The sequence below is a fragment of the Streptomyces lanatus genome (assembly GCF_014655715.1).
Taxonomy (GTDB): Bacteria; Actinomycetota; Actinomycetes; order Streptomycetales; family Streptomycetaceae; genus Streptomyces; species Streptomyces lanatus.
The window spans coordinates 55,908-111,648 of sequence record NZ_BNBM01000015.1 but is presented as its reverse complement, the minus strand read 5'-3'; the positions used below and the strand labels follow the sequence as shown (position 1 = coordinate 111,648).

At 71.0% G+C, this 55,741-nt stretch carries 59 protein-coding genes and 3 tRNA genes (2 of these 62 only partly in view); 46 read left to right on the top strand and 16 right to left on the bottom strand.

Annotated elements, in window-relative coordinates:
• Together IE325_RS32545 and IE325_RS32540 are read left to right on the top strand one after the other, a co-directional pair.
• Positions 1–239: the 3' portion of a winged helix-turn-helix transcriptional regulator gene (locus tag IE325_RS32545; protein ID WP_190073698.1), read on the top strand. It extends 169 nt beyond the left edge of the window; only the last 239 of its 408 coding nucleotides appear in the window; the start codon falls outside the window, past its left edge; the stop codon is at positions 237–239.
• A 94-nt stretch (positions 240–333) separates the two neighbouring features.
• Positions 334–849, top strand: a complete 516-nt coding sequence (locus tag IE325_RS32540; RefSeq protein ID WP_229912152.1) for a DUF6082 family protein — start codon at positions 334–336, stop codon at positions 847–849.
• Between the two features lie 174 nt (positions 850–1,023).
• On the opposite strand, the gene IE325_RS32535 is transcribed toward IE325_RS32540, so the two are convergent.
• The 5 genes from IE325_RS32535 to IE325_RS32515 form a co-directional block, all read right to left on the bottom strand.
• Positions 1,024–2,103: a 2-oxoacid:ferredoxin oxidoreductase subunit beta gene (locus IE325_RS32535; RefSeq protein ID WP_190073697.1), complete on the bottom strand. Its 1,080-nt coding sequence runs from the start codon at positions 2,101–2,103 to the stop codon at positions 1,024–1,026.
• Positions 2,096–4,027 (bottom strand): 2-oxoacid:acceptor oxidoreductase subunit alpha, encoded by a 1,932-nt coding sequence (locus IE325_RS32530; protein ID WP_190073696.1) that lies wholly within the window; start codon positions 4,025–4,027, stop codon positions 2,096–2,098. Before IE325_RS32530 ends, IE325_RS32535 begins: the two co-directional genes overlap by 8 nt.
• Positions 4,028–4,302: 275 nt before the next feature.
• On the bottom strand, positions 4,303–5,013 hold the full coding sequence (locus tag IE325_RS32525) for a LuxR C-terminal-related transcriptional regulator (protein WP_308437695.1): 711 nt from the start codon (positions 5,011–5,013) through the stop codon (positions 4,303–4,305).
• A gap of 266 nt (positions 5,014–5,279) precedes the next feature.
• A complete protein-coding gene (locus IE325_RS32520) occupies positions 5,280–6,647 on the bottom strand; it encodes a sensor histidine kinase (protein WP_190073694.1) in 1,368 nt (455 codons plus the stop codon).
• A gap of 673 nt (positions 6,648–7,320) precedes the next feature.
• Complete coding sequence (locus IE325_RS32515; RefSeq protein WP_190073693.1) at positions 7,321–8,529, bottom strand: sensor histidine kinase; 1,209 nt, start codon at positions 8,527–8,529, stop codon at positions 7,321–7,323.
• Positions 8,530–8,830: 301 nt separating this feature from the next.
• Between IE325_RS32515 and IE325_RS32510 the strand changes: the two genes are divergently transcribed.
• The 13 genes from IE325_RS32510 to IE325_RS32450 all read left to right on the top strand — a co-directional run bounded on the left by IE325_RS32510 (position 8,831) and on the right by IE325_RS32450 (position 21,224).
• Positions 8,831–9,253, top strand: a complete 423-nt coding sequence (locus IE325_RS32510) for an NADH-quinone oxidoreductase subunit A (RefSeq protein WP_190073692.1) — start codon at positions 8,831–8,833, stop codon at positions 9,251–9,253.
• The gene (locus IE325_RS32505) at positions 9,244–9,906 is read left to right on the top strand and encodes an NADH-quinone oxidoreductase subunit B (protein ID WP_190073691.1); all 663 of its coding nucleotides are present in this window, start codon (positions 9,244–9,246) and stop codon (positions 9,904–9,906) included. The genes IE325_RS32510 and IE325_RS32505 overlap by 10 nt, the downstream gene beginning before the upstream one ends.
• On the top strand, positions 9,903–11,354 hold the full coding sequence (locus IE325_RS32500; protein ID WP_190073690.1) for an NADH-quinone oxidoreductase subunit C: 1,452 nt from the start codon (positions 9,903–9,905) through the stop codon (positions 11,352–11,354). The genes IE325_RS32505 and IE325_RS32500 overlap by 4 nt, the downstream gene beginning before the upstream one ends.
• On the top strand, positions 11,351–12,319 hold the full coding sequence (locus IE325_RS32495) for a complex I subunit 1/NuoH family protein (RefSeq protein WP_030947592.1): 969 nt from the start codon (positions 11,351–11,353) through the stop codon (positions 12,317–12,319). Before IE325_RS32500 ends, IE325_RS32495 begins: the two co-directional genes overlap by 4 nt.
• A 2-nt stretch (positions 12,320–12,321) precedes the next feature.
• Positions 12,322–12,873 carry a NuoI/complex I 23 kDa subunit family protein gene (locus IE325_RS32490; RefSeq protein WP_190073689.1) on the top strand — a complete coding sequence of 184 codons (552 nt, stop codon included), beginning with the start codon at positions 12,322–12,324 and terminating at the stop codon, positions 12,871–12,873.
• Positions 12,870–13,595, top strand: coding sequence for an NADH-quinone oxidoreductase subunit J family protein (locus tag IE325_RS32485; RefSeq protein ID WP_373315252.1), 726 nt, complete (start codon positions 12,870–12,872; stop codon positions 13,593–13,595). The genes IE325_RS32490 and IE325_RS32485 overlap by 4 nt, the downstream gene beginning before the upstream one ends.
• Positions 13,595–13,999: an NADH-quinone oxidoreductase subunit NuoK gene (nuoK, locus tag IE325_RS32480; RefSeq protein WP_190073688.1), complete on the top strand. Its 405-nt coding sequence runs from the start codon at positions 13,595–13,597 to the stop codon at positions 13,997–13,999. The genes IE325_RS32485 and nuoK overlap by 1 nt, the downstream gene beginning before the upstream one ends.
• On the top strand, positions 13,996–15,990 hold the full coding sequence (locus tag IE325_RS32475; RefSeq protein WP_190073687.1) for an NADH-quinone oxidoreductase subunit 5 family protein: 1,995 nt from the start codon (positions 13,996–13,998) through the stop codon (positions 15,988–15,990). The genes nuoK and IE325_RS32475 overlap by 4 nt, the downstream gene beginning before the upstream one ends.
• Positions 15,991–15,996: 6 nt before the next feature.
• Positions 15,997–17,571, top strand: coding sequence for a complex I subunit 4 family protein (locus IE325_RS32470; RefSeq protein WP_190073686.1), 1,575 nt, complete (start codon positions 15,997–15,999; stop codon positions 17,569–17,571).
• Positions 17,568–19,091, top strand: coding sequence for an NADH-quinone oxidoreductase subunit N (locus IE325_RS32465; RefSeq protein ID WP_190073685.1), 1,524 nt, complete (start codon positions 17,568–17,570; stop codon positions 19,089–19,091). The genes IE325_RS32470 and IE325_RS32465 overlap by 4 nt, the downstream gene beginning before the upstream one ends.
• Before the next feature lie 214 nt (positions 19,092–19,305).
• Positions 19,306–20,169: a zinc metalloprotease HtpX gene (gene htpX / locus IE325_RS32460; protein WP_190073684.1), complete on the top strand. Its 864-nt coding sequence runs from the start codon at positions 19,306–19,308 to the stop codon at positions 20,167–20,169.
• The gene (locus IE325_RS32455; RefSeq protein WP_190073683.1) at positions 20,166–20,561 is read left to right on the top strand and encodes a YccF domain-containing protein; all 396 of its coding nucleotides are present in this window, start codon (positions 20,166–20,168) and stop codon (positions 20,559–20,561) included. The genes htpX and IE325_RS32455 overlap by 4 nt, the downstream gene beginning before the upstream one ends.
• Before the next feature lie 96 nt (positions 20,562–20,657).
• Complete coding sequence (locus IE325_RS32450) at positions 20,658–21,224, top strand: SMI1/KNR4 family protein (RefSeq protein ID WP_190073682.1); 567 nt, start codon at positions 20,658–20,660, stop codon at positions 21,222–21,224.
• Between the two features lie 251 nt (positions 21,225–21,475).
• On the opposite strand, the gene IE325_RS32445 is transcribed toward IE325_RS32450, so the two are convergent.
• Positions 21,476–22,735: an APC family permease gene (locus IE325_RS32445; protein ID WP_190073681.1), complete on the bottom strand. Its 1,260-nt coding sequence runs from the start codon at positions 22,733–22,735 to the stop codon at positions 21,476–21,478.
• Between the two features lie 136 nt (positions 22,736–22,871).
• On the opposite strand from IE325_RS32445, the gene IE325_RS32440 reads away from it, so the two are divergent.
• A complete protein-coding gene (locus IE325_RS32440; RefSeq protein WP_190073680.1) occupies positions 22,872–23,138 on the top strand; it encodes a GlsB/YeaQ/YmgE family stress response membrane protein in 267 nt (88 codons plus the stop codon).
• A 113-nt stretch (positions 23,139–23,251) separates the two neighbouring features.
• On the opposite strand, the gene IE325_RS32435 is transcribed toward IE325_RS32440, so the two are convergent.
• The gene (locus tag IE325_RS32435; RefSeq protein WP_190073679.1) at positions 23,252–23,740 is read right to left on the bottom strand and encodes a YajQ family cyclic di-GMP-binding protein; all 489 of its coding nucleotides are present in this window, start codon (positions 23,738–23,740) and stop codon (positions 23,252–23,254) included.
• 137 nt (positions 23,741–23,877) lie between these two features.
• Between IE325_RS32435 and IE325_RS32430 the strand changes: the two genes are divergently transcribed.
• From IE325_RS32430 to IE325_RS46310, 3 genes are all read left to right on the top strand, one after another.
• Positions 23,878–24,010: transfer RNA gene (locus tag IE325_RS32430), tRNA-OTHER, on the top strand.
• Between the two features lie 266 nt (positions 24,011–24,276).
• Positions 24,277–24,738: a hypothetical protein gene (locus tag IE325_RS32425; protein ID WP_190073678.1), complete on the top strand. Its 462-nt coding sequence runs from the start codon at positions 24,277–24,279 to the stop codon at positions 24,736–24,738.
• 77 nt (positions 24,739–24,815) lie between these two features.
• Complete coding sequence (locus IE325_RS46310; protein WP_229912151.1) at positions 24,816–25,028, top strand: hypothetical protein; 213 nt, start codon at positions 24,816–24,818, stop codon at positions 25,026–25,028.
• Between the two features lie 22 nt (positions 25,029–25,050).
• Here IE325_RS46310 and IE325_RS32420 read toward each other — a convergent pair whose 3' ends face one another.
• Positions 25,051–25,707: an SDR family oxidoreductase gene (locus IE325_RS32420; RefSeq protein ID WP_190073677.1), complete on the bottom strand. Its 657-nt coding sequence runs from the start codon at positions 25,705–25,707 to the stop codon at positions 25,051–25,053.
• A gap of 310 nt (positions 25,708–26,017) precedes the next feature.
• On the bottom strand, positions 26,018–27,280 hold the full coding sequence (locus IE325_RS32415) for an amidohydrolase family protein (RefSeq protein ID WP_190073676.1): 1,263 nt from the start codon (positions 27,278–27,280) through the stop codon (positions 26,018–26,020).
• A gap of 232 nt (positions 27,281–27,512) precedes the next feature.
• Between IE325_RS32415 and IE325_RS32410 the strand changes: the two genes are divergently transcribed.
• The 8 genes from IE325_RS32410 to IE325_RS32375 all read left to right on the top strand — a co-directional run bounded on the left by IE325_RS32410 (position 27,513) and on the right by IE325_RS32375 (position 33,825).
• Positions 27,513–27,585, top strand: a tRNA-Thr gene (locus tag IE325_RS32410).
• A gap of 46 nt (positions 27,586–27,631) precedes the next feature.
• Positions 27,632–27,704, top strand: a tRNA-Met gene (locus IE325_RS32405).
• An 89-nt stretch (positions 27,705–27,793) separates the two neighbouring features.
• A complete protein-coding gene (gene rpmG, locus IE325_RS32400) occupies positions 27,794–27,958 on the top strand; it encodes a 50S ribosomal protein L33 (RefSeq protein WP_003948671.1) in 165 nt (54 codons plus the stop codon).
• A 135-nt stretch (positions 27,959–28,093) separates the two neighbouring features.
• Positions 28,094–28,558 (top strand): MaoC family dehydratase N-terminal domain-containing protein, encoded by a 465-nt coding sequence (locus IE325_RS32395; RefSeq protein WP_190073675.1) that lies wholly within the window; start codon positions 28,094–28,096, stop codon positions 28,556–28,558.
• A gap of 6 nt (positions 28,559–28,564) precedes the next feature.
• On the top strand, positions 28,565–28,993 hold the full coding sequence (locus tag IE325_RS32390) for a MaoC family dehydratase (protein ID WP_190073674.1): 429 nt from the start codon (positions 28,565–28,567) through the stop codon (positions 28,991–28,993).
• 304 nt (positions 28,994–29,297) lie between these two features.
• On the top strand, positions 29,298–30,851 hold the full coding sequence (locus IE325_RS32385; protein WP_229912150.1) for a class I adenylate-forming enzyme family protein: 1,554 nt from the start codon (positions 29,298–29,300) through the stop codon (positions 30,849–30,851).
• Between the two features lie 158 nt (positions 30,852–31,009).
• Positions 31,010–32,224: a 5-aminolevulinate synthase gene (gene hemA / locus IE325_RS32380; protein ID WP_190073672.1), complete on the top strand. Its 1,215-nt coding sequence runs from the start codon at positions 31,010–31,012 to the stop codon at positions 32,222–32,224.
• An 86-nt stretch (positions 32,225–32,310) separates the two neighbouring features.
• Positions 32,311–33,825 carry a long-chain-fatty-acid--CoA ligase gene (locus IE325_RS32375; protein WP_190073671.1) on the top strand — a complete coding sequence of 505 codons (1,515 nt, stop codon included), beginning with the start codon at positions 32,311–32,313 and terminating at the stop codon, positions 33,823–33,825.
• A 72-nt stretch (positions 33,826–33,897) separates the two neighbouring features.
• Here IE325_RS32375 and IE325_RS32370 read toward each other — a convergent pair whose 3' ends face one another.
• A complete protein-coding gene (locus IE325_RS32370) occupies positions 33,898–35,082 on the bottom strand; it encodes an FAD-dependent oxidoreductase (RefSeq protein ID WP_229912149.1) in 1,185 nt (394 codons plus the stop codon).
• A 347-nt stretch (positions 35,083–35,429) separates the two neighbouring features.
• On the opposite strand from IE325_RS32370, the gene IE325_RS32365 reads away from it, so the two are divergent.
• The 6 genes from IE325_RS32365 to fabG (IE325_RS32340) all read left to right on the top strand — a co-directional run bounded on the left by IE325_RS32365 (position 35,430) and on the right by fabG (IE325_RS32340) (position 39,433).
• Positions 35,430–36,161, top strand: a complete 732-nt coding sequence (locus IE325_RS32365; RefSeq protein ID WP_190073669.1) for a 4'-phosphopantetheinyl transferase family protein — start codon at positions 35,430–35,432, stop codon at positions 36,159–36,161.
• A complete protein-coding gene (locus tag IE325_RS46305) occupies positions 36,142–36,861 on the top strand; it encodes a helix-turn-helix transcriptional regulator (protein ID WP_229912147.1) in 720 nt (239 codons plus the stop codon). The genes IE325_RS32365 and IE325_RS46305 overlap by 20 nt, the downstream gene beginning before the upstream one ends.
• An 18-nt stretch (positions 36,862–36,879) precedes the next feature.
• Positions 36,880–37,494 (top strand): TetR-like C-terminal domain-containing protein, encoded by a 615-nt coding sequence (locus tag IE325_RS32355; protein WP_190073668.1) that lies wholly within the window; start codon positions 36,880–36,882, stop codon positions 37,492–37,494.
• Between the two features lie 187 nt (positions 37,495–37,681).
• Complete coding sequence (locus IE325_RS32350) at positions 37,682–38,149, top strand: PaaI family thioesterase (RefSeq protein WP_190073667.1); 468 nt, start codon at positions 37,682–37,684, stop codon at positions 38,147–38,149.
• Positions 38,150–38,173: 24 nt separating this feature from the next.
• Positions 38,174–38,683, top strand: coding sequence for a flavin reductase family protein (locus IE325_RS32345; protein WP_190073666.1), 510 nt, complete (start codon positions 38,174–38,176; stop codon positions 38,681–38,683).
• 27 nt (positions 38,684–38,710) lie between these two features.
• Positions 38,711–39,433: a 3-oxoacyl-ACP reductase FabG gene (fabG, locus tag IE325_RS32340; RefSeq protein ID WP_190073665.1), complete on the top strand. Its 723-nt coding sequence runs from the start codon at positions 38,711–38,713 to the stop codon at positions 39,431–39,433.
• A gap of 55 nt (positions 39,434–39,488) precedes the next feature.
• On the opposite strand, the gene IE325_RS32335 is transcribed toward fabG (IE325_RS32340), so the two are convergent.
• From IE325_RS32335 to IE325_RS32310, 6 genes are read right to left on the bottom strand one after another with little or no spacing between them, the layout of a single operon-like run.
• Positions 39,489–40,595, bottom strand: a complete 1,107-nt coding sequence (locus IE325_RS32335) for an LLM class flavin-dependent oxidoreductase (protein WP_229912176.1) — start codon at positions 40,593–40,595, stop codon at positions 39,489–39,491.
• A gap of 5 nt (positions 40,596–40,600) precedes the next feature.
• Complete coding sequence (locus IE325_RS32330; protein ID WP_190073663.1) at positions 40,601–41,293, bottom strand: beta-ketoacyl synthase chain length factor; 693 nt, start codon at positions 41,291–41,293, stop codon at positions 40,601–40,603.
• Entirely contained in the window at positions 41,290–42,525 is a 1,236-nt protein-coding gene (locus tag IE325_RS32325) for a beta-ketoacyl-[acyl-carrier-protein] synthase family protein (RefSeq protein WP_190073662.1), read from the bottom strand. Before IE325_RS32325 ends, IE325_RS32330 begins: the two co-directional genes overlap by 4 nt.
• Entirely contained in the window at positions 42,515–42,769 is a 255-nt protein-coding gene (locus IE325_RS32320) for a hypothetical protein (RefSeq protein ID WP_190073661.1), read from the bottom strand. Before IE325_RS32320 ends, IE325_RS32325 begins: the two co-directional genes overlap by 11 nt.
• Positions 42,766–43,044: an acyl carrier protein gene (locus IE325_RS32315; protein WP_190073660.1), complete on the bottom strand. Its 279-nt coding sequence runs from the start codon at positions 43,042–43,044 to the stop codon at positions 42,766–42,768. The genes IE325_RS32320 and IE325_RS32315 overlap by 4 nt, the downstream gene beginning before the upstream one ends.
• A 59-nt stretch (positions 43,045–43,103) precedes the next feature.
• A complete protein-coding gene (locus tag IE325_RS32310; protein ID WP_190073659.1) occupies positions 43,104–43,925 on the bottom strand; it encodes a 2-amino-3,7-dideoxy-D-threo-hept-6-ulosonate synthase in 822 nt (273 codons plus the stop codon).
• Positions 43,926–44,271: 346 nt separating this feature from the next.
• On the opposite strand from IE325_RS32310, the gene IE325_RS32305 reads away from it, so the two are divergent.
• From IE325_RS32305 to IE325_RS32245, 13 genes are all read left to right on the top strand, one after another.
• Positions 44,272–45,390, top strand: a complete 1,119-nt coding sequence (locus IE325_RS32305; protein ID WP_190073658.1) for a 3-dehydroquinate synthase II family protein — start codon at positions 44,272–44,274, stop codon at positions 45,388–45,390.
• A 17-nt stretch (positions 45,391–45,407) separates the two neighbouring features.
• On the top strand, positions 45,408–46,862 hold the full coding sequence (locus IE325_RS32300) for a class I adenylate-forming enzyme family protein (protein WP_190073657.1): 1,455 nt from the start codon (positions 45,408–45,410) through the stop codon (positions 46,860–46,862).
• Complete coding sequence (locus tag IE325_RS32295; RefSeq protein ID WP_190073656.1) at positions 46,859–47,296, top strand: FAS1-like dehydratase domain-containing protein; 438 nt, start codon at positions 46,859–46,861, stop codon at positions 47,294–47,296. Before IE325_RS32300 ends, IE325_RS32295 begins: the two co-directional genes overlap by 4 nt.
• The gene (locus IE325_RS32290) at positions 47,293–47,733 is read left to right on the top strand and encodes a MaoC/PaaZ C-terminal domain-containing protein (protein WP_190073655.1); all 441 of its coding nucleotides are present in this window, start codon (positions 47,293–47,295) and stop codon (positions 47,731–47,733) included. The genes IE325_RS32295 and IE325_RS32290 overlap by 4 nt, the downstream gene beginning before the upstream one ends.
• Positions 47,730–48,497, top strand: a complete 768-nt coding sequence (locus IE325_RS32285; protein WP_190073654.1) for a thioesterase II family protein — start codon at positions 47,730–47,732, stop codon at positions 48,495–48,497. The genes IE325_RS32290 and IE325_RS32285 overlap by 4 nt, the downstream gene beginning before the upstream one ends.
• Before the next feature lie 83 nt (positions 48,498–48,580).
• Positions 48,581–50,104 (top strand): DHA2 family efflux MFS transporter permease subunit, encoded by a 1,524-nt coding sequence (locus IE325_RS32280; RefSeq protein ID WP_190073653.1) that lies wholly within the window; start codon positions 48,581–48,583, stop codon positions 50,102–50,104.
• Between the two features lie 254 nt (positions 50,105–50,358).
• Positions 50,359–51,216 carry an arylamine N-acetyltransferase family protein gene (locus IE325_RS32275; protein WP_190073652.1) on the top strand — a complete coding sequence of 286 codons (858 nt, stop codon included), beginning with the start codon at positions 50,359–50,361 and terminating at the stop codon, positions 51,214–51,216.
• Positions 51,216–51,956: a 3-oxoacyl-[acyl-carrier-protein] reductase gene (gene fabG / locus IE325_RS32270; RefSeq protein WP_190073651.1), complete on the top strand. Its 741-nt coding sequence runs from the start codon at positions 51,216–51,218 to the stop codon at positions 51,954–51,956. Before IE325_RS32275 ends, fabG (IE325_RS32270) begins: the two co-directional genes overlap by 1 nt.
• A 53-nt stretch (positions 51,957–52,009) precedes the next feature.
• Positions 52,010–52,264, top strand: coding sequence for an acyl carrier protein (locus tag IE325_RS32265; RefSeq protein ID WP_190073650.1), 255 nt, complete (start codon positions 52,010–52,012; stop codon positions 52,262–52,264).
• Between the two features lies 1 nt (position 52,265).
• Positions 52,266–53,474: a beta-ketoacyl-[acyl-carrier-protein] synthase family protein gene (locus tag IE325_RS32260; protein ID WP_190073649.1), complete on the top strand. Its 1,209-nt coding sequence runs from the start codon at positions 52,266–52,268 to the stop codon at positions 53,472–53,474.
• Positions 53,471–54,586 (top strand): beta-ketoacyl synthase N-terminal-like domain-containing protein, encoded by a 1,116-nt coding sequence (locus IE325_RS32255; RefSeq protein WP_190073648.1) that lies wholly within the window; start codon positions 53,471–53,473, stop codon positions 54,584–54,586. Before IE325_RS32260 ends, IE325_RS32255 begins: the two co-directional genes overlap by 4 nt.
• On the top strand, positions 54,583–55,323 hold the full coding sequence (locus tag IE325_RS32250; RefSeq protein WP_190073647.1) for a 2-hydroxychromene-2-carboxylate isomerase: 741 nt from the start codon (positions 54,583–54,585) through the stop codon (positions 55,321–55,323). The genes IE325_RS32255 and IE325_RS32250 overlap by 4 nt, the downstream gene beginning before the upstream one ends.
• 209 nt (positions 55,324–55,532) lie before the next feature.
• A protein-coding gene (locus IE325_RS32245) for an AfsR/SARP family transcriptional regulator (protein WP_190073646.1) crosses the window boundary here: on the top strand, positions 55,533–55,741 show its 5' end (the start). Its footprint extends 586 nt past the window's final position; the window shows 209 of its 795 coding nt (coding positions 1–209); the start codon lies at positions 55,533–55,535; its stop codon lies off the right edge, out of view.

Sequence of the window (55,741 nt, the reverse complement as noted above, 5' to 3'; positions counted from 1 at the left end):
GTGCGATCGGCCGCGTCAGCGAGAAGATGCTGACCCAGACCCTCCAGACCCTGGAGCGCGACGGCCTGATCCATCGCGACGCCAAGCCGGTGATCCCCCCGAGGGTCGACTACTCCCTGACCGACCTGGGCCGCGAGGCCGCACAGCAGGTGCGGGGGCTGGCGCTGTGGACCGAGGAGCGGATGGCGGAGGTGCTGAAGGCGCGGGAGGTGTACGACGCGCGCAGGAGCACCTCCTGAGCGGCAGGTTCGTCCTGGCGCCCCCTTTCCGCTTCCCGCGCCCGCTTGCACGCTGGGGTTGAAGCGTTGTCTCTCAGCGGATCGGGGGCGGGGCATGACTGTGTCGAACCGGGAAGAGCGGGTGGCGCCGGTACTGGAGCTGCTCGAACAGGCCGTTCAGCTGATCGGGGGCATGACCGACGCCATCGGCCGGCTGGCGGAGGAGATGCACCGGGCCAATCTGATCCAGCTCCAGGGCTTCCTGCTGGGGCGGCTGGACCGGGCGATCGACGATCCGTCCCTCGCCGACTCCTTGAGCACGTTCACCGATCTGTCCGACGAGAAGCGCCGGCAGATGCTGAACGCCAATGCGCAGTACGCGCTCATCCTGCTGGGCCATCGGGTCGGTGCCCTCGACCGCAGCGAACTCCTCGGCCATCTGAAGGTGCTGCGGCGCAATCCGGTCTTCACGGAGTACTGGCAGCGGTCCGCCCATGGGCGTCAGGACCTGCCTCCGGATTCCTTCGAAGCCCGTGTCGGCAGGGCCGTGGACGCCATCATGGACGAGCGCCTCGACGACCTCGACGAGTGGTGGGTCGTCGGCCCCGACTCCGAGTCGCCGACCCACTGAGGAGGCCGGATCCCATGGATCGGGGAAGTGCTTCGGGTGCGAACTGTCCCGACATCTTCGTTTCCCGATGCGTGACGGCGGTGAGGACATCACCGGCGCGGCTGGTTGTGCGATGCGAAGGGCCCGGGCGCCGCTGTGCGCCCAGGCCCTCGGTTCGTCGTCCGATCGCGTCGGTTATCCGACGACCGTCCAGGTGTCCCCGCCCGCCAGCAACGCCGCCAGGTCCCCCTTGCCGTTCTGCTCGATCGCCGAATCCAGCTGGTCGGCCATCTGCGTGTCGTACACCGGGCGCTCCACCGAACGGAACACACCGATCGGGGTGTGGTGCAGGGTGTCCGGGTCGGCCAGCCGGGACAGGGCGAAGGCCGTGGTCGGGGACGCGGAGCGGGCGTCGTGGACCAGGATCTGCGACTCGTTCTCCGGGGTGACGGTGACCACCTTCAGATCACCGGTCTGCGCGTCCCGTACGACACCGCGCGAGCCGTCCGTGCCGAAGCGGATCGGCTGCCCGTGCTCCAGGCGGATCACCGCCTCCTCGGCCTGCTGCCGGTCCTTGAGGACCTCGAAGGCGCCGTCATTGAAGATGTTGCAGTTCTGGTAGATCTCGATCAGCGCCGTACCCCGGTGCGCCGCCGCCTCGCGCAGCACCTGCGTGAGGTGCTTGCGGTCGGAGTCCACCGTGCGGGCCACGAAGGACGCCTCCGCGCCGATGGCGAGGGACACCGGGTTGAAGGGCGCGTCCAGCGAACCCATCGGCGTCGACTTGGTGATCTTGCCGACCTCCGAGGTCGGGGAGTACTGGCCCTTCGTCAGACCGTAGATCCGGTTGTTGAAGAGAAGGATCTTCAGGTTGACGTTGCGCCGCAGGGCGTGGATCAGATGGTTGCCGCCGATCGACAGCGCGTCACCGTCACCGGTGACGACCCAGACGCTCAGATCCCGCCTGCTGGTGGCCAAGCCCGTCGCGATGGCCGGGGCACGGCCGTGGATGGAGTGCATCCCGTACGTGTTCATGTAGTACGGGAAGCGGGAGGAACAGCCGATGCCCGAGACGAAGACGATGTTCTCCTTGGCCAGGCCCAGCTCCGGCATGAAGCCCTGGACCGCGGCCAGGATCGCGTAGTCACCGCAGCCGGGGCACCAGCGCACTTCCTGATCGGACTTGAAGTCCTTCATGGACTGGCGGGCCTCGGCCTTGGGGACGAGCGAGAGTGCCTCGATCGTGCCCGTGCCTTCCGTGGACGTCTCAGGCATCGATGGCCTCCTTGAGAGCCTTGGCAAGCTGTTCCGCCTTGAACGGCATGCCGTTCACCTGGTTGTACGAGTGTGCGTCCACCAGGTATTTCGCCCTGATCAGGGTGGCGAGCTGGCCGAGGTTCATCTCGGGGATCACCACCTTCTCGTACCGCCCGAGTACCACGCCGAGGTTGCGCGGGAACGGGTTCAGATGACGCAGATGCGCCTGCGCGATCGACTCTCCCGCGGTCCGCAGCCGACGCACCGCCGCCGTGATCGGGCCGTACGTCGATCCCCAGCCCAACACCAGCGTCTTCGCCTCGTGCGGGTCGTCGACCTCCAGGTCCGGCACCTCGATGCCGTCAATCTTGGCCTGGCGGGTGCGCACCATGAAGTCGTGGTTGGCCGGGGCGTACGAGATGTTGCCCGTGCCGTCCTCCTTCTCGATGCCGCCGATGCGGTGCTCCAGGCCCGGCGTGCCCGGGATCGCCCACGGCCGCGCGAGGGTCTGCGGGTCGCGCTTGTACGGCCAGAAGACCTCGCTGCCGTCGTCCAGGGTGTGGTTCGGTCCCTGTGCGAACTGCACCGTCAGATCCGGCAGTTCATCCAGCTCCGGGATCCGCCACGGCTCCGAGCCGTTGGCCAGATAGCCGTCCGACAGCAGCATCACCGGGGTGCGGTACGTCAGCGCGATCCGCGCCGCCTCCAGGGCCGCGTCGAAGCAGTCGGCCGGGGTGCACGGGGCGACGATCGGCACCGGCGCCTCGCCGTTGCGCCCGAACATCGCCTGGAGCAGGTCCGCCTGCTCGGTCTTGGTCGGCAGTCCGGTCGAGGGGCCGCCGCGCTGGATGTCGATCACCAGCAGCGGCAGTTCGAGCGAGACCGCGAGGCCGATGCTCTCCGACTTCAGGGCCACGCCCGGACCGGACGTCGTCGTCACTGCGAGCGAGCCGCCGAAGGCCGCCCCCAGCGCCGCGCCGATGCCGGCGATCTCGTCCTCGGCCTGGAAGGTCCGTACGCCGAAGTTCTTGTGCCGGCTCAGCTCGTGCAGGATGTCCGAGGCCGGGGTGATCGGGTACGAGCCCAGATACAGCGGCAGGTCCGCCTGGCGAGACGCGGCGACCAGTCCGTAGGACAGGGCGAGGTTCCCGGAGATGTTCCGGTAGGTGCCCACCGGGAAGGCCGTCGTCGCCGGGGCGATCTCGTAGGAGACGGCGAAGTCCTCGGTCGTCTCACCGAAGTTCCAGCCCGCGCGGAAGGCGGCGATATTGGCCGCCGCGATGTCGGGCTTCTTGGCGAACTTCGACTTCAGGAACTTCTCGGTGCCCTCGGTCGGCCGGTGGTACATCCAGCTCAGCAGGCCGAGCGCGAACATGTTCTTGCTGCGCTCGGCCTCCTTGCGCGTGAGGTCGAACTCCTTCAGCGCCTCGACCGTCAGCGTCGTCAGCGGCACCGGGTGGAGGCTGTACCCGTCGAGCGAGCCGTCCTCCAGCGGTGAGGTGTCGTAGCCGACCTTCTGCATCGCCCGTTTGGTGAACTCGTCCGTGTTGACGATGATCTCCGCGCCGCGCGGCAGATCGGCGAGGTTGGCCTTCAGGGCCGCCGGGTTCATCGCCACCAGCACGTTCGGCGCGTCGCCCGGGGTCAGGATGTCGTGGTCGGCGAAGTGCAGCTGGAAGGAGGACACGCCCGGCAGGGTTCCGGCAGGGGCGCGGATCTCGGCGGGGAAGTTCGGCAACGTCGACAGGTCGTTGCCGAATGTCGCCGTTTCCGAGGTGAAACGGTCGCCGGTGAGCTGCATACCGTCGCCCGAGTCCCCCGCGAATCGAATGATCACTCGGTCCAGCCGGCGGACATCCTTCGTCGTCCCTGCCGGTTTGCGCTGCTCTCCCACGACGGCTTCGTCGGCCTGCTCCGCTGGGCTACTGACCTGGCTGGTCACTGAACTGGACCTCCTTCGAGGCGGCTGTCTGGGCATGGCCTTCCCGCAAGCCTTCCCAGGATCAACCCTACGTCCGCGGAGGTCGCCCTCCCTGGGCCATTCGCATGACGGACATGGATTTGAGACGGTTCGCCACCCTGACTTGTCATGATTTACACGCCCCCCGGCGCTGCTTGTGAAGACGCTCCCTGCCGTTTGTTCGGTTGCCGTGTTCGCGTCCGTCCGGTGGATGCCGCGGGAGCGGTCACCCACTTCACTGACACGGTGTCGCTCCGTCAGGAGTTCAGGTAGGTGAGGACCGCGAGCACCCGTCGGTGGTCCCCGTCGCTCGGGGACAGCCCGAGCTTGAGGAAGATGTTGCTGACGTGCTTCTCGACCGCGCCGTCGCTCACCACCAGCTGCCGGGCGATCGCGGAGTTGGTCCGCCCCTCGGCCATCAGCCCCAGGACCTCCCGCTCTCGCGGGGTGAGCCCCGCGAGCACGTCCTGCTTACGGCTGCGGCCCAGCAGCTGGGCGACGACCTCCGGGTCGAGGGCCGTACCCCCCTGGGCCACCCGCACCACCGCGTCCACGAACTCACGGACCTCCGCCACGCGGTCCTTCAGCAGATAGCCGACCCCGCGGCTGGAACCGGCCAGCAGCTCCGTGGCGTACCGCTCCTCCACGTACTGCGACAGGACGAGTACCCCGAGTCCGGGGTGTGCCTTGCGCAGCAGCACCGCCGCCCGCACTCCCTCGTCGGTGTGCGTCGGCGGCATCCGCACGTCCGCCACCACCACGTCCGGCAGCTCGCCCTGACCGTCCAGCTCTGTGATGGTCTTGACCAGCGCGTCACCGTCGCCGACCCCCGCCACGACCTCATGCCCACGGTCGGTCAACAGCCGAGTCAGCCCCTCCCTGAGCAGCACCGAATCCTCGGCGATGACCACCCGCACCCTGTCCTCCACGATCCTCGGCCCCCCGAGCCTTGGCGTTCGGCCGAGCATCCCCCCGGCCCTGTCGTCCCTCGCGACCTCAGTATCCCGCGATCGGCTCTTCCTCACCGGGCCTGTGGATAACCCGTCGGCCGCAGTTCGGATCGCGTGGGGAGAAAGGGGGCGTCTTCGGGGCGCATGGCCGCGATATCGCTCGGGGGAGCTTGTGAACACCTCGGGGGTGCTTGCGAACACACGGGAATCCGGCCCCGAACCAACCGGAACCGGAGCCGGATCCCTCACCGGGTGGGCCGACCGGCCCACCCGAACCACACCACCTACACGGTCCGCCAGGGCAGCTCCGCCGTCACCCGGGTCGGCCCCCCGACCGGCGAGTCGACGACCAGGATCCCGTCCACCGCGTCGAGCCGCTCGGCCAGCCCCGACAGGCCCGAGCCGCCGGAGGTGTCCGCGCCGCCGATGCCGTTGTCCACGACCTGCAGCATCAGCCGGTTCTCCACCCGCCACACATCCACGGCCGCCCACGTGGCCCGCGAGTGCTTGCTGATGTTCTGCAGCAGCTCCGACACCGTGAAGTACGCGATCCCCTCGATCGCCGGCACCGGCCGCTCCACCAGGTCCACCTGGACCTCCACCGACACGGTGCAGCGCGAGGCCACCGCCGACAGGGCCGCGTCCAGACCGCGGTCGGTCAGAACCGCCGGATGGATACCGCGGGCCAGATCACGCAGCTCCTGAAGCGCCGTCTTCACCTCGCCGTGCGCCTCGTCCACCATCCGCGCGGCGGCCTGCGGATCCTCGGTCAGCTTCTCCTTCGCCAGGCCCAGATCCATGGCCAGGGCCACCAGGCGGGCCTGCGCGCCGTCGTGCAGATCGCGCTCGATACGGCGCAGGTCGGCGGCGGCCGTATCGACCACGACACCGCGGTCGGACTCCAGCTCCACCACGCGCGTGGCCAGCGGCGACGGGCCGAGCAGGCCGTGCACCATCAGCCGGTCCACCGACGTCAGGGCCCGCACGATCCAGGGCGTGGCCAGCGTGAACAGCAGGCCCACCAGCGCGGTCACCGTGATCTCGAAGGGGTTGTCGAGGTAGATGCTGTGGGTCTCGTCGCCGAAGATCTGAAGGCCGTCCTGACCGGCCCACATCGGGAAGACCCAGAACCACAGCGGATACGTCAGCAGCGCCCAGCCGTACGCCCACACGTTCAGGGCGACGACGAAGGAGAACACCGCCCACGGGAAGTGCAGCACCGCGTACATCAGGGCCCGCCATGACGTGCCGCTCTTCAGTACGGCGCCCATCCACGCCATGAAGCCGCGCCGGCGCATCCGCAGCGGCTCCGGCTCGGCCACGTCCAGCTTCAGCAGCGCACGCGCGCGTGCCCGCTCCAGCATCCCGAAGCCGCGGCAGCCGGCCAGGCCCGCCGCCAGCACCGGGATGCCCAAGAACGTCACCAGCAGGCCGGCGCCCAGCGACACCATGGTGATGGCGTACACGAACAGCATGATGCTGATCGGCAGGCTGAGCAGCACATATCCGAACTCGCGCCAGCTCCGTGCCTCGAACGGCGCCCGCAGCCCGGCCGGCACCCGGTGCCGCCGCTCACCGCCGTGCTCGGGCAGGTCGAGCCCGTGCCCGTATCCCTGCCCGTGCCCGTAGCCCTGTCCGTAATCCGTGGCCATCGGCGTCGTCCGTTCTCCTCGTCCCATCAGCCCCGCAGGGGCTGTGCCGTCGTATCTCCACCCTGCTGCAGCGGGGGTCTGGGGGACATGGAGGTCGTCGGCGTCTTGGGTGGGGGGTTTTCCCTACCCCTGGGGGCGGGCCGGTGGCTGGGGGTGGGTGGGCCTTGGTGTGGGCGGGGCGCTGTCTTGGGGTGGTCTTCGGCCGTGCGGTGGGGCTGTGGGCGGGTGTGGTCTTCGGCCGTGCCTGGGGCCGTGGCCCGGCGTGGGCTTCGGCCGTCGTCGCGTGCCTGGCCGCGTGTGGGTTCCAGTCGTGAGCGGGCCCCTGGCCGGGCATGGACTTCAGCCAGGCGCCGGGGGCTCGTCGAGCCCGGGCTGCAGCCGCGCGCGGGGCCAGCAGAACACCCCGCCCCGCCTCAGCAGCGAGCCACGCCCGCCGCTGCTCAGGCCGAGGGCCGGCTGTGGGGCTTGGCCCTGCCCGGGCCGTGGCTGACTGACTGTGAGGCTGGCCCCGCGCGGGCGCCTGGCTGACCGTGGGGCCCCGCCCTGCGCGCGCCCTGGTTGGCCGCGAGGCAGCCCTCAGCCGCCCCCCCCGCAGACCAGGCCTCAGCCGCGTCCGCCCGACCAGCCCTCAGCCGTCCGCCCGGACGACCAGCCCCCAGCCGTCCCCGCAGACCTACCCCTCCCCAGGAACGCGGTCCCGCCACGGCAGCTCGGCCGTGACCGTCGTCGGGCCGCCGGTCGGTGATTCGATCACGAACAGTCCGTCCACGGCGTCCAGGCGGTCGGCGAGGCCGCGCATGCCCGTGCCGCCGTCGAGGCGGGCGCCGCCACGGCCGTCGTCGGACACCTGGATGAGCAGCCGGTCGTTCGCCCGCCACACATCCACCGACGCCGACCTCGCCCCGCTGTGCTTGCTGACGTTCTGAAGGAGCTCGGAGACGGTGAAGTAGGCGATGCCTTCGATGGCCTGCACCGGTCTGGAGAGCAGATCCACGGTCACCTTCACCCGCACCGTGCAGCGTGAGGCGACGGCCGACAAGGCGGCGTCCAGGCCCCGGTCGGTCAGTACGGCGGGATGGATGCCGCGCGCCAGATCGCGCAGTTCCTGCAGGGCGAGCTTCACCTCGCCGTGCGCCTCCTCGACCATCGAAGCCGCCGTGTCCGGGTCCTCCAGAAGCTTCTCCTTGGCCAGCCCCAGCCCCATGGCGAGGTTGACCAGCCGGGCCTGTGCGCCGTCGTGCAGGTCGCGCTCGATGCGCCGTAGATCGGCCGCCGCCGTGTCAACGACGACGCCCCGGTCCGACTCCAGTTCGGCGATACGGCGCTCCAGCTCATCGGAGGGCGACAGCAGGCCGCGCACCATCGCGCGGTCCGCGTTCGCCAGGCCGCGCGCGATGAACGGCAGCACCGGCCACAGCACGAACAACGAGGTCAACGTGATGACAAAGGTAAGGACGCCCCAGGGCAGCCGAATGAAGTCGTAGAGGATCGTGCGCCAGCCGACCGGGTCCTTCAGCGCCTGCCACAGCTGCGGGAAGAAGCCGTCCTTGCCGCCGCGCAACGGCAGCGGACTCGGCTCCTCCACCTGCACCCCGAGCAGCGCACGCGCGCGTGCCCGCTCCATCTTGCCCAGCTGCCGCGCGCCGATCAGCCCGGCCGCGAGCAGCGGAAGGCCGATCACGGTCAACGTCAGCAGGGCGCCGGTGAACAGCACCACCGCGACGTAGACGAAGCCGAGCAGGGACAGCGGAAGGTTCGCCAGGAGATGCGCGATCTCCTTCCAGGTGTGCCGGTCGTAGGCGAAACGGGCCGGTGGCAGCGGCGGCTGCTCGCGGTCGGACCGCCCGGAGGCGTCACGCGAAGGGCTGGGGCGTTCGGTCATATGGGCTAGCGTGCCGCGCGGTGCGCCGCCGCGCCATGGAGCGGTCCGCCGCGTTCTCCGGGGGAAAACCCCACCCCGACGACCGACGGGCGGGGCACCCCCGCATCTCGACGAGATCTCAACGCGTGACGGGCTGCTTACGGTCTCTTTAGCAGGGCCTAGACTCCCGTGCGTACAGATCGTCGAACGGTGTCGTTTTCACGGGGAACAGCGCTGTTCACGAGGTCACACATGGCAGGACACTGGTCCCAGGGCCCGTTCCTGGGGCATCGGTCACGAGGTCAGGGAGCGAGGGACGGACGTGTCGGAACAGACCGTCGTCGTCGCGGCGGATGCGCACAACGTCGTCGTCTCGGCGGACTACTTCCAGTCCTACTCGGTCGTCGGACTGCTCGCCGTCATCGGCGTGCTGTTCGTCGCCGTCGCGTTCGGGGCGGGCCGCCTGCTGCGCCCCGTGGTCCCCACGCCCGAGAAGCTCATGACGTACGAGTGCGGCGTCGACCCCGTCGGCGAGGGCTGGGCCCACACCCAGGTCCGCTACTACGTGTACGCCTTCCTGTACGTGATCTTCGCCATCGACTCGATCTTCCTGTTCCCCTGGGCGACGGTCTTCGCCGACCCGGGCTACGGCGCGACCACCCTCGTCGAGATGTTCGTCTTCCTCGGCTTCCTCGCCGTGGGCCTGCTCTACGCATACAAGAAGGGCGTTCTGGCATGGACGTGACGCCAGACACCGAAGGGCAGCAGCCCATTCTGCTGCCGGAGCCGAAGCGCCTCGGCGCGCTGGCCCGCCTCGCGCCGGAGCCGATGAAGGTGATCCTCAACTGGGGACGCCGCTACTCCCTCTGGGTCTTCAACTTCGGCCTCGCCTGCTGCGCGATCGAGTTCATCGCCGCGTCGATGGCCCGCCACGACTTCATCCGCCTCGGCGTGATCCCGTTCGCGCCCGGGCCCCGCCAAGCCGACCTGATGGTGGTGTCGGGCACGGTCACGGACAAGATGGCTCCGGCCGTGAAACGCCTCTACGAGCAGATGCCCGAGCCGAAGTACGTCATCTCCTTCGGCGCCTGCTCCAACTGCGGCGGCCCCTACTGGGACTCCTACTCCGTCACCAAGGGCGTCGACCAGATCATCCCCGTCGACGTCTACGTCCCCGGCTGCCCGCCACGCCCCGAGGCGCTGCTCCAGGGAATCCTGAAGCTCCAGGAGAAGATCGCGCGCGAGTCCCTCGGCGAGCGATACGGCGTGAGCGGGACGGCACGACCGTCCACGGCGGCGCTGCAGAGCGGGTTGGTGCGGGGGCCGGAGGCGCCGTCGGCCGGTGGTGCCCATGGTGCCGGTGGTGCGGGTGCTGACGCCGGGGAGGCCGGCCGATGACGACGACCGGCTGGCTGCCCGCCCCCGTCGAGGACCTCTTCGGCCCGGAGGCCACGGCCGAGGAGTCGTACGAGGTCCTGACGGTCGACGTACCCCCGACCTCCTGGATCACGGCGCTGGAGACGGCACGTGACCAGCTGGGCTGCACCTATTTCGACTGGCTGAGCGCGGTCGACGAACCGGGCACCGGCTTCCGCGTCGCTGCCCACGTCGCCGTCCTGTCACCAGTACGGCGCCTGCTGGTCCGTACGACCGTCCCGCACGAGGCGCCCACGCTGCCCTCGGCGGTCGGCGTCTACGCGGGCGCTGCCTGGCACGAACGGGAGACCCACGAGATGTTCGGCGTCGTATTCGCCGACCACCCGTCCCTGGACCACCTCCTCCTCCCGGACACCTTCGAGGGCCACCCCCTCCGCAAGGACTTCGTCCTCGCCGCCCGCGTCGCCAAGGCCTGGCCCGGCGCCAAGGAACCCGGCGAGTCCGAACACGGCGGCCCCAAACGCCGCCAGATGCTCCCACCCGGCGTCCCCGACCCGAACGAATGGGGCCCCCTGAAGGGCCAACTCCCCCCAGCCCCGGCCCGCCCGGCCCGAGGCCCGGCACGGGCAGCCGGGGAGCGCCCGGCCAGGGCCGCGGGGGAGCGACCGGTTCGGCGTGCGCGTACGGCGGCGGAGGGGTCGGCGAGCCAGGCGGAGGCGCCGGCGGACGCCACCGTTCCGCGGCGTGCGCGCACGGCGGCGGAAGGTTCGGCCAGCCAGACGGCCGGGCCGACCGGAGAACCGGAGGGCACCGCTCCGCGCCGTGCCCGTACCGCTGCGGAGGGTTCGGCCAGCCAGACCGCCACTGAAGCGACCGAGCCGCGGAGCCCTGCCGAAGGAGCCGAGGCCACGGGCACGGGTACGCCCCCCGCCCGCCGTGCCCGCAGCGCGAGCGAAGGCTCGGCATCACAACGCCCCGCAACCGGCACCACTCCCGCCGCCCCCCGTCGCTCCCGCAGCGCCTCAGAGGGCTCGGCCAGCCAACTGCCCGCATCCGATGCCGCAGCACCCGACGAATCGGCCCCCGGCACGGCTGCCTCCGACGTGCCGACACCCAAGGCCCCCCGCAGCCCGGACGCCCCGTGGCACCACGCCCGCCCGGCATTCGACGAGCCCAAGCCCGAGCGCGACCAGCCGGAGTCCGGGCGGGACCAGCCCGAGCCCCGGCGCGACCAGTCGGAGTCCGAGCGCGGCGAGCCGGAGGCCAGGCCTGGCCAACTCGAGCCTGAGCACGACGAGTCGGAACCCAGGCACGACGAGTCGGAATCCCGGCACGGCGAGCCGGAGCCCAAGCGCCAGCCCGCGCCCACGCCCGAGCCCAAGCCGCGCCCCGACTCGCCCCCCGCCCAGTCCCCGGAACCCGACGACGACTCCACCGACCGCACCGACCCCACAGGAGGCCCGCAGTGAACGACGCGCTCGACGTCACCCTGCGACTCCTGATCGTCTTCGTCGTCTTCCTGACGTTCCCCCTGATCATCGGCCAGACCGAGCACAAGGTGATGGCCCATATGCAGGGCCGCCTCGGCCCGATGTACGCCGGTGGCTTCCACGGCTGGGCCCAACTCGTCGCCGACGGCGTGAAGTTCGCGCAGAAGGAGGACGTCGTCCCGGCCGGCGCGGATCGCCGTATCTTCCAGCTCGCCCCGGCCGTAGCTCTCCTCCCTTACCTGCTCGTCCTCCTCGCCATCCCCATCGGCCCGAGCGAGGGCGCGGTCGGCGAGGTCATCGACGCGGGCATCTTCTTCGTCCTCGCCGTGATGGGCGTCGGCGTCCTCGGCTCGCTGATGGCCGGCTGGGCCTCCGCCAACAAGTTCTCCCTTCTCGGCGGCCTGCGCACCGCCGCTCAGCTCCTCGCCTACGAACTCCCGATGCTGCTCACCGCCGCCTCCGTGGCGATGGCCGCCGGCACCGTCTCCCTCCCCGGCATCCTCGATGCCTTCGAGTGGTGGTGGCTGCCCTGGCAGATCGTCGGCGCGATCGTCTTCTTCGTCGCCGGACTCGCCGAACTCCAGCGCCCGCCCTTCGATATGCCGGTCGCCGACTCGGAGATCATCTTCGGCGCCTACACCGAGTACACCGGTCTGCGCTTCGCCCTCTTCCTCCTCGCCGAGTACGCCGGAATCGTCGTCCTGTGCGGCCTGACCACCGTCCTCTTCCTGGGCGGCTGGCACGGCCCCTGGGGTGCCGACGGCCTGGGCTGGGTCTGGACCCTGCTGAAGACGGCCGTCCTCGCCTTCATCGTGATCTGGCTCCGCGTCACCTACCCCCGACTGCGCGAGGACCAGTTGCAGAAGCTCTCCTGGACCCTCCTCGTCCCCCTCTCCCTCGCCCAGATCGCCCTCACCGGCGTAGTCAAGGTGGTGATCCAGTAACCATGGCCCCCCTTCCTGGAAGCGGCCTGGCCAAGGGCCTGGCCGTCACCCTCCGCACGATGACTAAGAAGTCCGTCACCGCGCAGTACCCGGACACCCAGCCCGACCTGCCGCCCCGCACGCGCGGAGTGATCGGCCTGTTCGAGGAGAACTGCACGGTCTGCATGCTGTGCGCCCGCGAGTGCCCGGACTGGTGCATCTACATCGACTCCCACAAGGAGACCGTCCCGGCCGCGGCCCCGGGCGGCCGGGAGCGCAGCCGCAACGTCCTCGACCGCTTCGCCATCGACTTCGCCCTGTGCATGTACTGCGGTATCTGCATCGAGGTCTGTCCTTTCGACGCGTTGTTCTGGTCCCCGGAGTTCGAGTACGCCGAGACCGACATCCGCGAGCTCACCCACGAGCGCGACAAGCTCCGCGAGTGGATGTGGACCGTCCCGGCCCCGCCCGCTCTGGACCCCGCCGCGGAGGAGCCCAAGGAGATCGCCGCCGCCCGCAAGACCGCCGAGAAGCTGGCGGCCGCCCGGGCGGAACCGCAGGAGGGAGAGTCGTGAGCCTTGCCGCAGCCGCCGCGACGGCACACGCCACGACCACGATCACGACCACCACCGCAGCGGAAGCACACGGCTTCCTCTCACCCACCGGCGTCGAGATCGCCTTCCTCCTCGTCGGCCTGGTCACCTTCGGCGCCGCCCTGATCACCGTCACCACCCGACAACTGGTGCACGCCGCCCTGTGGCTGGTCGTCGCCCTCGGTGGCCTCGCCGTCGAATACCTCCTCCTCACCGCCGAGTTCATCGCCTGGGTGCAGGTCCTCATCTACGTCGGTTCGGTCGTCGTCCTCCTTCTCTTCGGGCTGATGCTCACCAAGGCTCCCATCGGCCGCTCCCCGGACGCCGACTCCGGCAACCGCTGGGTCGCCCTCACCGTGGCCGTCGTCGCCGCGGCCACCCTGGTCTGGGTGGTCGTCGACGCCTTCCGCACGACCTGGATCGACCTCGACGGCCCCGCCGCCGGCTCCACCCGGGCCACCGGCGAGAGCCTCTTCCAGAATTGGGTCCTCCCCTTTGAGGCCCTCTCCGTCCTCCTCCTCGCCGCACTGGTCGGCGCGATCGTCCTGTCCCGCAAGGCGAAGGCGGAGTCGAGCTCTCCCCCTGTGAACTCCCGTGCAGCGACCGGCAGTTCCCCATCCGTCCCGGATTCCCGCAATCACCCGATCGAGGGGAATGGCCGCGGCGAGGGAACCAGCCCGGCCGAGCAGGAAGGCGCCCGCTGATGCATCTCGCCTATCCCGCCGTACTCTCCGCCCTCCTCTTCTGCACCGGCCTGTACGGCGTCCTCGCCCGCCGCAACGCGATCCTGGTCCTGATGTCGGTCGAGCTGATGCTCAACGCCGTCAACCTCAACCTGGTCGCCTTCGACGTCTGGCTCAGCAGGGCGGCCGAGGAGACCCTGCACTCCGGGCAGGCCCTGACTCTGTTCACCATCACCATCGCCGCCGCCGAGATCGGCATCGGCCTGGCGATCGTGCTCGCCGTCCACCGCAACCGCGGCACCTCGGACATCGACAAGCTCCGCGACACCGCCGAAGGCCCCGAGCCCGAAGGCCCCGAGCCCGACGGCCCCGACCACGACGCCCTCACCGCCGGGCAGGCCGAGAAGGCTGAGGCCACCGCGTGACCACGACCACCCTCGCCGTACTCGTCCCCCTCCTTCCCTTCCTCGGCGCCGCGGCCGGACTGCTCCTCGGCCGCACCGCTCCCGGTTTCGTCCGCCCGCTCGCCGTCCTGCCGACGCTCGCGGCCCTCGTGCTCGCCGTGGTCGTCGCTGTGCGCCAGGGCGGCGATCAGGCGATCAACTCGGCCACCGAGCTCACGCCCACCGGCTCGGTCCCGATCGAACTCGCCCTGCACATCGACGGCTTCGCCGCCCTGGTCGCCGTACTCGTCGGCGTCGTCGCCACCTGTGTGCAGATCTACTCGACGGGCTACCTGCGCGAGGACCCGCGCTACCCGTCCTACGCCGCGCTCGTCTCCCTGTTCACCTCCGCGATGCTCCTCGTCGTCTACTCCGGCGACCTGATGGTGCTGCTGGTCGGCTGGGAGATCATGGGCATCTGCTCGTACTTCCTGGTCGGCCACTACTGGGAGACCCCGGAGGCGCGCGCCGCCTCCATCAAGGCCTTCCTGGTGACCAAGCTCGGTGACGTCCCCTTCCTCATCGGCCTGTTCGCGCTGGCCACCGACGCCGGGTCCTTCCGCATCACCACGATCCTCGACACCGTCGCGGACGGCGGACTCGACAACCCGACCCTGGTCGCCCTGCTGCTCCTAGCGGGCGTGGCAGGCAAGTCGGCGCAGTTCCCGCTGCACACCTGGCTCCCCGACGCGATGGCGGGCCCGACACCCGTCTCCGCGCTGATCCACGCCGCGACGATGGTCGCCGCCGGTGTCTACTTCGTCGCCCGTCTCCTTCCGGTCTTCGAGGCGTCCCAGGCCGCGATGATCGTCCTCGCCGCGATGGCCGCCGTCACGATGATCGGCTCCGGTCTCGCCGCGCTCGCCCAGGACGACATCAAGCGCGTCCTCGCCTACTCGACGATCGGTCAGCTCGGCTATATGACCGGTGCCCTCGCGGTCGCCGACCGCGGTGCCGCCGTCTTTCACCTCCTGTCGCACGGCGCCTTCAAGGCGCTGCTGTTCCTCGCGGCCGGCGTGATCATCCACGCCTCCGGCACCAACTCGCTGGCCGCCATGTCCCGCATGAGCCACCTGCGCGACCGCGTCCCGGACGCCTTCTGGACGATGACCGTGGCGCTCCTCGCGCTCGCCGCGATCCCGCCGTTCAGCGGCTTCTTCTCCAAGGAGTCCGTCCTCGGCGCCGCCGAGCACGTCGCCACCGGCCACACCGAGCACGCCCCCGGCGCCTCGGGCTGGCTTGTCCTCGTCTCCGGCCTGGTCACGGCCCTGCTCACCGCCGCGTACGCGATGCGCCTGTGGCTGCTGGCCTTCCGCGGTCGCGGCGCCGAGGCCCCCGACCACGGCAGGCAGCCGCTGACGATGACCGTCGTGCTGTGGGTGCTCGCCGTGCCGTCCCTCGCCGTCGGCGCGTTCGCGTACCGAGTGCTGCCCGACTGGTTCGACGGCCGCGACCTCACCCCGACCCTCACCACCTCCGTCCTCGGCACGGGTGTGGCCCTGGTCGGCGGCATCGTGACGTACGCGGCCTGGCGGCACACCACCGCAATCGCGGCCCGCGTCCCGCTGGGTGCCGTCGCCGCCCATCCCGAGGGCGACGCCGGACTCGTCGAGGCCGAGGCCATCGCCAGCCACGCGCCCGTGTACGGGGGAGTCGCCTACGCACCGGACCCGGCGGACCCCGGCCGGATGCTGCTCGGCCCCCTGCACCGGCACGCGGCCGTCGGCTTCCACCTCGACGCCGTGTACAGGGCGTTGTTCGTCCGTCCGGTCCAGGGCGGCGCGAGTCTCGTCCGGTTCCTCGACCGCGAGGTCGTCGACACCTACGTACGCGGCGCCGGCGCCCTACCCCGCTGGCTAGGCATCGCCGTACGGCGTGCTCAGACCGGCAATGTGCAGACCTATGTGAGCGCGCTGCTCGCCGGCACCGTCGTCCTCGCGGTCGCCGCCGTCCTCGTCGCCACGGGAGCGTGAGCAGGCGTGATCGATATCAACGAGTCCGTGATGCAGTTCCTTCTGGCGTTCGTCGTCGTCGGCCCGCTTCTCGGCGCGGCCGCCGCTCTCCTGCCCGCCCCGCCCGGGCTGAAGGGGAAGTCGCCCGAGCAGGCCGTGCTCCGGCACGGCGTCACCGTCACCGGCGCGGTTCTCATCGCCGCGATCGTCCTGGCGCTCGGCTTCGACCATGACCAGCCGTCGAAGATGCAGGCCAGCACGGACATCAGCTGGATCCCCGCACTCGACGTGCGCATCCACCTCGGCGTCGACGGCATTTCCCTCCCCCTCGTGGTCCTGACCGCGCTGCTGACCTTCCTCTGCGCGCTCTTCAGCTACTTCAAGATGCCCGCGGGCCCGACCCCGAAGGCGTTCGTCGCACTGCTGCTCGTCCTGGAGTCCGGAACCCTCGCCACCTTCGCCGTCCTCGACCTGCTGCTGTTCTTCCTCGCCTTCGAAATGGTCCTGATCCCGATGTACTTCCTCATCGCCCGCTGGGGCGGCGAGGGCAGGACCGCGGCCGCCTGGAAGTTCATCCTCTACACGCTGCTCGGCTCCGTGGTCATGCTGCTCGGCCTGCTCCTGATCGGAATCAAGGCGGGCACATTCGACATGGTGGCACTCGCCACTGACAACGGCCGGTCGCTGAGCGCATCCGTGCAGGTCATCGCCGTTCTGGCGATCGGAATCGGGCTCGCGGTCAAGACGCCGATGTGGCCGCTGCACAGCTGGCTTCCCGACGCCCACACCGCCGCGCCGACCGTCGGGTCGGTCCTGCTGGCCGGCGTGCTGCTGAAGATGGGTACGTACGGGTTCGTCCGCATCCTGCTGCCGATCACGCCCGACGGCTTCGCCGACTTCGCGCCCTACCTCGCCGCCTTCGCCGTCGTCGGGATCATCTATGGATCCCTGGCCTGCCTGGCCCTCGCCAAGCAGGGCGCGAAGGGCGACCTCAAGCGCCTCATCGCCTACTCGTCCGTCGGCCACATGGGCTTCGTCCTGCTGGGCATCGCCACGATGACCCCGACCGGCGTGAACGGCGCCCTGTTCGCCAACATCGCCCACGGCCTCATCACCGGCCTGCTGTTCTTCCTGGTCGGTGCCCTGAAGGACCGTACGGGCACCACCGACCTCGACGCCCTCGCCGAGCAGACCGGCGCCGCGCTGTACGGCAAGGCCCCGCGCCTGGGCGGCCTGCTCGCCTTCGCCGCGGTCGCCTCGCTCGGACTGCCGGGGCTCGCCGGGTTCTGGGGCGAGATGCTGGCGCTGTTCGGAGCGTTCGAGCCCGCCCCCGAGCTCAGCCGCCCCGCCTTCCTCACCTTCATGGCGATCGGCGCCTTCGGCACCCTGCTCACCGCCGCGTACCTGCTCGTCGTGGTCCGCCGCGTCTGCATGGGCACCGCACCGCAGGACGCCCCGAAACTCGCCGACGTCCAGACCTACGAGTTCGCAGCCTGGACCCCGCTCGTCGCCCTCACCGTCGTCGCCGGACTCTGGCCGAAGACCCTCCTCGGCCTCACCGACCCGGCCGTGCAGCAGCTCCTCGCAGGAGGCACCCGATGAGCTCCCTGGCCCAGCCACTGGCCGCGAACCTCGTCCAGTCCGTCGACTGGGTCGCCATCGCGCCGCCCACCGTCGCGGCGGCCGTCGCCCTCGTGGTCCTCGTCGCCGACCTGTTCATCGCGGAGCACAAGAAGGCGGTGCTCGGCTGGACCTCCGTGGCGGGCCTGGCCGCCTCCGCGCTTCTGCTGCTGCCCCTCCTGGACGGCGATCGCTCCACCTTCTGCCTGGCCGGCGACGACAGCCTGTGCAGCTACACCGCCGACCGCTTCACCCTCGTCATCCAGTTCCTGGTCCTCGGCGGCGCCCTCCTGGCGGCCCTGCTGTCGGTCACCGCGCTCAAGGACGCCAACAAGGGCCTTCCCGAAGGGGAGTTCTGGTTCCTGCTGCTCTCGTCCGCGGCCGGAGCCGCGCTGCTGCCCGCCTCCCGGGACCTCGCGACCCTCATCGTCGCCCTGGAAGTCGCCTCACTGCCCGCTTTCGCCCTCGTCGGCCTGCGCCACGGCGACCGCAAGTCCTCCGAAGCGGCACTGAAGTTCTTCCTGTCCTCGGTCACCGCGACCGCGGTCAGCCTCATGGGCATCAGCTTCGTGTACGCCTCCACAGGCACCCTCTACCTGACGCAGATCGCCGAGCGGATTCAGGACGTCGACGGACAGCTCCAGACCCTCGTCCAGACCGGAGTCGTCCTCACACTGATCGGCTTCGCCTTCAAGATGGCCGCCGTGCCCTTCCACTTCTGGGTACCGGACACCTACGTAGGCGCGCCCTTGCCGGTCGCCGCCTACTTGTCGGTCGTCGGCAAGGCGGTCGGCTTCACCGGCCTCATCCTCGTCACGGTCATCGCCCTGCCGTCGTACGCCGATGTCTGGGGCCCGGCCATGGCGGCGCTGGCCGCCCTCACCATGACCGTCGGCAATGTCGGCGCCCTGCGACAGCAGGCCACGCGCGCGTACAGCGCGGTACGCCTGCTCGCCTGGTCCTCCGTCGGACAGGCCGGCTACCTGCTGGTGCCGGTCGCCGCCGCCGCGTACTCCGGCGACGCCGAGCGCTCCATCGGCTCCACCGTCGCCTACGCCCTCATGTACGCCGCCGTGAACCTCGGCGCCTTCGCGGTGGCCGCACTCGTCGGCCGTACGAAGACCCTCAACCGCATCAGCGACTACCGCGGCCTGTACGCCCGCAACCCGCTGTCCGCCCTCGTCCTGGCCTTCTTCCTGCTCTGCCTCGCCGGACTCCCGCCGGGCATCATCGGCCTCTTCGCCAAGGTCACCGTCTTCTCCGCCGCCGTCGACGCAGGGCTCGGCTGGCTCGCCGTGATCATGGCCGTCAACGTGGTGATCGCGCTGTTCTACTACCTCCAGTGGACGGCCCTGCTGTTCCGCGCCCCCGAGGGCGAGCCCGTCAGGCATCTCGCCCCCGCGCCGCTCACGGCCGCGATGGCCCTCACCGGAGTCGTCGGCGTCGCCCTCTCAGGCGCCCCCCAGCTGATCCTGCGGTTCGCCGACACCGGGCTCTTCTGAAACCCGGGGCGCAGCCCTGGGGAGCATTCCGTACGCACGCGGGCGCATTCACCCGTACGGCCCACGCCCGCCGCCGTACGCGCAAGGGAACCCGAGACCCTCGCCTGGCGTTGACCAGTACAGAAGGGTCCACTGGACGTGACATCACGGCACCAGTGGCATCGGAGATCGACCAGTAAAGGGTTCCCCTGCCGCACCACTTGGAGGGCGTACCGTGCACCGCCGGCACAACGGGCTCAGGACCGCAGTCCTCCTCGGGGGACTGTCCGCAATCATCATCGTCATCGGCAGTTTCTTCGGCCGCATGGGGCTCGTCATCGCGGTGGTCATCGCGCTGGGCACGAACGCCTACGCGTACTGGAACAGCGACAAGCTGGCGCTACGCGCGATGCGCGCCCGCCCGGTCAGCGAGTTCGAGGCCCCCGGGCTCTACCGCATGGTCCGCGACCTCTCCACCCAGGCTCGCCAGCCGATGCCGCGCCTGTACATCTCGCCGACGGAGGCCCCGAACGCGTTCGCGACGGGCCGCAACCCGCGCAACGCCGCCGTGTGCTGCACCGAAGGAATCCTGCGCATCCTCGACGAGCGGGAACTGCGCGGTGTCATCGGCCACGAGTTGAGCCATGTCTACAACCGCGACATCCTGATCTCATCGGTCGCCGGGGCGCTCGCCTCAGTGATCATGTTCCTGGTCAACTTCGCGTGGCTGATCCCGATCGGCCGCTCCGATGACGATGACGGGCCCGGCCTCCTGGGCATGCTGCTGATCATGATTCTCGGCCCGCTCGCCGCCACCCTCATCCAGCTGGCCATCAGCCGCTCCAGAGAGTACGAGGCCGATGCCTCCGGCGCCCAGCTCACGGGCGACCCGCGCGCCCTCGCCAGCGCCCTGCGCAAGCTGGACGCCGGCACCAAGCAGCTCCCGCTGCCCCCGGAGCCACGTATCGAGACCGCAAGCCACATGATGATCGCGAACCCCTTCCGTCCGGGGCAGGGGTTCTCGAAGATGTTCTCCACACACCCGCCCATGGCGGAACGTATTGCCCGGCTCGAGAAGATGGCAGGCCCCCCACAATGAAGACCATCCTCAACGTCATCTGGCTCGTCCTGAGCGGCTTCTGGCTGTTCCTCGGCTACCTGCTCGCGGGCCTGTTGCTGTGCATCACCATCATCGGCATCCCGTTCGGCATAGCGGCCTTCCGCATCGGCGTCTACGCCCTGTGGCCCTTCGGGTACACGACGGTCGAGCGTCGTGACGCGGGAGCCCCCTCCTGCGTCGGCAATGTGCTGTGGCTGATCCTGGCGGGCTGGTGGCTCGCCCTCGGTCACATCGTCACCGGCCTCGCCCTGTGCATCACGATCATCGGGATCCCGTTCGGCATCGCCAACTTCAAGCTGATCCCGGTGTCACTGTTCCCGCTGGGCCGCGAGATCGTGTCGACGGACAAGCCGTTCGCGTCGGGCTGGTGACCGAGCGGGACGGTGTGGACAGCCGCAGGTTTTCCACAACCGGCCGGTTGTCCACAGGCCGGACCGATTGTCAGTGGCGGCTTGCATCATGAATGCATGACCGAGAACGAGCAGTTGCTGACGAGGGTCGCGGACAAGGCCCGCAACACCCGGCCGTGGGGCTGGACTTCACTCCCCGAGCCCTTGGACGTGGCCGCCGTGGCCCGCGCCGAGACCGCCCTCGGCTTCCGCCTGCCCCCGCTCCTCGCCGACCTCTATCTGCGTATAGGGGACGGCGGATTCGGTCCGGAGTACGGCCTTTTGCCCCTGCTCGACAGCCCGCCGGCCGGCGAGCCCGCCGCCGTCACGCAATACCTCGCCAACCGCGAGAGCGCCCGCAAGGACCCCGACTGGCCCTGGCCCGAGGGCGTCCTGCCGATATCCCACTGGGGCTGCGCCATGTACGCATGCGTGGACTGCCACAGCCCTGAGGCCACCGTCCTGCTCTTCGAACCGAACGCCGACGACGTGGACAACGCCTGGTACGTGGACGCCCCGAGCCTCACGGACTGGCTGCGTGCCTGGGTCGACGGCACAGGTTGGTACGAGGAGACGAACGAGGAGCTGGAACTGGCCCCTTGGGCCGACTTCGGCATACGCACTGCGACGGCACACGCGTCCTGAGAAGGGCGCGATCCGGAGATCGGTGAGCGGGCCGGCCCTGCCCTGACCGGACCGAGAGTTCGGCACCCCGGCGGCCCGACCTGCCACGGGCCCCCACCACCGCGCGACACACCACAACCGCGGCCCAGCGCCGCCGCTTGCCGCCCCCCACCGCCGTCGTCCCGCCACGACACAACACACCGCCACCCCCGCGACACCGGCCCGCGCCCGACTTTCTGCCCCCAGGTGCTCTACCGCCTGCCCCCGGCGCCCTACCGCCCCCGCGCCCCCATCCACCCCCGCACGCCATACGCGACCACACCCACCACCAGCACACCCACACCCACGACAACCGAGACCGCAGGAAGCGAGAACGCCAGGACCACACACCCGAGAAGCCCCACCGCCGGTACGACGCGCGAAGCCGCTGCTGAATCAAGGGTCCAGGCCGATGCGTTGGCCACGGCGTAGTACGCCAGCACACCGGAGGAGGAGAACCCGATCGCGCCCCGGACATCCACCGTGGCGGCCAGGACGGCGACCACCGCGCCCACGGCGAGTTCGGCCCGATGGGGCACCTGGAAACGCGGATGCACGGCCGCCAGGGCGCCGGGCAGATGCCGATCCCGGGCCATGGCCAGCGTCGTCCGTGAGACGCCCAGGATCAGGGCGAGCAGCGAGCCGAGCGCGGCGACGGCGGCACCCACGCGCACCACCGGCACCAGACCCGGCACCCCGGCCGCCCGTACCGCATCGGCCAGCGGTGCGCCCGCCTGCCCGAGCGCCTCCGACCCCAGGACAGAGAGGACAGCCACCGCGACACACGCGTACACAACCAGCGCGATGCCCAGGGCCAAGGGAATGGCCCGGGGGATGGTTCGCGCGGGGTCCCGTACCTCCTCACCGAGGGTGGCGATCCGCGCGTACCCGGCGAACGCGAAGAACAGCAGCCCGGCCGCCTGAAGCACGCCGCCCACACCCCCGGAGGCCCCGATGTCCAGGCGGCCCGCATCGGACTCCCCGGACCCCAGGCACACGACCACCACACAGGCGAGGACAGCGAGGACCACTGCCACGATCACCCGGGTCAGCCAGGCGGACTTCTGGACGCCGCCGTAGTTCACCGCGGTCAGCGCCACCACGGCCGCGACCGCCACCGCATGCGCCTGCCCGGGCCAGACATACGCGCCCACGGTGAGCGCCATCGCCGCACAGGAGGCCGTCTTACCGACCACGAACGACCAGCCCGCGAGATAGCCCCAGAACGGTCCGAGCCGTTCACGCCCGTAGACGTAGGTGCCGCCCGAGGCCGGATACAGGGCGGCCAGGCGTGCCGAGGACGTGGCGTTGCAGTAGGCGACCACGGCTGCGACGGCCAGTCCGAGCAGCAGCCCGGAGCCGGCCGCGCGTGCCGCCGGTCCGAGCGCGGCGAAGATCCCGGCTCCGACCATCGAGCCGAGCCCGATCATCACGGCGTCCCCCACCCCGAGGGTGCGCCGTAGTTCGGGGGAGGCGGAGCTGGACGGTGTCATGGCCGGAACCCTACTGATCGCTGCAACCGAGGGGTGCCGCCGTGACGTCCTGTCCCACAACAGAGCACGAACAAGCGCGCCCGAAATCACAGTGCCGGAACAGTGCAGGCACAGCGCGGAGGGGCAGGTTCAGGGCATGACGATCATCAGCTGGATCATTCTGGGGCTGTTGGCCGGGGCCATCGCCAAGTTCCTGCTGCCGGGCCGCGACCCGGGCGGCTTCATCGGCACGACACTCATCGGTGTGGCGGGCGCGTTCATCGGCGGCTGGATCTCGGCCCGCTGGCTGGACCACCCGATCACCAAGGACTTCTACGACGGCGCGACCTGGGCGTCGGCGATCGGTGGCTCTCTGGTGCTGCTGATCGCCTACCGCCTGTTGTTCGGCCATTCCCGCAGCTGAGCGGGGCAGCACAGGGCGACACCTCCGGACCGCGGCCAGCAGGCGAGAAGGGTGGGCACTCACAGCGGAGCGCCCACCCTTTCTCGTAGATCCGGCTCAGGCGGATCGGTTGCTCACCGGTAGTTCACGAACTGCAGGGCGAAGTCGAAGTCCTTGCCCTTCAGCAGGGCGATGATGGCCTGGAGGTCGTCCCGGCTCTTGGAGCTGACGCGCAGCTCGTCGCCTTGGACCTGGGCCTTCACGCCCTTCGGGCCCTCGTCGCGAATGATCTTCGCGACCTTCTTCGCGTTCTCCTGGGAGATGCCCTCCTCGATCGACGCGAAGATCTTGTACTCCTTGCCCGAGAGCTGGGGCTCGCCCGCGTCCAGGGCCTTCAGGGAGATCCCGCGCTTGATCAGCTTGGACTGGAAGACGTCGAGGACAGCCTTGACCCGGTCCTCGGAGTTCGCCTCCAGCAGGATCTTCTCCCCGGACCACGAGATCGAGGCACCCACGCCCTTGAAGTCGTAGCGCTGCGAGATCTCCTTGGCGGCCTGGTTGAGGGCGTTGTCGACCTCCTGCCGCTCGACCTTCGAGACGATGTCGAAACTGGAGTCGGCCATGTCCTGTGGCTCCTTGTATCGGGGTGCGTGTGAGGTGCGTATCAGCGGGCGTGGGGGTGTCCGCCGAGCCGGGGCAGGCCCCGGACCGCATCCGGACAAGCCTAGCCACCCGGCGTCCCCCGGGAGGCGATCAATCGGGTGGCGAAGCACCCCTCGGCATCGGGTATTGTTTACGTCGTTGCCAGGGAGCACCGCCGAAAGGCGGTTCGAACGGCAGCAAACCCCGGCGGTGTGGCTCAGCCTTCCCAGGTTCGAATCCTGGCGCCGCCACGCTGAGGAAGACCCCCTCTGATCAGGTTACTTACCTGGTCAGAGGGGGTCTTTTCAGTGCGCGCCCCCAGATGCCCCAGGGGAGAGCTTGATCACTCCGGCTCGTTCCGTTCCCGAAGTGCTGCGTTGAACCGGCGACTTGAGCCCTGCCCCGCAGAGGGGTCGCCACGGCCTGGGCGTGGGCGTCATGGGTCAGTGGTGCGGGCTGTTAGTGGATCAGTCGCGTGGGGTAGGGCACCGGTACTTTTTATCCGGCGGGGGGCGACGTGAACGACTTTTTCGGGCTGATCGCATCATTTGGTGTGGTGGCGTCGCTGCTCATGTCGACATGGCAGGCGCGGGAACTCGCTCGGCAAACCGCCATAAACAACGGTATCGCTGGCGCGACTCATATCTACAACGGTTTAGAGCGCATCCAGCATTTCGAAGGATTCATTATCGCGGAACCGTGGCTCCACGCTCACTTCTATGGAGGTGCGGGCATCCCCGCAGATGAGGCCCAGCGTGTCCGCGTTCTCGCGTTGGCTCGCATACTTGCCGACGTGGTTACTTACGGCCTCATGATCGGCTCTCTCAATCCCCAGATGCGGGGGTACGACGGATGGAAGAACTTTGCCCTAGTGGTGCGCGGTACGTCACCGGCGCTGGTCCAGGTCGTGAATGAGAATCCGGAATGGTGGCCTTCTCTCGTGGCGCATTGGGCGGCAAATCCGGAGCCGGTGGGCTGAATGAGGGGTAATGATTTCGGCCTGATCGTCGAAGATCACGGCGCCGTGCGGAGCGGTGCTCGGGGCACACTGGCCCCATGAGCACGCGTCGTAGAAGTTGCCCCGAGTGTCGGCGGGAGATCGCCGTCGTCGCCGGTCGGTTCGCGCGGCACGATCCGGCGGGCGCGCGGGGGAGTGGGGAGCTCGTGTCGTGTCCGGGATCACGGCGTATGGCGGAACTCGGGGCCGCGCAGCCCGCGTTGGACGGGTACGTGGTGCCCGAGTTCCCCGGTCAGCTTCCGTTGTTCTGAGCCCAGACCCTCGCGCTCGTCCTCAGTTTCCCGCTACCGACTTCACTGCCACCGACACCGGAGCCGAGCCGCTGATCAGTTCCAGGGTCAGGCCGGTCGTCGCGGGGGTGTCGAGCAACTCCGCCAGTACGGCGGCCACATCGTCGCGGGGGATCGGGCCGCGGCCGGTGTGGGCCTCCAGGCGGACCTGGCCGGTGCCGGCGTCGTTGGTGAGCATGCCGGGGCGCAGGACCGTCCAGTCCAGGGCGTCCAGGCCGCGGACGTACTCGTCGGCCGCGCCCTTGGCGCGCAGATAGACGTCGAAGATGTCGTCGCCCTCGTGCCGAGGGCTCGCACCCATCGACGACACGATCACGAAGCGCCGTACGCCCGCCCGGACCGCCGCGTCCGCGAAGAGTACGGCCGCGTCCTTGTCCACCGTGTCCTTGCGGGCCGAGCCGCTGCCCGGGCCCGCGCCGGCCGCGAAGACCGCCGCGTCCGCGCCGCGCAGACCGGTCGCGACCTCCTCGACCGAGGCCGACTCCAGGTCCAGCAGGAGGGGTTCGGCACCGGCCTCCCGCAGGTCGTCGCCCTGTTCGGCCTTGCGGATGATTCCCACGACCTCGTTCCCGCGTGCGGCGAGCAGCTTCTCCAGCCGCAGTGCGATCTGACCATGACCACCAGCGATGACAATGCGCATGTTTCCGACCGTACGCCCGGACGACCGCATCCGCCGCACGACTTCAGCCACGCCCCACCGCACCGGGGGCGCGCATCACCGGTCCGCGTCCCGCGCATCTCCGGTCCGCGTCCCGCGACACGCGAGCCGTCGGCGCCCGAGCCCCGCATCCACGCCGACCGCGCGCAGAGGGGCGCTCACCGCAATCGCGCCCGCCGGGTCAAAGGGGCGCGCTCACCGCAATCGCGCCCGCCCGGTCAAAGGGGCGCGCTCACCGCGAACGCGCCCGCGCCCGCCCGGTCAACCCACCTCCGGCGCCCACGCACACCCCTCACGACAGCTCCCCCCGCCCCTGCCGAGGCAACCCCAACTCCGCGGCCACGGCCGAGTTGCAGTACTCCCGCACCGCGCTCGTCCGTGCCACCACACGCCCCCGGTGCACCACGATGCGGCTGTAGGCCAGGGACAGCGCACCCGACAGCCGGTCCCCGCGTACGGCGAGCAGTTCGGCGGGGAAGCCCGCCTCCACCCGTACCTCGGGCAGCCCCAGTGCCGCACGTGCCGACGCGCTCACACAGTCGTACGCGTCCTCGGGGCGCAGGCCGTGGCGGGAGGCGAGGAGGTACGCGGCCTCCAGGGGGTCTCCTCGGCCCACCGGGTTCGACACGTCCCGCAGGGCGCCGCTGCCGGCCGCGACGCGTACGCCGGCCGAGCGCAGCAGCCGTACGGGCGCCGTGGCCCGTCGTTCCACGCCGCCGCAGCCGCCCTGTGGCAGGCAGACCACCGTCACCCCGGCCGCGGCGAGCTGGTCCGCGGTGCGGGAGGCCACCTGGGCGGGCAGGCGGCCGAGGCCGCCACACGGGCCGAGGGTCACGCCGGGGCGCAGTCCGCCGGCCATCGCGGCGAGGCGGGACAGCCGGGCCGGGTCGGTGGCGTCGGTGTGCAGGTCGACGGGGCAGCCGTGCTCGGAGGCGACTTCGAGGACCGCCTCCACATAGCCCGTCGGATCGGGGTCCAGGTCGGGGCAGCCGCCGACCACCGCCGCGCCCATCTTCAGCGCGTCCCTCAGCATCGCGAGCCCGTCAGCCCCGGCCACACCGGTCAGCAGCCGGGGCATCGCCACCGTCGTCAACTCGGTGAGCCCGCGCAGCGAACGGCGGGCCTGGAGTACGGCGGCGAGCGCGTTCAGCTCCTGGATCTCGCCCACGCGCACATGTGCCCGCAGCGCGGTCGCGCCGTGGCCGAGCTGGAGCAGGGCGGCCTCGGTGGCCCGGCGCTGGACGTCATGCGGTTCGTAGGAGACCGGCCCGCCCTCGTCGGCGGAGAGGGCGGTGTCGCCGTGGGCGTGCGGCTCGGCCGGGGCCGGCAGGAGCAGATAGCCGCCGAGGTCCACTCGGGCGCCGCACGCGCGTGTGCCGCCCGCCAGGCTCCCGGCGGTGCCCACCGCCTCGATGCGCCCGCCGTCCAGTCGTACGTCCACGGTCCTGCCGTCGGTGAGCCGGGCCCCGCACAGCAGCAGAGCACCCGGGTCGGCCGGGCCCGACGCGCCGGACGAGGACGACGAATGGGGCGGCTGGGGGTGGCTGTCGGGCATCGCGCTCCAGAGGCAAGATCACGCAGAGTGAGTCCGAGCCTAGGGCGGCCATGGGGCCCTGGCGCGCAGGAGCGCAATAGTCGTACCGGTGTGGTTCACCGGGCGGGAGCCGTGTCCGCGGTACCGCGGTGGCCTGCGAGGCGGCTGTGCGGGCCGCCCGAACAGCCCCGCCCGGGGGCCGCGAAACGGATTTGGGTGAACGGCGGCTGAGCGTGTAATGTCTTCATCGCTCGCCCCAATAGCTCAGTCGGTAGAGCGTCTCCATGGTAAGGAGAAGGTCTACGGTTCGATTCCGTATTGGGGCTCTGGTGTGGGAGGTTCCCGCCGCAAGGCGGGGACTGATCGCATCACAGCGGTGTAGCTCAGTCGGTAGAGCAAGCGGCTCATAATCGCTGTGTCACCGGTTCAAGTCCGGTCACCGCTACTGACAGTAGCCGATTGCGGGGTCGGTCCTTCGATCGGCTACTCTTCTATGCGTTAAACCATCCCATCCGTTCGTCAAGGAGCACTCACGTGGCTGCCACCGACGTCCGCCCGAAGATCACGCTGGCCTGCGTGGAGTGCAAGGAGCGGAACTACATCACCAAGAAGAACCGGCGTAACAACCCGGACCGTCTTGAGATGAAGAAGCACTGCCCGCGTTGCAACGCGCACACCGCGCACCGCGAGACGCGATAAATCAGGCTCGTACGCGAGGCCGTCCCCGATTGTGGGGGCGGCCTCGCGTCGTTTCAGGTCCGGTTACCGGTCGGTTCCGGCCGGCCCAGGCGAACCAGCAGGTCAACCGCAGCAGACAGCAGGAGGTGCCGAGCCATGGCGCTCGACCAGTCCTTCGTGGGGCGGAGCTACCCGCCCACCGAGCCCTATGAGGTGGGCCGGGAGAAGATCCGTGAGTTCGCACAGGCCGTGGGGGACACCAATCCGGCGTACAGCGACCCGGAGGCCGCCAAGGCGCTCGGTCACTCCGATGTGATCGCCCCGCCGACCTTCGTGTTCTCGATCACCTTCAGGGCGGCCGGGCAGGTCATAGAGGACCCGCAGCTCGGCCTGGACTACAGCCGTGTCGTGCATGGTGACCAGAAGTTCGCCTACGCCCGCCCGGTGCGCGCCGGTGACCGGCTGACCGTGACCTCGACCATCGAGGCGATCAAGTCCATGGCGGGCAACGACATCCTGGACATCCGCGGCGAGGTCCACGACGAGGCGGGGGAGCATGTCGTGACCGCCTGGACCAAGCTCGTGGCCCGTGCGGTGGGCGCCGGAGAAGGGGAGGCCTGAGCGGCTATGACGGCGAAGATTGCGTACAGCGACGTCGAGGTCGGCACCGAACTGCCCGCCCAGAGTTTCTCCGTGACCCGTGCCACGCTCGTGCGGTACGCGGGGGCGTCGGGGGACTTCAACCCGATCCACTGGAACGAGAAGTTCGCCAAGGAGGTCGGGCTGCCGGACGTCATCGCGCACGGCATGTTCACCATGGCCGAGGCGATCCGGGTGGTCACCGACTGGACCGGCGACCCGGCGGCGGTCGTCGAGTACGGCGTCCGGTTCACCAAGCCCGTCGTCGTCCCGAACGACGACCAGGGCGCCACGATCGAGGTCAGCGGCAAGGTCGCGGTCAAGCTCGACGACAACAAGGTCCGCGTGGACCTCACGGCGACCAGTGCCGGGCAGAAGGTGCTGGGGATGTCGCGGGCGGTCGTACAGCTGGCCTGACCAGGCGGTTGTGCCCGAGGGGCAGTACCGGGAGTGCGAGGGGGATCGCGCGCCCGGTACTGCCCCTCCGGCGTGTCAGGGGGTGCTGTGCTCGTGCGGGGTCCCCATCCGGAGAGGTCGGGCGGTGTGCGCGGCGCCGCGTCCTTCAGGCACGCCGATCGTGGATTGTGGCCCGTCCCGGCCGCGGCGAAGCTTGGCTGCGTCGATGGAGGACAGCGGGGCCCTGCCGCAGGGCGCCGCGCGCTGAGTCGGGGTGGGCATGGGGGAGACGGACGGTCGGCGGGCAGCGCACTCGGGAGCTGCCGTGGACACGACGGGCGGCTATGTCGCCCAGATCATGTCGGTGCTCGAGACCAATCTGAAGTCCACCGTGCTGAGCCGGCGCGGACAGGATGTGTCCGCCGGGGAATTCGTGGGCGCGGTGGACCGGGTGACGGACGACCTCCGGGCACTCGGAGTGGGCCGCGGGAGTGTGGTCGCGATCCTTGTCGCGCCCAACAGCCCCGAGATGTTCTACGTGCGCTATGCCGCTCACCGGCTCGGCGCCGCCGTGTGCCATCTGCGGACCACCAACCCCGGTTCGTCGGCCCGGATGCTCTCCGCGGACGCCCAGCTGCGGATGCTGATCGACACGTCGGCGTCCGTGCTCCACGCGGACCCGGAGAACGCCGAACGGGCCCGTGAGCTGGCCCGGCGCGCCCCGGACCGCTTCGTCCTCACGGGCTTTCCGGGTGCCGGAATCACCCGCGGTGCCGAGCCGCCGCAGGCCGCCGCCGAGCACGGGCAGCCCGATGTGTGGGATCCGCAGGCGCTGGCCATCATCGCCTTCACCAGCGGAAGCACCGGGCAGCCCAAAGGAATACGGCAGTCGGGGCGGGCCTGGGAGGGCACGGTACGGGCGACGATGACCGCCGTCACCGAACCCGAGCCGCGCATGCTGGTCACCACGCCGCTCAGCCACACCGTGGGGCCGATGGCCGACGCGGTCCTGGCCTGCGGCGGCATGGTGGTCCTGCTGGAGGAGGCCGAGCCCGACGCCACCCTCAGAGCGCTGGAGCGGCACCGCATCACCAGGACGTTCGTGGCCACACAGCACCTGTACCAGCTGCTCGACCACGAGCGGATCGACCGGACCGACCTCTCCGCGCTGCGGCTGCTGATCTACAGCGGCTCCGCCGCGGCACCCGCCAGGATCGCCGAGGCGGTGCGCGTCTTCGGGTTCGCGCTCGTCCAGGGCTACGGGACCAGCGAGGGCGGCCGCATCACCCTGCTCGACCCCGGGGAGCACCAGGACGAGACGCTGCGCTCCACCGTCGGCCGGCCGTTCCCCGAGGTCGAGATCAAGGTGTGCGACCCGGACACCGGGCAGGAGAAGCCGGTCGGGGAGACCGGTGAGGTGTGGATGCGCTCGCCGCACGTCATGGACGGGTACTGGAACGATCCCGGGCTCACGGCCCAGGTGCTGCGCGACGGCTGGTACCGCACCGGCGACCTCGGCAGCCTCGACGACCGCGGCTATCTGAGCCTGCTGGACCGCCTCTCCGATGTCGTCAAGACGCAGGGCGTGAAGGTGTATCCGGCGGTCGTGGAGCGGGAGATCCTCGCCCTCGCGCCGGTCGCACAGGCCGCCGTATTCGGCGTGCGGGACGCGGATGGCGCCGAGCATCTCCATGCCGCGCTGGTGGCCCGCCCCGGCGCACGGCTCGACACCGAGGCGCTGCGCGCCGCGGTCGCCGGGACGCTGTCGCCGCAGCACGCCCCTGAAGTCGTCCATGTGCTCGACGAGTTGCCGCTCAACGCCACCGGCAAACCGGACAAACAACGGCTGCGCGCCCTCGCGCCGGCCAGGACGCGCTGAATCGGGCGCCACCACGAGTGAAGCCGCGCGACCCGCCACGCCGGGTGAGCGCGCTCCTCGGCATGCCGCCCGCGCCCCGCAAGCCCCGCACCACCCCGCCATCTGCCCACGGTCGTGCTCACGGTCGTACGGCCACCACCAGAGAGTGAGTTGACGTCATGAATCAGCATGTGGAGCTCTTCCGCCAGGAGATGGAGGGATTCGCCCCGCATCAGCGGCAGTTCCTGGAGATCGGCCGGCGCGCGGGGCGGTTCCCGAGCGCCGTCGCACGGCAGGGGAGCGAGCGCACGGACGCCGAGATCAGCGTGTGGTGCAGCAACGACTACCTCGGCATGGGCCAGCACCCGTCGGTGCTCTCCGCGATGAAGGAGGCCATCGACACCTACGGCGCCGGCTCCGGAGGCTCCCGCAACATCGGCGGGACCAACCACAACCACGTTCTGCTGGAGAAGGAACTCGCCGCGTTCCACGGCAAGGAGGCCGGGCTGCTGTTCAGCTCCGGCTACACCGCCAACGACGGCGCCCTGTCGGTGCTGGCCGGTCGTCTGCCCGGCACGATCGTCTACTCGGACGCCCTGAACCACGCCTCGATCATCGACGGACTGCGGCACAGCGGCGCCCAGAAGCGCATCTTCCGGCACAACGACACGGCTCACCTCCAGGAGCTGATCGCGGCGGACCCGGCCGACCGGCCGAAGCTGATCGTCCTGGAGTCGGTGTACTCGATGTCCGGTGACGTCGCGCCGCTCGCCGAGATCGCCGACATCGCCGAGCGGTACGGCGCCAGCACCTTCCTCGACGAGGTGCACGCCGTCGGCATGTACGGCCCCGAGGGCGCGGGCATCGCCGCACGCGAGGGCATAGCCGACCGGTTCACCGTGATCATGGGCACCCTGGCCAAGGGCTTCGGCACGGCCGGCGGTTACATCGCCGGTCCCGCGGCTCTCGTGGATGCCGTACGCGCCTTCTCGCGTTCGTTCATCTTCACCACCTCGCTGCCGCCGGCCACCGCGGCGGGCGCCCTCGCCGCGGTGCGCCATCTGCGCTCGTCCGAGGTGGAGCGGGAGCGGCTGGGGGCGAACGCGCGGCTGCTGCACCGGCTGTTCGACGAGCGGGGCATCCCGTACATCTCGCCGATGTCGCACATCGTCTCGGCGTTCGTCGGCGACGACGCACGCTGCCGCGAGGCCTCGGCGCTGCTGCTGGAGCGGCACGGCATCTATGTCCAGGCCATCAACGCGCCCAGCGTCAGGGAGGGCGAGGAGATCCTGCGCATCGCGCCGTCCGCGACGCACACCTCACAGGACGTGGAGAAGTTCGCCGACGCCCTCGACGGCATCTGGCAGGAGCTGGACATTCCGCGGACCTCCTGAGCGGGGCGGTGGCCGGAGCCGTGGGTCGTCTCGGGTCACCGCTCTTTGTCCCTTCCCTTCGTTTACGACAGTTCCGCGGAGGTCTCATGACTCTCTCCGTAGCCTCGGTTCTCGCCGAGTCCGCGTGGCGCAGGCCAGACCATACGGCGCTGGTCCACGGCGCGGAGCGGGTGACGTACGCCGAGCTGTGGCTGCGTGCGCGCCGGTACGCGGCGGCGTTGCGCGGCCGGGGCGTGCGCGCCGGTGACCGGGTCGCCGTGCTGGTGCCCAACGGCCTGGACTTCCCGGCCGTGTACTACGGCGCACTCGCGCTGGGCGCGGTCGTGGTTCCGGTGAACGCGCTGCTCAAGGCACCGGAGATCGAGCAGGTGCTGCGCGACTGCGGCGCCCGGCTGCTGGCCTGCGCCCCTTCGCTGCACGGCACGGGCGGTCCGGCGGCAGGCGCGGCCGGGGTCCCGCTGTTCGAGGTCGGCGAGGCGGGCGTGGCGGGCGTCGAGCCGATCGAGCGGCTGGTGCCGACCCGGCCCGACGACATCGCCCTCGTGCTGTACACCTCGGGGACCACGGGCCGGGCCAAGGGCGCGATGCTCACCCACTTCAACGTGACCATGAACATCCAGACCGGCATGGAGTCGCCGTTCGCCTTCCGGCCGGACGACGTGCTGCTCGGCTGTCTGCCGCTGTTCCACACCTTCGGGCAGATCTGCGGCATGGGCACCTGCTTCCGGGCCGGGGCGACCATGGTGCTGATGGACCGGTTCGAGGGGGCGGGCGCGCTGGACCTGATGGTGCGCCACGGGTGCACCGTCGTGATGGGCGTGCCGACGATGTACCTCGCGCTCCTCGACGCCGCCCGCTCCGACCCCCGGCGACCGGAGCTGAACCGGGCCTACTCCGGGGGCTCCGCGCTGTCCGTGGCGACGCTCGACGAGTTCGAGGCGGTCTTCGGGTGCCCGGTCTACGAGGGGTACGGGCTGACGGAGACCTCCCCTTGCGTCTCGTACAACCAGCCGGGCATGCCGCGCAGGCCGGGCAAGGTGGGCCGGCCCCTGTGGGGTGTGGAGGTGGAGATCGCCCGGCAGGACCTGGAGGGGCGGATCGAGCTGCTGCCCGCGGGGGAGGTGGGCGAGGTGGTGATCCGTGGCCACAACGTGATGGCCGGGTACCTCGGCCGGCCGGAGGCGACCGCGGAGGTGCTGGTCGACGGCTGGTTCCGGTCCGGCGACCTCGGGGCGCTGGACGCCGACGGGGCGCTCACCCTGGTCGGCCGTAAGAAGGAACTGGTGATCCGCGGCGGGTACAACGTGTATCCGCGTGAGGTCGAGGACGTCCTCGCCCACCATCCCGCCGTGGCGCAGGCCGCCGTCATCGGGGTGCCGGACGCCCGGCACGGCGAGGAGGTGTGCGCTGTGGTCCGGGTGCGTGAGGGGTACGTCGCCTCGGACCGCCTCGCCGGTGAGATCCGGGAGTGGGGGCGGGAGCGGCTGGCGGCGTACAAGTACCCGCGGCGCATCGAGTTCGTGACGGACTTCCCCCTCGGCCCCAGCGGCAAGATCCTCAAACGGGAGCTGCTCGGGAGGTATGCGGCGGCGGTGCGGTGAGCGGCCGGACACGACGAGCGGGGCTCCGGGCGCGCAGCGCACCTGGAGCCCCGCCGGGGTGCGGAGCCCGGATCAGCCGGACGCCGCCAACTGTCCGGCCAGGGCCGGGTCCAGGCGGGTCATCGCCTCGATGAAGTCCTCGTGCGCGCCCCGCGTGGGCGGGGCCGGGCTGTACGAGCGCAGCGGCTGGAGGTTCCACTGGAAGTCCTGGAGCTTCTCCACATGCGGCCGTCGGATGCGCTCGTAGTCGTCGACGCGGGTGCCGTCCCCGGTGGTGAGCGTGTCGTGGACGGCGCGGGCCAGTGAGGCGCCGTCCTGGAGCGACTGGTTGAGGCCCTGGCCGCCCAGGGTGTGCAGGCCGTGTGCGCTCTCGCCGAGCACGAGCACCCGGCCGGCCCGCCAGCGGTCGGCCCGCCAGAGGGAGAAGGCGAGCCGGATCAGGGGCGACACCCGGTCCCGCGACCGCTCCAGCCAGTCCGCCAGCTCCGGGTCCACGGAGCGGAGCTGCTCGGCCAGCGCCGCCGGGCCGCCCTGCTCCAGCGCCTCCTCCTGGTCCCGGTCCGGCGACCAGACGACGGCGAGGGACTCGGGCGGGATCGGGATGGTGAACAGCGCGGCCGGGGCCTGGTGCCGGACGAGGAGGACGGGGTCGCGGCCCGGGACGTCGGGCGTGACCACGAGCCACGCGGGGCGGTCGAAGGTACGTACGTCGAGGCCGATGCCGGTCAGCTCGCGCAGCGCCGAGGCCCGGCCGTCCGCGGCGACGGCGTAGGCGGCACGGATGGCGCCGCCGGTGGTGGTCAGCCGTACCCCGTCGTCGTCCTGCGTCAGTGCGGTGACGCTCACGCCGGTGTGGACGCGGACCCCGGGCTCGTCGCGCAGCCGGGCCAGGAGTGCCTGGACGAGGGTGCCGGTGGTGACGGTCAGGCCATGGGGGCGGGCGATGCCGGGGTGGTCGGTGTAGCGCCAGCGGGAGAGCAGGCCCGTGGTGCCGTGGTCGTCCACGCCGAGGACGCGCCGGCCGTCCCGGATCAGCTCCTCCTCCACGCCCTGCTCCGCGAGGAGCTGGAGCGTGGGCGGGGCGAGGAGCGGTGAGATGCCGGCGCCGGCCGGCTCGAACTCCTCCTGCGGCGAGGCCAGCACGACCGTATGGCCGTGGCGGGCGCACAGCAGCGCCGCGAAGAGCGCTGTCGCGCCACTGCCGACCACACAGACGTCGGCCTCGATGTCCGGTCCCGGCGGGGATTGGGTGCTCAACTCGGTTCCTCTCCTCCTGCTCACGCCGACTGGGTCAGCAGCATCCTCGTCGCGGCAGGGCGGACGGGCCGTGCCCGCAGGGACGGCGACTTCCGGCTGCCCACGGGGCCACCCGGCGGGTGGCCGAACGGGCACCCTGAGCGGGGCGGCAGGGGAATTCTCCATTCCGGGAACTACAGAAAAATTACAGTGGCCCCGTGTTGCATGGAACTCGGGCTGGCGCCGAGACTTTTCGATGACGATCAGATTCCGGTCGGCCCGCTGAACGTGAGGGAAAAGGTGGGGGAGGAATTCTCGTGAGAACGACGCTCTGTTTTCCCGGTGCCAAGTAGCCCGTTTCGCCGCCGGTGACCGGCACCCTGACATTGTGGTCGGGCCGGTCCGACGGCCAGTCGTGCGCCGTGGATCTGGATGTCCTGTCGGCCGAGGAGCAACGGAGGTTCTCGGCTTTCCATGATCCGGTGCGCGCCGCGCACTTCGCCGCCGCGCACGCTCAGGTTCGGCGCCACCTAGGCCGGCTCCTCGGCATGGAGCCGTGGGAGATCAGGTTCGCCCGGCATCCTTGTGCCGGCTGCGGCCGGGTCCGCCATGGCCGGCCCTACATCCAGTATCCGGAAACGACCTGGGAGTTCAGCCTGTCCCGATGCGGTCCGCGATGGCTGTGCGCCGCCGCGAACGGAATCCGGGTGGGCGTCGATCTGGAGCGCGTGCGCGCCACGGACCACGGCACGCTCGCGGCCGGGGTACTGAGCGAGCACGAGCGGGAACATCTGCGCGGCGCCGCGCGGGAGAGCCGGAACACCGAGTTCATGCGCTGCTGGACACGGAAGGAAGCCGTGGTCAAGGCGAGTGGGATCGGGGTCGAGGCGGACCTGCGCACGGTGGGCGTACAGCCGTGGTCGCGGATCGCGAAAGTGAATCATCGCGTTCCGGGTCATGACATCGGAGCGTGGCTGGTGCTCGACCTGCCACCTGTCGAAGATTATTGCTCGGCTTTTGCCGTTCAGTCCACACCACAGTCCATACAAGAATTGTCACTTCTTTTTGGGGGAGAAGAAAGTGTTCACCCGACCGGATGAGAGCAGCCTCAAAATAGCGCTGATTCTCGAGAACGAGGTCAGCAGGTACGGCGTCGAGGGCATGCTCCGCCGTCTCGGAAGCGTCCACAGCGTCCTGAGCTTCAACACCGGCGACGAGGCCCTCGCCTCGTGCGGTGCCGATGCCTTCGACCTCGTGGTGGTCTCGGGCGCGGAGCTCGCCGCCACCCAGAACCTGGCCGCCACCGAAGGGCTCAGCGCCCGCGACGTACGGCTGCTGCTTCTCGTCGACGCAGCCGACGGGGTCGATCTGCCGCAGAGCGCGCACTCCTGTGTGCACGCGCTCGTCGACTGGGCGGGTCTGACCCCGGAGGTCTTCGCCGACGCCGTCTCCGACGTCATGGCCGGCAAGTTCTATGTGTCGGCCACCCTGGCCCGCCGGGTGCTGCGGCAGACCGGGCCGGCCGCGGCCGAGGCACGGCCCTGGGGCGCGCCGGGCACCATGCTCACGCCCCGTGAACTGGAGGTGCTGCACCTGGTCGCCGAGGGCCTGAGCAACAAGCAGGCCGCCCGGCGGCTGCAGATCTCCGAGCACGGGGTGAAGCGCCTGGTGGGCAATGTGCTCGCCAAGCTGAACTGCCCCAACCGCACGCTCGCCGTCGTCCGTGCCATGGAGGACGGCCTGCTCACCGGCCTGGGGCGGGCCATGGCCACGCCGCAGTCGGCGACACGTGTTGCCTAACGGGTATAGCCTGGGCTAATGGCTGATACGACCCCGGAAGGCCCGGAAGCCGCCGGCAAGCGCACCGATCCCCGAGTCCTCAGGACCCGGGCACTGCTGCGGGCCGCGGCACTGGAGCTCGCCGCCGAGCGTGAGCTCGCGACCATCACCATCGCCAACGTGGCCGAGCGGGCGACCGTCAACCGCGCCACGGTCTACCAGCACTACCCGGACCTCGACGCGCTGATGCTCGACTCGATGGAGGACCAGCTCGCCAAGCTGGTCGGCCTCGCGGCGGACTGCCCGCTGGTCGTCCTGCCCGACGCGATGCCGGACGAGTTCGTCCAGGTCTTCCGTCATGTGGAGGCGGACGCGACGCTCTACCGGCGCATGCTCGGCCCGTGCGGGTCGGCCCGCTTCGTGAACCGGCTGCGCCAGCTGCTCGCCGAACAGGTCGCGCGACAGCTGGCGCAGGCCGGCGCCGGCAGCCCCGACGACATCGGCGTCGAGCTGCGGGCGCACTGCTCGGCGGGTGCCTTCATCGGCCTGATCTCCTGCTGGCTGCTGCATCCGCGACCGCTGCGCGCCGAGCAGGCGGCCGAGCACGCGTGGGGCGGTCTGCACCTGGTCAGCAGCAGACCGGCACAGGTCTAGCCCCGGCCCACGTCCCGTACATCCCGTCCCGCTCGCCGGGGCGGGATGTTCCGCGTTCCGGGACCTCCCCGTTCCGCCGCCCTGGCCTGCCCGAACGGTCAGCTCGGTGGAGTCTTGGCCGTTCACGCCGCCCCGAGGACCGTGGAGATGCGCACCACCGCGCACCACGGCACGGGGAGAGGGGCCCATGGGGAGCAAGAGTCCGACAGCAGACGCGAGGCCGGACGGAGACGGCGTGGCGCCGGAGGTGCCCGACCGCAACGTCATCGTCGCCCCGCCCTCGCTGGCCGGCGAGCAACTGGCCACCCGTATGGGGATCGAGGTGGTCTCCGCGGAGCCGGAGCGGGTGGTCGCGACCATGCCGGTGAGCGGCAACATGCAGCCCTTCGGCTGGCTGCACGGCGGGGCCAACGCCGTCCTCGCGGAGACCCTCGGCTCGGTCGCGGCCGGCCTGTGGGTGGCGCCGCGAGGAGCCGTCGCGGGACTCGAACTGTCCTGTACGCACCACAGGTCGGCGCGCTCCGGCCGGGTCACCGGCGTCTGCACGCCCCTGCATCTGGGCAGCCGGGTGGCGACGTACCAGATCGAGATCACCGACGACAAAGGGCGGCCCACCTGCACGGCCCGCCTGACGTGTCTTGTCCACAAGCGCTGACGAGCCGAAACGAAAGGCGGATCAATGGTGTCCACGCAGGCGGCACCGCCGGACCCGCGGGCGTTCCGGGAGGCCATGGGCCACTTCCCGACGGGCATCGCCGTGATCACCGTAGGACACGGCGCCGGCACCGAGGCGATGACCGCGAGCTCGATCGCCTCGATCTCTCTCGAACCGACCCTCGTCCTGGTGAGCGTGAACAACGGCGGACGGCTCGTCCCGGCCATCGACGCGGCCGGCGGCTTCGCCGTGAACGTACTGGCCCAGGACCAGGGCGAGTTGTCCCGCCGGTTCGCGGCGCGCGACCGGCCCGGCGGCCTGGTGGCCGAGCGGCTGCTGGGCGGCACCACCGGTCCGGGCGGGCATCTGCTCGTGCCCGACGCGCTGGTGTCCCTGGAGTGCACCACCGCGCACCGGTATCCGGCCGGCGACCATCTGCTCTACCTCGGCCGGGTGGAGACGCTCGGCGTGGCCGAGGAGGTCCGTCCGCCGCTGGTCCACCACCGCGGCTCCTATGCGCGGCTGTCGGCCTGAAGAGGGCCGTGGAGGAAGGGATTAGTGATGACAGATACGGCACGGCAGGCACGCTCGGTCCTCGTCACCGGCGGCAACCGGGGCATCGGACTGGCCGTAGCCCGGGCGTTCGCGGCACAGGGCGACAAGGTCGCGGTGACGCACCGCGGTTCGGGCGCGCCCGAGGGGATGCTCGGCGTCAAGTGCGACGTCACCGACGCCGATCAGGTGGCGCGGGCGTTCGACGAAGTGGAGGCGGCGCAGGGGCCGGTGGACGTACTGGTCTCCAACGCAGGGGTCACCGACGACAAGTTGCTGCCGAGGATGAGCGACCCGCAGTTCTTCCAGGTGCTCGACACCAACCTCGGCGGCGCCTTCCGCACCGCGCGCCGCGCCTCCGCCGGGATGCTGCGCCGGCGCGCGGGACGGATCGTGTTCGTCTCCTCGGTGGCGGCGCTGCGCGGTTCCCTGGGCCAGACCAACTACGCGGCGAGCAAGGCCGGCATCGTCGGTCTCGCCCGGTCCCTGGCCCGCGAACTCGGCTCACGGGGCGTCACCGTCAATGTCGTCGCCCCCGGCCTGGTGGCCACCGACATGACGGCACAGCTGCCCGACCGGACGCGGGCCCGGATGACCGAGGACATCCCCCTGGGCCGGGTCGCGGACCCGGCGGAGGTGGCCTCCGCGGTGCTCTGGCTGGCCTCCCCGGGGGCGTCGTATGTGACCGGTGCGGTGGTGCCGGTGGACGGCGGACTGGGGATGGGTCACTGAGAGGCGCACGAGAAGGGGCCGCCGGGATCTTCCCGGCGGCCCCTTCCTCACCTGTTCACTGCTGCCGCATCGCCGCCAGCGCCCGTGCCGCCTGCTCCGACGTCCAGTCGTAGGAGTCGGTCACGCCCTTCAGCGCGCCCGTGAAGTGGGGTGCCACGAAGCGGGCGAGGTATTCGAAGCTGCGCTTCATGGGCTCGCGGTCGGCCCAGTCCATGACCGTGACCAGCAGATGGCCGAAGCCGCCCGTGATCTCCTGGATGTCGCGGATCGCCTCGACGCACTCCTCGGGCGACCCCACGATCACCCCGCGCCGGTCGATGGCCTCCTCCAACGCCTTCACGGCGTCGGCGCGCGAGTGCACGGGCGGCGCGCCCACCAGGGACCAGTACCCGTTGCGGTAGCGCTGCCAGCCCTCGACGATCTCGTCCAGGGCCCGCCCTCGGCTCTCCGACACATGCACGGCCAGCGTCACCCGCCAGTCGGCCCGGTCGAGCGTACGGCCGTGCTCCTCGGCCGACTCCTGCGCGTGCTGCCACTGGCCGACCAGGTCGCCGATCTGGCTGCCGGGCCGCGGCGGCATCCCGAAGGAGAGCGGCGAGATCCCGTACTGCCCGGCGAGGCGCATCCCGAACGGCGAGGTCGCGCTGGACACGGCGACGGGAAGAGCACCCCGGGGCCGCAACTGCAGCCGCGCGTCGCGCAGTTCGAACCAGTCCGTACGGTGCGTGACCGGCTCGGAGCCCTCCAGCAGGCGCATGATCACGTCCAGGGACTCGGCGGTACGACGCCGGGTGTCGGCCGGGTCGATGCCGAGGAAGTGCATGTCGGAGGGGATCGAACCGGCCCCGACGCCCAGGGTGAAACGGCCCCGCGTCAGGTGGCCCAGCTGCACGGCCCGCGACGCCACCATGAAGGGGTGGTGGTACGGCAGGCTCACCACACCCGTGCCCAGCCGGATGTGCCGGGTCCGCTCGGCCGCGGTGGCGAGGAACAGCTCGGGGGAGCTGACGGTGCCCCAGCCGGCGGAGTGGTGCTCGCCGACCCAGAGTTCGTCGTAGCCGAGGCGGTCGAGCCACTCGGCGAGTTCGAGGTCGCGCCACAGGGACAGCGCGGGGTCCTCGCCGAGCGGGTGGAGGGGGGAGAGGAAGGCGCCAAAGCCCATCCGGTTCACTTGCTGCTCCTCAGGTCGTGGTCGGTGATCAGCTGTACGAGCGGGGCCAGCCAGCCGTACTGCGGCCATGAGCGCGACTTCGGGGCCGCCGTCCCCTCCCCGCCGCGGCGCAGCAGCAGCGCCACCGCCGCGTCGCCGTACGGCAGCGGCCCGAACCCGCCCTGCTCGTCGACCCGTTCGTGGATCCAGTCGACGCGCTCGTTGGCCGCCGTCTCGACGCCGACGACCAGCACCTGGTCCGCGTCGTCCTCCGCCAGCAGCAGATCGGCCAGGGTCAGTGCCTCGGCGGCCGGGTCGGCGCCGGTCGAGATGCAGCTGATCGGTCCGGTGATGCCGTACTGCCTGGCCAGATGGCCGAGGACGGACGTGGTCACCGACTGGAAGAACAGCAGCGGGCTGTGCACCTGGCCGGCCACCAGCCGCTGGGTGGCCACGTCGGATGTCGTGGTGTCGCCGTAGGTCGTGGCGAGCACGATGGCGGTGCGGTCGGCGCGGCCCGTGGTCAGGTCGTGCGGTGAGCCCGGCTCGCCGAGGCAGTCCACGACTACGTCGGCGATCAGCGGGTTGAACCGGGACAGGACGAAGCCCGTCAGACCGGGCAGTTCGGCGGGCGCGGCGCCGGGCAGGCCGTCTGCGGCCGGCCCCCAGGGCACCCGGCAGGCCCCCGCCGCTACGAGTGAGGTGGTCATGCGCCGTCCCTTCGGGAGTTCCCCGGCAGGCTCAGCACGAGCGCCGCGTTCACCCCGCCGAAGGCCGCGTTGAGCGACAGGGCGTGGGTGGCACGGGACGGGCGGGCCTCGCCGGGCACGTAGTCCAGATCGCAGCCGGGGTCCCGCTCGCGGAAGCCGATCGTCGGCGGCAGCACCCCGTCGCGCAGCGCGAGCAGGGTGATGACCGCCTCCACCGCGCCGGTGGCCTCCAGCATGTGGCCGGTGCTGCTCTTGGTGGAGCTCACCGGGACCTGCGGTTCGTGGGCGCCGAAGATCCGGTGCAGGGCCGCGGTCTCCGCGACGTCGTTGAGCGGGGTGCCGGTGCCGTGCGCGTTGACGTAGCCGATCCGCTCGGGGGTGAGACCGGCCCGGCGCAGCGCGGTGTCGGCGGCGCGTGCCAGGCCCGCTCCCCGCGGATGCGGCTTGATGACGTGGTACGCGTCGGCCGCCATGCCCCAGCCCGCCACCTCGGCGAGCGGCTCAGCCCCGCGGGCGCGGGCCCGCCGTGCCGACTCCAGGACGAGCACCGCCCCGCCGTCGCCCTGGAGCAGCCCGGCCCGGCCGGCCGAGAAGGGGCGTACGACGCCCTCCCGGCTCAGTGCCTTGCCGGAGTCGAACTTCGCGAAGACGTCCTCGGTGACGAGGTAGGCGCCGCCGCACACCACGGTGTCGGCGAGGCCGCGCCGGATCAGCGCGGCGCCGTGCGCGATGGCGTTGGTCGAGGCCACACAGGCGTTGACGAACGCCAGCCGCGGCCGGCCCAGACCGAACGCGGTGCCGAGTGTCTCCGCGAGACGGCCCGGCATGCTGTCCAGGGTGCGCGGGTCCTCGGGGCCCCGGCCCTCGGCCTGGTCGGTCCAGAATGAGCGGCTCGCACTGTGGTCGCCGTTGGTGCCGATCAGCACCGGTGCGCCGGCCGCGTCGGTGCCGGCCATGCGCAGTGCCTCGGCCGTGCAGGCGTACAGGACCTCCGCCTGCGTCGGTGTGTAGCCCGGCTTGACCGGGACGCCGGGGATCCGCGGGCCCCCGCCCTCGTACGTCGCCGCCTTCTTCGCGTGGAACGGCGTCACGTCGAAGCGGCTCACCGGCACGAAGCCGGGCCGTCCGCCGAAGACCCCGTCGCGCACGGCGTCCGCGCCGAAGCCGAAGGCGGTGACCACGCCGAAGCCGGTGATCACCACCACGTCGGACGTAGTGCTCTCAGCCACCATGCCGCGCGCCCTCCGTGTCCCGTATCAGCCGGTCGAGGTTGCCGCGCAGCGCGCCGATGGTGTCGCTGGCGGCGAGTTCCTCCTCGTCGTCCGGGCCCACGACGATGCCGTGGCGTTCCTCCAGCAGATGGACGAGCCAGACGAAGGTCAGCGAGTCGAGGCTGAGCTCCGTGTCGGAGTCCCACTCCTCGAGCAGCTGGCCGCTCTCGCGCAGCAGCCCGGCCACCTCGTCGTCCGTGATCACTTGGCCGGGCTCCCCGCCGCGAGGCGCGTACGCCGGTCGACGACCGCCCGCACGAAGGCGCCGAGATCCGGGACGAGTTCGGGCTCCAGCTCCTCCTCGGGCAGCTCGATGCCGTATTCGCCCTCCAACTGGAGGACCAGCTCGATCATGGCCAGCGATTCGAGTCCCAGGCCCTCCTCGCCGAGCGGGAGGGCGTCGTCGACCCGCTCGGGCACCGGGAGATTGATGACGTCCCTGACCACGGTCAGGATGAACTCTCGGGTCTCCTCATGCATGGCGTTCTCCGTGAGTCGTCGTCCGCGCGCTTACGCGGCCGGATGTGCCGGGTGGATGGTCAGGTGGCCGGGACCGGTTCGGCGGCGCCGAGGGCCCCGGCGGGGGCGGACTGTGTGGTGCCGTGCACCACGGCCGAGAGCGTGCGGATGACCGCCGCGGGCGAGCTGCTCTCGAAGAAGTTGCGCCCCACGGCGAGCCCGCTGCACCCGGCCGCGACGGCGCCGCGGGCGTAGGCGGCGAGGCCGGCGTCGCTGCGGCTCGGCCCGCCCGCCACCAGTACCGGGATGGGGCAGCTCTCGACGACGTCCGCCATCCGCTCCAGGGGCTCGGCCCAGGTGGTCTTGGCCAGCGAGGCGCCCAGGTCGGCCGCCACGTTCACGACATGGGAGAGCAGCGCGGGGTTGTGCGGATCGCTGATCCGCGGCCCGCGCGGGTACACCATCGCGAGCAGCGGTACGCCCCAGCGGCGGGCGGTGTCGGCCACCGTGCCGAGGTCCGCCAGCTGCCGGCTCTCGGTGTCGGAGCCGATGTTGACATGGACGCTGACGGCGTCCGCGCCGAGCTGGATCGCCTCCTCGACGTCGCCGACCAGGACCTTCGCGTCGGCGTCGGCGGCGTGGGCGGTGCTGGCGCTCAGATGCACGATGAGCGAGCAGTCGCGCAGCAGGAGCGGATCGACGGTCGCCGCCCGCCCCTTGTGCACGACGATGGCGTCCGCGCCGCCTGTCACGGCCATGCGGACCAGCGTGTTGAACCGCCCGGCGGCGACGATCGGGCCGTCGGCCACCGAGTGGTCCAGCGGCACGAAAAGATGGCGTCCCGCGCGGTGCCGGGACAGCCGTGCCAGGCGGACCGCGAGTCCACCGGACTTTGGTGTCATGACCCACCCCCAGGTGAAAGAGCCGGAATTGCCGGTCAGGAGCGGGTGCGGGGCCCGGGCGGGCCCGCGGTGCCGAACAGCCTGATCCGGTGACCGAGTCTCGCCGGGACCGCGCGGGGAGCGACCCCTCGAACGGACTGCCTCTGCGAGTGCGCCGCGGGGCGCCGGACGAGGTAGCCGGTCGGCCAGCCCGAAGGCCGGGGCCGGGCCCGCCCCTCGGCGTGCCCACCGTGCCGCCCGGCGAGCCGCCCATCGACCAGCCCTTTCGCGGCTGTCGGTGATCCCGGTGCCGCTGCGACGGTGTGATCCGTAGGCGTAGGGCCCACTCGAGGCAGGGATGGTTACTGTGAAGTTCGCCTGGATCGACATCCGTTCCGTCGACGCCGGACAGCGGGAGGGGGTCGTGGACGCCGCGATCCACGCCGGCCTCGCCGGGTTCGTCGACGATCGTCCCGACGTGCTCGCCACGCTGCCGCCGACGGTGCGGAAGGTGCTGGTGGCGGACCCGGACGGCACGGTGGACCCGGAGGTCGCCGACCTCGTGGACGTCGTGCTGACGCCGGTGCGGACCACCGCCGAGCTGGACAAGCTGAGGCTGGTGGCGGCCGAGGACCCGAAGCGGGGCGGCGCCCTCGTCGACGTCGTGGACGACCCGACGCTGCGGCTGGCCTGCGCGGCCGCCCAGGACCTGGAGCACACGGTCGTGTCCTTCCGCGACCCGACCAAGATCCCGCTGGAGATCGTCATCGCGGCGGCCGACAAGACGCCCGGCAAGCTCATCTGCCAGGCCGCCGACCTGGAGGAGGCCGGCATCATCGTCGACGTCCTGGAGAAGGGCTCCGACGGGCTGCTGTTCGCGCCGAAGGACGCCAACGGGGTGTTCGGGCTCAGCGAGTTGCTGCGGACCTCCACCCCCGACCTGGATCTGACCACGCTGACCGTGGAGTCCATCGAGCACAACGGCCTCGGCGACCGCGTCTGCGTCGACACCTGCACCCACTTCGAGAAGGACGAGGGCATCCTGGTCGGCTCCTACGCCCACGGCTTCGTGCTGTGCGTGAGCGAGACCCACCCGCTGCCCTACATGCCGACCCGGCCGTTCCGGGTGAACGCCGGCGCGCTGCACAGTTACGTCCTCGGCGCCGACAACCGCACCAACTACCTGAGCGAGCTGAAGGCGGGCTCCACCGTCCTCGGTGTGACCGCGGACGGCCGCACCCGGCGGATCGTGGTCGGCCGGGTGAAGCTGGAGTCCCGCCCGCTGCTGACGGTCCGGGCCCGCTCGGAGGAGGGCGTCGAGGTGAGCCTCACGCTCCAGGACGACTGGCACGTGCGGATCCTCGGCCCGGGCGCCGCCGTCCTGAACTGCACCGAACTGAAGCCCGGCGACAAGCTGCTCGGCTACATCGCCACCGACAAGCGCCATGTCGGCTGGCCCGTGGGCGAGTTCTGCATCGAGAAGTGACACGGGGGGCGAGCACGATGGATGCACGAACAGAGACGATCGTGGACGGCGACACCGCCCCGGATTTCGCCACGTGGCTCGCCCGGCGACTGGACGGCGACGGGCGGGACGGCGAGCTGTGGGCCCACGGCGAGCGGGAGGTGACGCGCGGCCGGCTGCGTGAGGAGACCGCGCGCGCCGAGTCGCTGCTCGCGGCGCACGGGATGGGCCCGGGCAGCACGGCCGCCGTCCAGCTCCCGCCCAGTTTCACCCTGTTGTGGTCGGTGTTCGCCCTGTGGCGGATGGGCGCGCAGGTCATGCTGCTCGACCCGCGGCTGACCGCGGCGGAGACCAGCCGGCTGATCGAGGTGTGCGAACCGCAGTTCCACCTCACCTCGGGCCAGGAGCCGCTGCGGGTGGCCGGCTTCCGGGACCAGTGCGAGGTGGTGGTGCGCCGACGCCCGTCGGGGCACGCGGCCCGCACGGCGCACCGGCTGCTCCAGTTCAGCTCGGGGTCCACCGGACTGCCGAAGGTGATCGGCCGCACCGGCGAGTCACTGCTCGCCGAGATCGGCCGCTTCGGGCGGCTGGACGGCATGCCCCGGCGGGGCGAGGGTGTGCTGCTGCTCAGTTCGCTGGTGCACTCCTTCGGTCTGATCGGCGGGGTGCTGCACGCTCTGAACGCGGGCTCGGCGCTGCACTTCGCGCGCCGCCCGCATCGGGGCGAGCTGCACCAGCTGCTGACCGAGCGCGGCCTCGCCGCCGTCTTCGGCGTGCCGGCCCACTTCGACCTGCTGAGCCGCAACACCGGCGACGACGTGCCCCACGGGCTGCGGCTCGCGGTCAGCGGCGGCGAGATCATGCCGGCCGAGGTGTACGAGCGGTTCGCCCGGCGCTACGGCGTACGGATCGGGCAGGCGTACGGGATGACGGAGGTCGGGATCATCGCGACCGACCTGGGCGGCACCGTGCCGCCGCCCGCCGTGGGCGTACCCGCGCCCGGCATCCACGTCACCGTCCGGGACGGCACGCTGCGGCTGTCGCTGCCGGAGAACCCGTATGTGTACGGCGAGCACACCGGCCGGTACACGGACGGCTGGCTGGACACGCACGACCTCTGCACGACGGACCCCGGCACCGGAGCGCTCACCATCACCGGCCGGGTGGACTCGGTCGTCGCGGTCGGCGGACTGAAGGTCGATCTGAGCGAGGTCGAGTCGGTCCTGGAGGCGCACCCGGCGGTGACCGAGGCGGTCGTCGTCTACGGCGAGGCCATCGAGGCGCATGTCGTGCTGGAGACCCGCGCGGGCCGGGTCTCCAGCCGGGACCTGGTGGCCTGGTGCCGGGCCCGGCTCAGCCCGTACAAGATCCCGAAGGCCTTCCACTTCCCGGCCGCGCTGCCGCGCACCTCCAACGGCAAGCTGATCCGCAACAGCGAGCTGCTGCACGCGGCCCGGGAACGGGTGGGCCGGCGGAAGGTGGCCACGCTGTGATCGACCGGCGGTTCGCGGGCACCGACCTGGTGCCCTACAGCGTGCCGGTGGAGCGCGACCGGCTGCGGCGCTACGCGGCGGCGGTCGGGCTCCCCGGCCCGGAGTTCACCGACGTGACGGCCGCGCGCGCGGCAGGCCACCGGGACCTCCCGGTGCCGCCCGCGCTGCTGGCGGGCCTGGAACGCGACGAACCCGGCGACTTCCTCGCCGAGATGGGCGTACGGCTCACCGATGTGCGCCATGTCGAGCAGGGGTTCGTCCATCACGCCCAGGTGTACGCGGGGGACGTCCTGCGCTTCGCCCCGCGCATCACGGACGTGCGCAGTCGCGGCGGGATGGAGTTCGTGGCGCGCGACACCCGGGTCACCCGGGACGGCGAACTGGTGGCGGAGCTGCGCCAGATGATCCTCGTGCTGGGAGGCGGCGCGGCATGACCCAGGCCCTTTCCACCGACCTGTTCGCGGTCGGCGCCGACCTGCCCGAGCCGCCGCCGCGGTACGTCGACCGGGACACGCTCGCCGCCTTCGCGGAGGCGTACGGCGACACCAACCCCATCCACCTCGACCCCGAGGCGGCCCGTGCGGCGGGCCTCGACGACGTGATCGCCCACGGCATGCTCTCCATGGCCCTGCTCGGCGGGCTCCTCGCGGGCTGGTTCCCGCCCGGGGACATCCTGACCTTCCGCGCGTCCTTCGTCGCGGCCGTACCGGTCCCGGCACGGCTGCGCTGCACGGCGCGGGTGAAGGCCCTGGAGGAGACCCCCACCGGGCAACCGGCGGCGCGGCTCGCCCTGGCGGTACGCCTGGTGGACGGGCCGCTCGCGGTACGCGGGGAGGCGTTGGTGCGGATATCCCGGCCGGGTGGAGTGTGACGGCTCTGGTCTCCGCCGACTGGCTCCGTCCCTTCCCGGTCCCGGCGTCCGACGCACCGGCCCGGCTCTTCTGTCTGCCGTACGCGGGAGGGAGTTGCGCCGCCTACCGGGACTGGCTCCGGTTGCGGGGCCGGGTGCCCGACCCGCGCGTCGAGGTGATCGCCGTACGGCTGCCCGGGCGCGGCAGCCGGGTCCGGGAGCCGGCCGTCGAGGAGGTCGGGGCGCTGGCGCGGGAGCTGGTGGAGGTGATGGCGCCCCATCTGGACCGGCCGTACGGGATCTACGGGCACAGCATGGGCGGGATCATCGGCCTGGCGCTGGCGGAGGAGATCGCGCGCACGCCGGGGCTGCGGCAGCCGGAGACGCTGTTCACGGGTGCCGCGGTGACCCCGGACGCGGTACGTCCGCAGCCGGAGTGGCGCGGCACGGACGCCGAGCTCACCGAGTGGCTGCGGCGCACGGGCGGTACGCCGGCCTCGGTGCTGTCCTCTCCCGCGCTGCTCTCCGTCCTGCTGCCTGCCCTGCGCGCCGACCTCGCCCTGGTGGCGAGCAGCCGCGGCCGGCCCCTCACCCGACTCGCGGTTCCCGTACGGGGGTTCGCGGGTGCCGACGACCGGCTGACGCCGGCGCGGGTGATGGGCGGCTGGGCGGCTCGTACGTCGGCCGGGTTCACCCTCTCCGAGGTGCCCGGCGGTCATTTCTTCCTGCCGGTCTCCGGCCCTCTCGTGCTCGACACCATCGCCCGCGCACTCTGCGACACGTGAGCTCTATCCAACATCTGTTGTGCAGACGACATGTGTTGTGGAAGCATGGTGTGCGTGACCGACGACGGAGGGAACGAGCAGCCGTGAGTACAGAGCAGGCGCCAACCACGACCGGTGACTCCGGCCGTATCACCTCGGACCTGTGGTGGCTGAGCGGCATCATGGCGCTGGGCGGCTTCGCCAGCCTGCTGGACAGCACCATCATCAACGTCGCCATCGGCCCCCTGGCCACCACGTTCGACTCGCAGATCTCCACGGTGCAGTGGGTGGTCACGGGATATCTGCTGGCCCTCTCGGCCACCATCCCGCTCAGCGGCTGGGCCTCCGCACGCTTCGGCGCCAAGCAGATGGTGCTGGTCTCCCAGGTGCTCTTCCTGATCGGCTCCGTCCTCGCGGGCCTCGCCTGGGACACCACCAGCCTGATCGTGTTCCGGCTGCTCCAGGGCATCGGCGGCGGCATGGCCGTCCCCGTCGGACAGGCGCTGCTCGCGCAGGCGGCGGGGCCGCAGCGACTGGGGCGGCTGATGGGCATCGTGTCGATCCCGGCCATGTTCGCGCCGCTCATCGCCCCCTCACTGGGCGGTGTCCTGGTCGACTACCTCAGCTGGCGCTGGCTGTTCTTCATCAACGTCCCGCTGTGCCTGGCCACCATCGTCCTGGCCATGCTGAAGGTGAAGAACGTCGTGGAGCCCACCAAGGACGCCCGGCTCGACGTGATCGGCCTGATCCTCCTCATGCCCGGCCTGACCGCGTTCCTCTACGGCCTGTCCGAGGCCGGCAACAAGGGCGGCTTCACCGGCGGCAAGACCGTCGCCGGCCTGGTGATCGGCGTCGTCCTGCTGGCCGCCTTCGCCCTCTACACCCTGCGCAGCCGCCTCGAACCCCTGGTGGACCTGCGCCTGTTCACCCGTCCGGCGTTCCGCAACGGCACCCTCGCCAACCTCCTGCTGAGCATCGCGATGTACGGCGTGATGATCCCGCTGCCGATGTACTTCCAGCTGGTGCACGGGGCGACGGTGACCGAGTCCGCGCTACTGCTGCTCCCGCAGAGCATCGGCTACTTCGCCGGCGTGATCCTGATCAACCAGCTCACCGCGGTGCTCGGGGTGCGCAACCTCACCGTCCTCGGCGTCGTCCTCGCCGTCGTGGCGACCGTGCCGTACGGGCTCATCGACGCCGATCCCAACCCCGTGCTGCTCGGCGTCGCGATGATCGTGCGCGGCTTCGGTCTCGGTGTCGCCATGCTGCCGACCATGACCCTCGCCTTCAGCAGCGCGCCGAAGGAACTGGCCCCGATGGCGACCAGCACCTTCAACGTCTTCCAGCGGGTGGCCGCCTCCATCGGCACGGCGGTCCTGGCCGTGGTGCTCCAGCAGCACATCGAGGACCGGCTGCCGGCGGGCGGCCCCGCCGCCGTGACCCAGATCCAGCCGGGCGGCGACTTGGCCAAGGACATCGCCACGTCCTTCGGGCCGCCGTTCTGGTGGGCCCTGGTCTTCACGGCACTGGCCGTGATCCCGTGCCTGCTGCTGCCCCGCAGGACGGCGGCAACGCGACAGGCACCCCGGGAGGAGAAGGAGAGCGAGTCGGTGGTCGGCGCCGGCTGACACCCCCCATATACCGGTCCCCCCGGCTCTTTGGCATACGCCGGCGAGGGCAGCGCCCTGAAGGGGCGCGGGGAACTGCGCGACCAGCCACGACGCTGCCGCAGACGAAGAACAACCCATCACGGCCCTTCCAGCGGAGCGCTTGTCGGGGTGCCCTTTCGAGCAGGGCGGTCGAGCCTGCTCAGGACCGGTGCGGGCCCGCAGAATCGATCCCAGTCCGAGAGCCGGAAACGGCGAGGAACGGGGAGGAAGTCGTGGAGACCGTGGCACTGCCGTGGCGGGAGTACCTGGACCGCATCGGCCACTCGGGCCGGACCGAGCCGACGCTGGAATGCCTGCGCGAGCTGTACACCGCGCATCTGCGGTCCGTCCCCTACGAGATGCTCGACGTCTTCGACGGGACACCGCCGGTCCTCGACCACGAGACCCTGTTCAGGAAGCTGGTCCGGGAGCGGCGCGGCGGCAACTGCCTGGAGTCCACCCCGCTGTTCGGCGAGCTCCTCAGCCGACTCGGCTTCACCGTCCGCCTGGTGCCCGCGCAGATCTGGAAGGTCAGCGGCGAATGGTGGGAGGCCTGGGACCACCTGCTGCTGATCGTCACCGTGGACGGCACGGACTGGCTGGTCGACGTCGGCTTCCTGATGCCGACCTTCGCCCGGCCGCTGGAGATCGCCGACGGCCCCCAGCAGCAGGACGGCTGGACCTACCGGGTGGCCGCACAGGACGGCTACCCGACCGTCTCCCGCCAGGAGCCGGACGGCAGCTGGACGCCGGTCTACCGCTTCCGGGACGAGCCGCAGCGGCAGGACGACTACGCCTGGATCATCGCCTTCCACGAGCAGACCGAGGACTCGCCCCTGGTCGGCACCATGCTCTGCGCCCGCAATGTGCCGGACGGAAAGCTCATCGTGATCGGCGAGAACCTGCTGACCGCCCGGCACGGCCGCGTCACCGCCGAGTTCATCGAGACCGCGGACCGCGCCGAGGAAGTGCTCCGGGAGATCTTCGCCGGCCACGACCACCTCGTGGGCCGCGCCCTGAAGCACTGGGACCACGCCCGCTCGGACCGCACCGAGCGGCGCAACCTGATGGCACGCAAGGGGGATCAGTAATGCCGGACAAGCCGATCGCGCTGGTGACGGGCGCGTCCCGGGGCATAGGCCGCGGTATCGCCGTACGCCTGGCCGCCGAGGGCTACGACGTCGCCTTCTGCTTCCGCTCCGGGAAGGAGGCGGCGGACGAGACCCGCGCGGCGGTGGAGGCGGCCGGCGCCCGCTGCTTCGCCGACCGCTGCGACGTGGCCGACCACGCCGACGTCCAGACCTTCGTCACCGCGGCCGAGGACGCCCTCGGCCCGGTCGACCTCCTCGTCAACAACGCCGGGATCACCCGGGACAACCCGCTGGTCCTGATGCCGCCCGAGGACTGGAACGACGTCATCGCCACCAACCTCACCGGCACCTTCAACTTCTGCCGCCGCGTCGCCTTCGGCCAGATGAAGCGGCGCCGCGGAACGATCGTCAACATCTCGTCCGTCGCCGGGGTGTACGGCAACGCCGCGCAGGCCAACTACGCCGCGTCCAAGGGCGGCATGAACGTCCTCACCAGGTCCCTGTCCCGGGAGCTCGCGCCGTACGGCATCCGCGTCAATGCCGTGGCGCCCGGCTTCATCGAGACCGACATGACCGACGCGCTGCCGGAGAAGTTCCGCGCCAAGGCCCTGAAGACGATCCCGCTGGGCCGGATCGGGACGGTCGACCAGGTCGCGGACCTGGTCTGCTTCCTGGCCTCGGAGCGGGCCGCGTACATCACGGGACAGACGGTCCAGGTGGACGGCGGCTACTCCCAATGACCACGCACACGACCTCGACCCGACGACCACACCACCCGACCGGAGGACAGGCCATGCCCACCACACAGCAGTACCTCGACGAGATCCGCGAGATCGTCGCCGACTCGCTGGAGATCGAGCCGGACGAGATGACCGAGACCAGTTCCTTCGTCGACGACCACGACGGCGACTCCCTGCGGGCCATCGAGATCCTGGCCCGTCTGGAGAAGCGCTACGGCATCGAGATCCCGCAGGCGGAACTGCCGAAGATGGGCAATCTGCGGGCCGTCTACGACGTCGTCGCCGAGCGTGCGGGCTGGAACTCCTGACATGAGGCGCAGGGTCGTCATCACAGGCCTCGGCCCGGTGTCGAGCATCGGCACCGGCGTCGACGCGTTCGCCGACGGACTGGCCAAGGGCATGAGCGGCATCTCGCCGATCTCGTCCTTCGACGCGTCGGGGTTCCCGTACCGGATGGCGGGCGAGGTCCCCGGCTTCGCCCCGGACGAACTGGTGCACCGGCTCAAGATCGAGGAATGGGGGCGCAGCAGCCTGTTCGCGGCGGCGGCCGGACGGCTCGCCGTCGAGGACGCCGGCCTCGACCCGGAGCAGCTCGCGGGCACCTCGGCGGGCTCCTGCATCGGCACCACCGCGGGGGAGGCCTCGGCGATCGAGCGGCTGACCGAGCACGAGGTGGAGAGCGGCTTCGAGAGCTGGCGGGCCGAGCTCGCCACCCAGGTCCCCTCCTCCCGGCTGGCCGCCGCCGTCAACCGCGAACTGGGCCTCACCGGCGAGGCGGTGACCATCTCCACGGCCTGCTCGGCGAGCAACTACGCCCTCGGCTACGCGTACGCCGCCATCGCGTCCGGCGACGCCGACCACATGATCGCGGGCGGCGCGGAAGGCGTGTACCGCTGGGCGCACGCCGGGTTCTACCGCCTCGGCGCGATGGCCGAGCGGCACTGCTCGCCGTTCGACCGGGACCGCGAGGGCATGCTCACCGGCGAGGGCGGGGCCGCGCTGTTCCTGGAGTCACTGGACAGCGCCGAGCGCCGAGGCGCCCGCGTCTACGCCGAGGTGCTGGGCTACGGCATCAACTGCGACGCCGGGCACATGGTCGCGCCGGACTCGGCCAGCATCGCCGAGTGCATGCGCCTCGCCCACAAGAGCGCCGGCATCACCGCGGACCAGGTCGACTACATCTGCGCCCACGGCACCGGCACCCCGGCCAACGACGCGGCGGAGACGCTCGCCGTGCGCGAGGTGTTCGGCGACACACCGCCGCCCATCAGCTCGGTGAAGTCGATGCTCGGCCACACCATGGGCGCCGCGAGCGGCTTCGGCGCGATCGCCTGCGCCCTGGGCATCGCCCGCGGCTTCATACCGCCGACGATCAACTTCCGCACCCTCGACCCGGACATGCCGGGCATCGACCCGGTGCCCAACGAGGCGCGGCCGGCGCGGCTGCGGGTGGTGCAGAACAACGGATTCGCCTTCGGCGGGAACAACGCCATCACGATTCTGGGGGAGGTCGCATGAGCCAGGCCCGACCGGCGGCACCGTCAGCCACCCTTGCGGCGGACGGCGTCTACATCACCGGCTGGGGAGTGGTCTCGCCGCTCGGCATCGGCGCCGACGACTTCGGCGCGGCGCTCGCCGAGGAGCGGGACGCGCTGACCGACGTCACGGGGATGTTCGAGGAGAAGCTGCCCTCCCCGCAGGCGTTCGCCCTGCCGGACTTCCGGGCCCGCGACCACCTGGGCCGCAAGGGCACCCGCTTCTTCGACCGCGCCACGGCCCTCGCCCTGGTCGCCTGCGACCGTGCCCTGGCCGACACTGCCCTGACGGTGACCGACACCAACCGGGGCAAGGTGGGCCTGGTCCTCGGCACCACCAGCGGCAGCGTGAAGTCCACCAGCGACTTCAGCCGCGACACCATCACCCAGCAGCGGCCCTACCTGGTCAACCCGGTGCTCTTCCCGAACGCGGTGATGAACTGCGCCGCGGGCCAGGCCGCCATCTGGTACGGCCTGAAGGGCGTCAACACCACCCTCGCGGCCGGCCGCCTCGCCGGGATCACCGCCCTGCGCTACGCCTCCCGGGGCCTGAGCTGGGGCGACGCCGACGCCCTTCTGGTGGGCGCCGTCGAGGAGTTCAGCCCGCACAACGCCTGGCTGACCCATGCGACCGGCTCGTCGGCGCCGGTCGGCGAGGGCGCCGCGGTCTTCGTCCTGGAGCGCGGCGAGGCCCTGCTGTCCTCCGGCCGCCGCCCCGACGCCGAACTGCTCGCCGTGGCCTCCGCGTACGCAGACCCGACCGCACCCGCCGAGTTCACGGAGGCGTTCGCGGCGTGCGTACGGCAGGCCCTGCACAAGGCGGAGGTGGACCCGGCCGACCTGTGGGCGGTGGCGCCGAGCTCGGCCGACCCGGTGGAGACCGGGGCGCTGGACGCCGCCGGGGCGGGAGCACGGCACCTGCCCGTGACGCGGCTGCTCGGCGAGTGCCGGGCCGCCCAGGGCGCGCTGCAGCTGGCGGCCGTGCTCGCCCACCATCGGCGCGGCACCGCACCGGAGGGCGGGCCCGCGCTCATCACGTCGTTCACGCCCGAGGGCACGATCGGGGCGGCCGTGGTCCGGGGGTGGAGCCGGTGAGCCGCAGGCGGGCCAAGCCGGTGCTGTACTTCTCCTTCCGCAGCCCCTACAGCTGGCTGGCACTGCGGGACCTGGAGCAGCGCCTGCCGGACGCGCCGAGCGCCGTGGAGTACCGGCCGTGGTGGGAGCCGGACGACAGGATGCGCAAGGAACTCCAGGACCGCGGGGCGCCGTTCCCGTACATCCCGATGAGCAAGGCCAAGCACCTCTACATCCTTCAGGACGTCAAACGCCTGGCCACGGCACGCGGAGTGCGGGCCGCCTGGCCCGTCGACACGGACCCGTGGTGGGAGGTGCCCCACCTCGGCTGGATCGCGGCCCGCAGGCTCGGCCGGGACAGGGAACTGCTCGCCGCCCTCTGGGCCGCCCGCTGGGAGCGCGGCGAGAACATCTGCGACCCGGAGGTGCTGCGCCGGGCGGCCGAGGAGGCCGGGGTGGACCCGGAGCCCGTCGTGGGCGCCGCGCACGACCCGGACATCCGCGCGGAGGCTCTCGAATCGCTCGTACAGGTCTACGAGGACGACGCTTTCGGTATTCCCTACTTCAAGGCGGGACGTCACCGTTTCTGGGGAATCGACCGCCTGGACGATTTTCTCCGGGAGCTGTCGTTGGCCGAAGCGCCCACGCTTCCGAAAAATTCCGGCAAAGAACCCGGGGGCGAAAGTTCGGGCTTTCCCGCCCATGTGCTGGAACGCCCGGGTGCCTACGACCACGACACCGCCGGTGGATGCGGGTGAGGCGGCAGCGGCAGCAGTGGCTGCCAGGTTGTTCTGTATAGAAATAAAATTCCCGAAGCTCTCGCGATCTTACCCAAGTAATTCGATGTGCGCAGCACTCACTTTCGGACAGTCCTGCGGAGCGATACCAGAAAGGGGGGTGCCGCTTGCGAGAATTTGAGTGACAGACTCAACGGGGGAAAGTGGAGTCTACGGTGAACAGTTTCAGGATGCTGGGGCCGCTCGAGGTGCTCTCCGGCGCGCCACAGCACTGGAAACCTGTGGAGGTTCCGAAGGTCCGGATCCTCCTCGTGGTGCTTCTCGCCGCTCGCGGCCGGGTGGTGTCGCTGGAGCGGCTGGTGCACGAGCTCTGGTTCGACGGGGGCCAGGAGGCCAAGGACCACCGCAACCTCCTCCATCAGTACGTGATGCGGCTGCG

Coding starts and splice junctions, on each gene's coding strand:
- IE325_RS32540 (WP_229912152.1), top strand. CDS start 334: ATGACTGTGTCGAACCGGGAAGAGCGGGTGGCGCCGGTACTGGAGCTG.
- IE325_RS32535 (WP_190073697.1), bottom strand. CDS start 2,103: ATGCCTGAGACGTCCACGGAAGGCACGGGCACGATCGAGGCACTCTCG.
- IE325_RS32525 (WP_308437695.1), bottom strand. CDS start 5,013: ATGCTCGGCCGAACGCCAAGGCTCGGGGGGCCGAGGATCGTGGAGGAC.
- IE325_RS32520 (WP_190073694.1), bottom strand. CDS start 6,647: ATGGCCACGGATTACGGACAGGGCTACGGGCACGGGCAGGGATACGGG.
- IE325_RS32515 (WP_190073693.1), bottom strand. CDS start 8,529: ATGACCGAACGCCCCAGCCCTTCGCGTGACGCCTCCGGGCGGTCCGAC.
- IE325_RS32505 (WP_190073691.1), top strand. CDS start 9,244: ATGGACGTGACGCCAGACACCGAAGGGCAGCAGCCCATTCTGCTGCCG.
- IE325_RS32500 (WP_190073690.1), top strand. CDS start 9,903: ATGACGACGACCGGCTGGCTGCCCGCCCCCGTCGAGGACCTCTTCGGC.
- IE325_RS32490 (WP_190073689.1), top strand. CDS start 12,322: ATGGCCCCCCTTCCTGGAAGCGGCCTGGCCAAGGGCCTGGCCGTCACC.
- nuoK (WP_190073688.1), top strand. CDS start 13,595: ATGCATCTCGCCTATCCCGCCGTACTCTCCGCCCTCCTCTTCTGCACC.
- IE325_RS32465 (WP_190073685.1), top strand. CDS start 17,568: ATGAGCTCCCTGGCCCAGCCACTGGCCGCGAACCTCGTCCAGTCCGTC.
- IE325_RS32455 (WP_190073683.1), top strand. CDS start 20,166: ATGAAGACCATCCTCAACGTCATCTGGCTCGTCCTGAGCGGCTTCTGG.
- IE325_RS32450 (WP_190073682.1), top strand. CDS start 20,658: ATGACCGAGAACGAGCAGTTGCTGACGAGGGTCGCGGACAAGGCCCGC.
- IE325_RS32445 (WP_190073681.1), bottom strand. CDS start 22,735: ATGACACCGTCCAGCTCCGCCTCCCCCGAACTACGGCGCACCCTCGGG.
- IE325_RS32440 (WP_190073680.1), top strand. CDS start 22,872: ATGACGATCATCAGCTGGATCATTCTGGGGCTGTTGGCCGGGGCCATC.
- IE325_RS32435 (WP_190073679.1), bottom strand. CDS start 23,740: ATGGCCGACTCCAGTTTCGACATCGTCTCGAAGGTCGAGCGGCAGGAG.
- IE325_RS46310 (WP_229912151.1), top strand. CDS start 24,816: ATGAGCACGCGTCGTAGAAGTTGCCCCGAGTGTCGGCGGGAGATCGCC.
- IE325_RS32420 (WP_190073677.1), bottom strand. CDS start 25,707: ATGCGCATTGTCATCGCTGGTGGTCATGGTCAGATCGCACTGCGGCTG.
- IE325_RS32415 (WP_190073676.1), bottom strand. CDS start 27,280: ATGCCCGACAGCCACCCCCAGCCGCCCCATTCGTCGTCCTCGTCCGGC.
- IE325_RS32395 (WP_190073675.1), top strand. CDS start 28,094: ATGGCGCTCGACCAGTCCTTCGTGGGGCGGAGCTACCCGCCCACCGAG.
- IE325_RS32390 (WP_190073674.1), top strand. CDS start 28,565: ATGACGGCGAAGATTGCGTACAGCGACGTCGAGGTCGGCACCGAACTG.
- hemA (WP_190073672.1), top strand. CDS start 31,010: ATGAATCAGCATGTGGAGCTCTTCCGCCAGGAGATGGAGGGATTCGCC.
- IE325_RS32375 (WP_190073671.1), top strand. CDS start 32,311: ATGACTCTCTCCGTAGCCTCGGTTCTCGCCGAGTCCGCGTGGCGCAGG.
- IE325_RS32355 (WP_190073668.1), top strand. CDS start 36,880: ATGGCTGATACGACCCCGGAAGGCCCGGAAGCCGCCGGCAAGCGCACC.
- IE325_RS32350 (WP_190073667.1), top strand. CDS start 37,682: ATGGGGAGCAAGAGTCCGACAGCAGACGCGAGGCCGGACGGAGACGGC.
- IE325_RS32345 (WP_190073666.1), top strand. CDS start 38,174: ATGGTGTCCACGCAGGCGGCACCGCCGGACCCGCGGGCGTTCCGGGAG.
- fabG (WP_190073665.1), top strand. CDS start 38,711: ATGACAGATACGGCACGGCAGGCACGCTCGGTCCTCGTCACCGGCGGC.
- IE325_RS32335 (WP_229912176.1), bottom strand. CDS start 40,595: ATGGGCTTTGGCGCCTTCCTCTCCCCCCTCCACCCGCTCGGCGAGGAC.
- IE325_RS32330 (WP_190073663.1), bottom strand. CDS start 41,293: ATGACCACCTCACTCGTAGCGGCGGGGGCCTGCCGGGTGCCCTGGGGG.
- IE325_RS32325 (WP_190073662.1), bottom strand. CDS start 42,525: ATGGTGGCTGAGAGCACTACGTCCGACGTGGTGGTGATCACCGGCTTC.
- IE325_RS32315 (WP_190073660.1), bottom strand. CDS start 43,044: ATGCATGAGGAGACCCGAGAGTTCATCCTGACCGTGGTCAGGGACGTC.
- IE325_RS32310 (WP_190073659.1), bottom strand. CDS start 43,925: ATGACACCAAAGTCCGGTGGACTCGCGGTCCGCCTGGCACGGCTGTCC.
- IE325_RS32300 (WP_190073657.1), top strand. CDS start 45,408: ATGGATGCACGAACAGAGACGATCGTGGACGGCGACACCGCCCCGGAT.
- IE325_RS32290 (WP_190073655.1), top strand. CDS start 47,293: ATGACCCAGGCCCTTTCCACCGACCTGTTCGCGGTCGGCGCCGACCTG.
- fabG (WP_190073651.1), top strand. CDS start 51,216: ATGCCGGACAAGCCGATCGCGCTGGTGACGGGCGCGTCCCGGGGCATA.
- IE325_RS32265 (WP_190073650.1), top strand. CDS start 52,010: ATGCCCACCACACAGCAGTACCTCGACGAGATCCGCGAGATCGTCGCC.
- IE325_RS32260 (WP_190073649.1), top strand. CDS start 52,266: ATGAGGCGCAGGGTCGTCATCACAGGCCTCGGCCCGGTGTCGAGCATC.
- IE325_RS32255 (WP_190073648.1), top strand. CDS start 53,471: ATGAGCCAGGCCCGACCGGCGGCACCGTCAGCCACCCTTGCGGCGGAC.